Origin of the sequence: Maridesulfovibrio sp. (assembly GCF_963678865.1) — a bacterium.
Lineage (GTDB): Bacteria > Desulfobacterota > Desulfovibrionia > Desulfovibrionales > Desulfovibrionaceae > Maridesulfovibrio.
Map to the genome: position 1 here is coordinate 3323187 of NZ_OY787459.1, position 57671 is coordinate 3380857.

Consider the following 57671-nt stretch of genomic DNA (forward strand, 5'->3'; position numbering starts at 1 on the left):
TTGTGCCCTTTTCCTGCTTACCGTCTACATGATGTGCGTTGCCCATCCTGACTGGGGACCGGCCGGCCCTAAGGCTACTTTTAAAGAAAAACTAGCTTCACTGCCGGGCTCCATTGAGATGATAATTCTGTTCGTGCTGGTCATGGGCGGGCTCTTTGCCGGTTGGTTCACACCTACAGAAGCAGGTGCAGCAGGAGCGGCTTTTGCACTTTTGATCAGCATTATGTCCCGCGAAATGACTTTCAAGCGTTTTTTTGCTGCAGTCAGTGATACACTTAAAGTGTCCTGCATGATTATGGTGGTCATGCTGGGCGCGGTTATTTTCGGGCGTTTTCTGGCCGTAACCCGTATCCCTTTTGAGGCCGCAAATTTTGTTGCTGCATTGCCCATTCCTCCTACTGTGATCATCCTGCTTATCTGTGTGATTTATACTATCGGTGGTATGGTCATGGATGCTTTGGCCCTGTTGCTGATCACAATTCCGATTTTTTTCCCTATTGTCAGTGCCATGGGCTATGATCCGGTCTGGTTCGGCGTTTTGATTACAATTGTGACTACCCTTGGCGCCATCACTCCGCCGGTTGGGGTAACTACTTTTATTGTCGCATCTATGGCTGAGGACGTTTCCATTGACCGGGTTTTCCTGGGCGTAAGTTATTTTATGATTGCTTACGTTGTACTGGTTGCCTTGATGCTGGCGGTCCCGGCTACGGTTACCTTTCTACCCGGTTTACTTTAAATTATTTAATTATCCCCTTTGCGCATCAAATGAAATGGCAGCAGAGTTCGTAACAGTTACCAAATCCGAAGCAGGTCAGAAACTGATCCGTTTTCTTGAACGGCGTGTGGACGGAGCCGTCCCCCGGTCAGCAATCATGCGTTGGATTCGTAAAGGCAACGTCCGTGTGGATAAAGGCCGCTGCAAGCCTTTTGATTTGGTCAAAGAAGGTCAGGCCGTGCGTATCCCCCCGTATCAGGCGGAGGAGACAAAACTGAAACAGTTGCCCGCATTGCCGATCATTTATGAAGATGATGATTATCTGGCAGTATGTAAACCTGCCGGATTACCTACGCAAGGGGGGACCGGGCATGATGATTCCGTCGCCGACCGTCTGCTTTCCATGTTTGCGGATGCTGCCTATAAACCTGCTCCGGCCCATCGGCTGGACCGTGATACTTCCGGTGTGATTCTGGCCGGTAAATCACATCAGGGACAGAAGATGCTTTCCGATTTTTTTGCTGATCATGGTGAAGGGGGGAAGTTTTATCTTGCTCAGGTGGAAGGACGCTGGCCCCATGAAGGCAGGACGGAATTGCGCGATAAGCTTGAGAAGCGCGGAGCAAAAGGGCGGGAGAAAGTTTTTGCCGGGGCCGGTAAAGATGCCTTGAGTTCTGTCTATCCTGTTGAAGCAGGGGAAAAATCGTCACTGCTCATGGTCAGACTGCACACCGGGCGCACTCATCAGATCAGAGTACAGCTTTCGTCGCGGGGATTTCCAATCATCGGAGATGTGAAATACGGCGGTAGAAAAGGAAAAATGAGACTGCATTGCCTGTGCATTAAAACGCCGTGGTTTGAGGCCGCATGTCCTCCGGATTGGAAAGATACTGTGCCTATAAGGTACGACGAATTAATATTTGTTTAAGCCAGATAAAACCCCCGTAGCCAAAAAGGCTGCGGGGGTTTTGTAGTTCGAATAAGCTTAGAATTATTTCTTGGCTTTTTTCTTGGGCGGTTTGATTTTGCCGGTCTGTTCCATCATCTCGCGTTCTGCGGACGGGGAGCGGTGTACAGGTTTCATGTACAGGCTGCCAGTCGGGCAGTGGTCAACGCAGATGGAGCAGTAGACGCATGCGAAAGGATCGCAGGTCCAAGTTCCGGTACCGCTATCTTTATCTTTGGTGACGGTAATGCACTGTGAAGGGCATTTCATTTCGCATTTTTTGCAGAAAATGCATTCGTCAATGTTGTTGAACAGTTCACCTCTGTAGCGTTCGAAGGGCTCGCGCTTCTCGATGGGGTACATGCGAGTGGAGCTCTTTGAAAGGAGGTTTTTCAGTACTGTGGGAGTCATGTTAAGCATGTCTCGGCCTCCTAGCGTTCCGTGCAGCTGATGCACGGGTCGATTGACAGAATGATAACCGGAACATCAGCCAGTTCGCACTTGGGAAGCATCGCCAGAAGCGGCGGAATGTTCGCAAACGTGGGAGTTCTGATGCGGACCCTGTCAAGGAACTTCTTGCCGCTACCTTTGATGTAGTAGAGGCATTCACCGCGGGGCTGTTCCACGCGGGTTATTACTTCGCCTTCGGGGTTGCCTTTGCAGGGAGCTGCAATATCGCCCTGAGGGAGTCCTGCAATGGCCTGTCTTACGAGGTCTGCGGACTGCAGTGTTTCCCGGAAACGTACTGTGGAACGTGCCCAGCAGTCACCGTCTGTTTCAACAACAGGTTCGAAGTCGATTTTATCAAATGCTGCGTATTTAAGAAGACGCATGTCGGAAGCAATGCCGCTGCCGCGCAGAGTCGGTCCTGCTGCGCCGAGGTCGTAGGCCTGTTCTTTGGTCATAACGCCGACGCCCTTGGTACGCGCACACACTGTGTAGTCGTTGAGGATGGTGTTCTGGATTTCCTTGATTTCCTTTTCACAGGTATCAACTTCTGAGAGAATCCAGGAGCACATTTCGGGAGTCAGGTCCTGACGGACACCGCCGACTATGTTGACAGAGGTGATAACACGGCTGCCGGTAGTTGCTTCGTTGATGTCCATGATCCGCTCACGGATGCGCCAGAATTGCATAAACAGGGCTTCAAAGCCGAAAGCATCAGCAAAGAGGCCCAGCCAGAGCAGGTGGCTGTGCATACGGTGAAGTTCGGACCAGATGGTGCGGAGGTATTCGGCTCTTTCAGGAATCTCGATGCCCATGATTTCCTCAATGCCCTGACAGTAGCACATTGAGTGGATGTTGGAGCAGATACCGCAGACGCGCTCTACAACCTGGATCATCTGGTGGTAATCGCGGATTTCAGCGAGCTTTTCCAGACCCCTGTGAACGTATCCGAGCGCGGGAATGGCCTCCTGTACGATCTCGTCTTCCACGACAAGCTTCACATGCAGCGGCTCCGGGAGAACCGGATGCTGCGGACCGAAAGGTATGATGGTACGTGCCATAATTTACCCTATAGTTGTTATCGTCTTGGGTTCATCCGGGAAGACGAGTTATTTATTTACTTTCATCGCCTTTGTGTTGTTACACATAGGGATGATGGTTATTTCATCGTCAAGGTACAGCTTGCGTCCGAAATCGAGTACAAGACCTTCAAACTTGATGTCGAACTGGTCCTGTATTTCGTTTTCGATGAGCAGTGCTGCGAAGTACACGCTGCTGATAGAGGGCACGGGCTTATCCATGTCCACAGTCAGGCGCAGGTTTGTGAGTACTTCATCTTTATCAAAATGGTAGATGATATCCGCTTTTCCGTCACCGAGGTTGGTGCAGGAGAAGGTGACCATGCGTTGTCCGCCACTCTTCATCTTGGATACTTCGCCTACCAGGCTTTCCAAAGTTACATCTATCTGATTTTCAATCACGATCTTACCCCTCGTAATGTTTAGCCTTTGAGGCCTTCAAACTTGGCAAGGGCTGTGACCACGCCGTCGATGATGGCTTCGGGTTTCGCCGGACAGCCGGGGACGTAAACATCAACCGGGATTATCTTGTCCACCCCGCCGAGAACATTGTAGCACTCGCGGAAAATGCCGCCGGACAGGCCGCATGCACCGATAGCGATAACACCTTTGGGATCAGGCATCTGATCATAGATGTTGCGCAGGACCTTTGCGTTCCTTGGGTTGACAGTTCCGGTTACCAGAAGGACATCGGCGTGCTTGGGGTTACCCACGTTGACAACACCGAAACGTTCAACGTCGTACAGCGGTGTCAGGCATGCCAGAACTTCGATATCGCAGCCGTTGCAGCTTCCGCAGTCAAAATGCATGATCCACGGAGACTTGGCGCGTGAATTTCCAATGAATTTCTTGAACATAAGCTTAACCTGCGTACAGCCAGATGAGGTTGACGAAAGACATGGCCAGACCGATGCTCCATACGTACTTGAGCATCCAGCGCCAGGTCATGCGCGCCATAGTGTTATCAATGATCAGCTCTGCAAAGTAGGTGGAGGCGATCAGGAGTACGCAACCGATCAGGCTGGTGTGCCAGAAAAGGGCGCAGATACCGAGGATGAAGATGGTCTCATACCAGTGGCCGATTTCGATAATGCCGAGGTAAGGACCGGAGAACTCGGTAAGCATTCCTTTAACCAGCTCCTGATGCCCGTGGTGGGAAGTGGAGAAGTCAAAGGGGGATTTTCTGAGCTTGATGGTCAGGGCGTAACCGAGGACTATGAACATGAGCGGCAACTGCACGAGCAGAGGCTGTTCGTAGGCTAATATCTCATCAATCCTGAAGCTTCCGGTAACCATGAAGATGGATGCGAAAACAAGGATGAGAAGAGGTTCGTAGGTCAGGACCTGAATCAGTTCACGCTGGGAACCTACCTGGCTGTAAGGGGACGGAGTTGAAAGTCCGCCCATAACCAGGAAGACAGCGCCGATAGCCTGAACAAAGAAGATCAGGAGCAGGTCGCTTCCGGCAAAGAGCAGACCTACGGACAGGGCTGCTGCAATGAGGTAAATCCATGAACAGAAAACCTGCCAGAAGTTGCTGATCACTTTGTCTTTGCCGAACAGTTTTGCAACATCGTAGAACGGCTGCAGGATCGGGGGACCGAACCGGGACTGCAGACGCGCGGTAACGCGTCTGTCAAGACCGGCAATAAGGCCGCCCAGAATAGGAGCTATAACGATGCCGAGTATGATGAGGATTAAAGTTTTCATTAGAGAGCCCCTCCCAGCATAAGAACGATGAGAGCCAGAGCAACAAAGTTGACCCAGAGGGTGAGTTTTTCTTCACCGAAGAACTCTTTCATGTAGTAGTTGCCTGCCTTGAGTTCTACCGTGCTGTTCATGGGTCCGATAAAGGACTGAACGCCGACTTCGGGGACATTGGCACCACACATGTATGTCTGGGAAGTCTTATCAGTTGCAGACTTCTTGGTCTCAATCCATGAGTAGATAAACGCTGCGGCAAGGACAATGAAGATGGGGTAAACAGCAAAAACACCCATGGGTGAAGTGAATACGCCAGCAGTAATTTCAAAAGACTTGCCAACCATAGGCTCAATGAGCTTGGTGTAGATAACCGGTGAGAAGAAAGACAGCACCACTGCGATACCGGCAAGAGTAGTCAGGGTGAGTCTTGTCAGCATACTCTGTGATTCTGCGGGAACTTTGTCGCGCAGGGGAGCGGTGAGCAGGATGCCTGCCCAGCGGGCCCAGAATACCAGTGAAACCGCACTGCCAAGAGCGAGCATGGTGATTACGAACATGTCGCCGGATGCGGATTCAATAGCCATCCATTTACCGAGCAGAACGCCGAAGGGGGGCAGCAGCATGGTCAAAACGCCTACAATGGTGATAATCGCAGTGCGGGGCATTTTGAGGTACAGGCCGTGCATGTCTTCGATATCGCGGCTGCCGATGCCGTGCTCGATTGTGCCTACGCACAGGAAGAGCAGGGCCTTGGAGGCTGCATGGAAGATAATCAGGATGATTGCTGCAGTGATGGACCAACTGGTGTTCAGTCCGGCACAGCAGATAATCAGGCCGAGGTTACTGATCGTGGAGTAGGCAAGAATTTTCTTACCGTTACTCTGGCTGATGGCTATGGCAGCACAGGCCAGAAAGGTGAACGCACCACAGAGAGCCACTCCCTGACTGAGGAAAGAGCCTGCGTACGCGGGGGCAAGCCGCAGCACGATATAGACACCTGCCTTAACCATGGTAGAGGAGTGAAGCAGTGCGGAAACCGGGGTAGGTGCAACCATTGCACCGAGCAGCCAGCTCTGGAACGGAACCTGAGCGGCTTTGGTGAAGCCTGCGAGACAGAGCAGACCCAGAGGTGCGAGCATGAGACCGCCCATGGGACCGGCTTGAATAATGACCTGCAGGTCAAGGGAGCCTGTTTCAGCGTAGGCCCAGATCATACCGAAGACGAAAGCTACACCGCCCAGTGCGTTAAGCATGAGGGCGCGGGTGGCATTCTTGACTGCAATCTGTGTCTGGTCATGCCCGATGAGCATGAAAGAACAGAATGTGGTCACTTCGAAGAAGAAGTAGAGCCAGAGAATGTTGTTGGAAAGGACCAGCCCGTTCATTGCTCCGAGGAACAGAACGAGGAAGAAGAAGAACTGTGGCTGGCGGGATTTCACCAAGTGCAGATGTTCCTCATGCTCCTTCATGTACGGAATCGCGAAGAAACAAATCAGCGATCCGATGATGGAGATGATGGCAACCATGATCAGGGAGAGGCTGTCCGCAAAAATTGCGGGAGTCTCGACTGCATGGTCGACGAAGAACAGTTCAAACGCAGCCAGCGGTATGATCTGTAAGATTACAAAAATCTTGATCAACTGGTTTTTGAGTTTGAACGCGTAATAAAGCATTACGAAAAGCAGGGCAAAATCCGCCAGGGTTACGAGGGAATCCCAGCTGATTCCGACAATTGTACCTGGGGAATAGGTAAAAGACCCTTGTCCGAGCAGAGCAAGGGAGACCGCGGCGAGAACTACGCCTGTGCAAAGAACGATCAGGGTTCTGATCGCGCTTATGCGCAGGAAATAGCAGCCGACAGCAGCCATCAAGGGCAACAAGATGGCCAGAACTAACATCATGGGCAACATACGGACCTCACTGTAACGCGATGTTGTACCAGATTTTGGAAAAAATACCTCAGCCGTGTTAACTTTTTAGGTTTCGTGTAACTCTTGAAAATGTTTCACAATTATCACCTAAACAGTACAAATTAGTCTTCAAAATTCAAAGAAAAGTCAACTGCTAATTGAAATGAAATGGGTTTATCTGCCTATAGAAATTACCGATAATTGAAAAATGTTTTGTGAAAAAAAGAACCAATGTAGTGGCTGATAGTGGTTAAATCTATTGTTAATGCCTATTTTTCAAGATAGAAGCTATGCTATGAACATACGGGGAGTAGAAGAAAATCAGATTTTGCGGCTGATGTTTTTGTGCTGCGTGGTAATTTTCGTGTCCGGTTGCGGAAAAAAGGTGATCGGTCCTTCGGTTGCAGGGGTTTCAGGGGCCGCTGCAGTGAAGCGTTCAATTGTAAAGATAGCGCGTATCCAGATCGGAAAGCCTTATAAATGGGGCGGAGTATCCCCGGATGAAGGGTTTGATTGTTCCGGGCTGGTCTGGTGGGTTTACCGGCGTCACGGTATAGAAGTACCCAGGGTGTCATGGCAGCAGAAGAATGCGGGCAAGTATGTCCGCAGAAGCGATATGCAGGCAGGGGATATCGTGTTGTTTAAGATTCCGGGGCAGAGTAAGAGCCTGCATACCGGGATATATACAGGTAACGGATATTCCTTTGTTCACAGCCCGAAAAGTGGACACAGTGTGCGTGAAGAATCCATGGATAAGAGTTACTGGCGTAAATATTTTATCGGTGCACGCAGGGTGATTGAATAAAAAAAAGGAGCCTCTTGGGAAGCTCCTTAGATAGACGTATTAATTGGCGATATCTATTGTACTGTGGAACAGGTCGGAGGCTGGATGTGTGCTCCTTGTCCGGCGTTGCCCAGTCGTTCAACGTAGTTCTTGACTTCATCCTGATCGCGCCACCCGGCGTAAAGTTCTTTCCAGTCTGCGAAAGTCATGACTTCGGATTCAAGGTAGGATTCGTGTCCTTTAATCCAGAGGTTGAAAAGGTACATTTCCATTTTGAAAGCTTTGGAATCAAAAACCTTGGGTACGATTTTGCCGTTGTACTTGGTGCCGTCGAAACGTGCGCCAATGAAAGAACATACGGTGTTCATGGATTTCTGCTGGTCTATCTCTTCATTGTTCATCAGATCGAGCAGTCCTTTCAGGGCGGGGTATTCTTTATCAACCTGAGAGCAGACCTCTTCAGGGACTTTGACCATCAGTTTCTTGCCTTCTTCAAAGATGAAGTAAAATCTTGTCCAATGGTCGAACATGAATACTTCGGTTATATCTTCAACAGCTCTATCAAATGCTTTGTTTGTCTTGGCTTTTTTCATGGTTTTCTCCTCGCAGACTTTTGGCCGTGGAGTTTTTGCTCCGCTCCGGCAGGAAGTTTTATATGTTCATGATAAGGGATGTAGTCAAGCCCCAATATTTGTTGCGTAAAAAAATATCCAGTATTTTAGGGTGTTAGTTTGTGAAAAAAATATTTTGATTCTGAAGGGGAATAGCTTTGCAAATTGTGTTAGCTTAAGTTCTTTACAATGGACCCTTTTTTAGGGTACTGACTCCTTCTTTGCAGCATTCAATCGTGCAGCAAGTACGAAAAAAATATTCAGGAGGTCCTCCAAATGGGTAGGCACAAAAAGATCGAGAGAAAGAAAGAGCTTCAGCGTAAACGTCATCGTAGAGCTAAAAGAATCAAAGCTCGCATCGCAGAAGCAAAGGCTGCAGCAGCCAGCTAAGTTTTTTACTGACCTGTTTCAGTTCCCGCGCAGGTATTTTCCTGCATAAGCGGGGCTGATCCGGATCAGCTCCCCCTCATATGCAGGGATAGGTCCGCCGGCCTCAAATGTTGCGTACAACTGTTTTTACTATGATGTACATAAACATTTTCTTTAGTGTATTCGGGAAATTATGTTTCTCCGAGTTCACTTGTGAATGAGGCAGGGCGAGCTTTTTTATTGGAGGGTATTATGCCGATTTATGAATACCAATGTCATGAATGTCAGCAGATATTTGAAGAATGGCAGACAAGCTTTGAAGATAAGGAACTGGAATGTCCGGTCTGCGGTGGGCTAGCCACCAAAGTCCTTTCCAATTCCTCTTTCGTGCTCAAGGGCGGAGGCTGGTATTCTTCCGGGTACTGTAAAACCGACTCAGCGGCCGGCAAAACCGGCAACTCCAGTCCGGCGGGAAGCAGTACCAGTGCATCCACTTCCCCGGACTCTTCCGCAAAGAGTTCCGGCAGCGCTTCAAGCTAGCTGATAAAAGGCCAGACGGCCCGGTGTAATCCGGGCCGTCTGTTTTTTTGGCACTGTCTCTTCTTTAAAAAGAACCTGCGTCTTGTCCCGGCCTGCTGTTTAGAATATAGTAGGCCCTGATAGTTCCGAACATATTCCCATATTCTCAACAACTAACCGGAATTGGTAAAATGATTGAAAGATATACCCGTCCCGCAATGGGTGAACTGTGGACTCTGGAAAACCGTTTCAGGGTTTGGCTTGAAGTTGAAATAGCCGTCTGCGAAGCATGGCATAAGCTTGGTCGTATTCCTGCTGCAGATATGGAGATCATCCGTGAAAAGGCTGATTTCGAGCTGGAGCGCATTCTTGAAATTGAAGAAAAGACCAAACATGATGTTATCGCTTTCCTTACTGCTGTAGAGGAAAAGGTCGGCCCCTCTTCACGTTTTATTCATCTCGGCTGCACTTCTTCCGATATTGTTGATACCGCAAACGGAGTTATGCTCAGCCGTGCGGGTAAGATGATTCTGGACGACCTCGATGAATTTCTTGAAACACTTAAGGAAATTGCCCACGCCAACATGGGACGCATGTGTATGGGCCGTACCCACGGCATTCACGCCGAGCCTACCAGCTTCGGCCTGAAAATGGCCGGGTTCTATGCTGAGTTTTCCCGTCACCGTGAACGTATTGCCGATGCCCTTAAGAGTGTCAGCGTAGGTAAGATTTCCGGTGCTGTGGGAACATATGCTATGCTTGATCCAGAAGTTGAACGCATTACCTGCGAAATTCTCGGTCTTGGAGTAGATCCCATTTCCACCCAGATCGTACAGCGTGACCGCCATGCGGATTTCTTCACTGCTCTCGGACTGCTCGGCGGCGGCATTGAGCGTCTCGGTGTTGAGCTGCGCCACCTGCAGCGTACCGAGGTGCTGGAAGTTGAAGAAGGTTTCAGCAAGGGCCAGAAAGGTTCCTCTGCTATGCCTCATAAAAAGAATCCTATCTCCGCTGAAAACCTCTGCGGTCTTTCCCGCCTGTTGCGTACCAATGGTCTTGTTTCCATGGAAAACATGCCTCTCTGGCATGAGCGGGACATCAGCCATTCCTCAGTGGAAAGGGTCATCATGCCCGACTCCACTATCCTCGCCGACTACATCCTTGGACGTATGACCGGTGTTATCAAAAGGCTTAAGATCAACGGTGACAACATGGACCGCAATCTTATGGCTTCTTACGGCCTTTTCTACTCCCAACGGGTGCTCATCGCATTGGTGGAAGCCGGTCTTGAGCGTCAGAAGGCATACGAGATGGTTCAGAAAGTGGCTATGCATTGCTGGGAAAATAAGGTTTCCTTTCCTGATGAAGTCCGTAAGGATGAAACCATCAATTCCCACCTTGATGCAGGTGCTCTGGATGAAGCATTTGATATGGGCTACTATACCCGCTACGAAGAGATGATTTTCAAAAGAGTCTTCGGTGAATAGTTTTAATTTTGCTTTTTTGAACTGATTTTAGTTCCCGGTACAGTCGTTTCGGCTGTGCCGGGTTTTCTTTTTTGCAGGACTTTTACATTCATGTTAGGGTGTTAAAAACCAGCTTTTTAATTGTGAAGAAGTGTTGTATGGAAGCCTTTTGGGATAGGCATGTATTTGATTGTTTGTTATCGCGTAAAATGATTCATGGATCAGTTTTACATAGATGTTGCTTGGCTAAGGTTTTGTTAATGTTTTTTATTTCGTCTTTTGCTTTTGCGGGCGATGGAGTATCGGACTCGGTATGATTCATGTTTTGAGAGTGTTTACGGCGGTATTTATCCTGCTGACAGGCTTGACGTCATATGGTCATGCTCAGGGGTGGGAGCCTGTTATTGAGTCGACCTTGCTTGTTCCTGATTATGTCCTCGCCGTGGACAAGAACTCCCAGAAGCTGCATTTGCTGGTCCATAGGAGTCCCCTGCATGCAGAGGTAAGCTTTACCTGTGCAACCGGGCAGGTCGCTGGTGATAAATCCGTCGAAGGGGATTTGAAGACTCCTGAAGGCGTCTATTTCACCACCGGGAAGAGAACCGGATTGAAAGATTTTGAGCTTTACGGGGAAATGGCGTTTCCTCTTGATTTTCCCAACCCGGTTGACCGCATCAAGGGTAAAACCGGGTATGGTATCTGGATTCATGGCCGGGGTAAGAAGCTCATTCCCATGGACACTAAAGGGTGCGTGGCACTGGTTAATTCCGATATTGAGTTTCTTGATGACAAAATTGATCCGGGAACACCTGTGATTATAGGTGAAAAAGTCGGATGGAACAACAGCGATGATGCACAGTCCCGTGAATCCGCCGAGCTGGAAAAGCTGGTCCGTAAGTGGGCCGCCGACTGGGAATCCCGTGACAATAGTTTTTTTGATGCATACTCTCCCGAACTTTTTGCGAAATCCGAAAGACGTTCGTTCAAGGCTTTCGAGAACAGGAAAAAGAGAATTTTTTCCCGTGCCGGATGGATTGATATAGAGATCTACAACCTGCATGCCCTGCGTGGACCGGATTACTGGGTAACCTGGTTTGATCAGTACTACCGTTCCGGCAGGCTGTCTTCTTCTTCCTCCAAGCGGCTATACTGGCAGAAAGTTAATGGAAATTGGAAGATTGTGGGCCGGGAATACGGACCGGCTATCCATTCTCTTAAGCAGAGATATCTTGCGACTAAACAGACCGACGTAAAAGCTTTCCTTGATGAGTGGAAACAAAGCTGGCTTTCAGCGGACCTGGATAAATATATTTCCCTGTACGATTCCGACGCCCGGCAGGGACGAAGGAAAGGAGTCTCCTCCATCAGGGCCAACAAGTTTTCAATCTGGAAAGAGCGTAGTCCTTCTTCTGTCGAGTTTGGTAAAGTCTCACTGCGTGAGCATCCTCAAGGATTGGAAGCTGTTTTCAGGCAGGTTTATTCGGATTCATCCGGATACAGCGACAAGGGCCTTAAGAAACTGGTTCTCCGTCCGGAAAAAGACGGGTGGCTTATTGTTGATGAACAATGGAGAAAGCTCTGATGGGAAATACCAAGTACAATGTGCTTTTCATGCGTGACGATGATACCGTCAAGCGTTACAGACTCAGTCCTTTCTGGCTGAAGGTCCTTTTATGGGTAGTTGTTCTGCTGGCAGTTTGTGCCGGGGGCGGGGCATGGGCCGGATACACCTTCTGGTCTCAAAATTCCCGTCTGAAGCAGGAAAAAATTGAATTGCAGAAGTCTTTGAACGATGCTTCAGTTCAACTGGAACGATTGGAAAATGTGAATAAGATTCTTGATTCCTATGATCCCAATGAGCTGCAGTCTTTGCTTGCTACTGTTCCTGTGGAGGAGAAGAAGGTTGAAACTGTACCTGTAATAGACCTGAACAAGCTTCTTTTTTACAAAAACCAGATGCGGGCCGGGGTGGAAAATGTAAAGCTGCGCAAATCAGGCAGCAGTCTTGCCTTGAGCTTTGACCTGAACAATTTGCAGACTTCTTCTGCTTTGGGCGGTCTGGCAACGATTCAGTTGATTGAGAATAACGGTCAGGTTATCGAAATCAGGGCAAACCGTAATGATATGTCTTTCCATATCCAAAGATTCAAAGTGGTCAGAACGAGGTTAGCTCTGCCCCCGGCTATGGATGTCAAAGATATTTACGGTGTCAGGTTGATGATCACTACAAATAACGGTGAGTTGATTTTCAGTGAAGTATATCCTTTGTCGCGCGTTCTTAACTAGTTTACTCATCTTTTGTTCCGCTTTTCCTGCAGTGGCACAACAGGTAAAAAACTATACCTTTTTTGAGGGTACGCAATATCCCTTACGGGTTACATGGGTCTTTGGCGATGAGCCGGGCCCGGTAATCATGGTGCAGGGCGGCATACAGGGTGATGAGCTTTCAGGTTTTTTTACTGCTCAGTTGCTCACCAGCTGCAAGCTCCGCAAAGGGAATCTGATCATTGTCCCACGGGCAAATGAGCCATCCATCTTACGCCGTACCCGTCAGATCAATGTTGATCTTAACCGCCGTTTTGACAAAGAATACAACAGTTTCTACGAAGACCGTCTGGCCCGGGCAATTCGCTTTCTTCTTGGCGGGGCGGAAGGATTCATCCATTTGCATGAGGGCAGTGGATTTTACAACCCAAAATATGTAAGCACCCTGCGCAACCCCAATCGTTACGGTCAGTCTCTGATTATTGATGCCGCCGTATACAAAGACATCAGACTGGCTGAAATGTGCGGTCGTGCCATCAGTAAGCTGAACGGTAAAATAAATAATAAATCCTATTGGTTTACTCTTTTTAATACCAAGACTTTCACAAAAGCCACCCAATATCCTGAAATGTTGAAATCACTGACCTGTTATGCTCTGCATGAGCGGGGTATTCCAGCCATGGCAGTGGAGGTCAGTAAGGATATTAAAGATCTCGGCTGGAAGGTTCAGCAGCAGTTGCGGGCCACAGTCTATCTGCTGCAGGAATTCGGACTGGAACTTGATGTGCCTGAATTTTCATTCCCTAAAACCCACAATGGGCAGGGAGTCGAAATTCTGATCAACGGCAAACCGCTTCGGGGACACAGCATAGAGCTGGTCCGCGGGGCTCCGGTATCCACTTCCGGTAAACCGGTTCTTGATTCCGGCCTTGAACCGGCTGTGGCCGTTTTTGCCAGTGACCGTCCGAATCTTAACCTGCTTACCGCTCCGCGCATGGCCTTGTCGCAGTTTCCTGAACTAGAGGTGCGTATTGACGGCAGCAGGCAGGTCCAGACCGAGGTGCGCTGGAAGGGCAGCAAGACTGATCTTCCAGAAGTGAACGGACCGGTATTCCTTTGCTGGCTCAACGGCCAGCCGCAATTCATCAGTGCCGGAGGTACTCTGCAGGCAGTTGAAGGTGACCAGATTATTCTGGAAGGCATTCTCGGCAGCAGCAGAGAGGAGATTCTGAACTTAAAGGGTTTTGTGGCCTCAGTAATGGTTAACAGCGGTCAGGATGTGGGGCATGAAATAATCGCTGATCCATCCAATTTCATGGCAAAATACATGCTTGAAGGACCGGACGGTATTTCGCGTTACCGGGTGGTGCGTGAAACGCCGGGAAAGAAACAAACAGAATTTTATATAGCTATTCTGCCCCGCAAAATAAAGGCTCTGGAGCTTGAAGATGAGGCCGGCAGGTCTGATTTAGTCAACTGGAGTAATGGGGAACACATGCAGATCAGGCCGGACTCGTACATCTTGAAAGATGTCTGGAGTAATGGTGAGCGCTGTAAGATCCAACCTTTCTTGAATAATATTCCGGTCTCCTGGGGTGAATCATTTGATGTTGAACCCGGAAAGGAGACAGTCCTGACCATGCGTCATACAACCACGTTCGTTCCTATGGGGCGTATGGTGCTCAAGGGTACAGACTATTTACATACGAAGCTTGAGCAGTAAAAGGAATAATCCGGAAGGGAAAAGTATGATGAAGCCAGAATTTGAAACCTGCTATGTTAATCTTCCCCTGCGCTATATCTACAATTTCCCGGAGTATCTGGATTTTTTTGTTGAAAATTGCATACAGCCCGAGCTCGGACTTGATTGCCTCGGTGATGAATGCCTGAGCATGGATTGGCTGTTGTCGATTCGTGATCGTCTTGTGGATGCAGGACTTAAGTGCACGGTTCACCTGCCTTTTCTTGACCTCAAGCCGTCCAGCCTGAATCCGGCTATCCGCAATGCTTCCATCGAGACACTGCGTACCGCTTTTGAACTGGCTAAAATCTTTTCTCCGCAGCGGATGGTCATGCATCCGTCTTTTACTTCGTGGCTTGAACCACCCTTGTTTGAGCGGGCTTATACCTATTGCGTTGAGGGCATACGCACCTTGAGCGATTCGTGGCCGGATCATCCGCCGCTCTGCCTTGAGAATACCCATGAATTTACACCGGATGCCATTGTCCGGCTGGTCAAGGAACTCGACCGGGAAAATATAGGCATCTGCTTCGATCTCGGACATTGGTTTTCTTTTTCCAAGGGGGCGGAGAATGATGATTTCGATCTCTGGTTCGATGCTTTCGCCCCGTACATCAAGCACCTGCATCTACATGATAACCATGGCAGTAAGGATGAACATCTCGCCCTTGGTAAGGGCAGCATGAACTGGGATTACATTGTTTCCAGAATTTCAGAACTTGCCCCGCTGCCGACTTTTACTTTAGAGCCGCATAACCGCGATGATTTCACTTTGACCTATGCCTATTTCAGGGAGCATGTTGCGAGTAAATTGTTTTAAGGATGCCTCCGGGGACCAGCGCGCTCTCTATATCCGTAAGATTCGAGCATAAAGATCTCCCTAACGGCTGCAGGTAAGAATTTTTTTTGAGGGCCTCTGGACTTTCCCAAACTTTTCAGGAAGCTTCGCCGACGAATTTGGATAAAATTTAATTACAATAAAGCCCGCAATATCTTGCAAGATATTGCGGGCTTTATTTTTGTGTCGTTTTGCCGCGCTAAATTCGAATCTTATCGAAATGTTTTGTGATTCTTAAGCCCCTTTGCAAAAGGAGCTAAGCCGCCGGAGGCAAAATTTAAGTCCCGATCATCTTTTCAGGTAGATAGAATACGATTTCAGGGAATATGGTTACCAGAATTACCATCAGGACCATGATGATGAAGAAGGGGAATGTCGCCTTGAGGATGTCCTTCACATCATCGTTGGTGATGTATTGGATGACGAAGATTGAAAACCCTACGGGCGGTGTCACCTGCGACAGTTCAACCATGAAGACCACGAAGATACCGAACCAGAGCGGATCGAATCCGGCTGCGGTAACAATGGGCAGCACGATGGGCAGGGTCATTACCACGATGGAAATGCCGTCAAGAATCATACCCAGCATGACGTACATGATGCCCAGCACGAAGATGAGCATATACGGTGAAAGGTTCAAGGTGGCGATGAATTTTGAGAGAGCTGTAGCGATGCCCAGGAAACCGACAACTTGTGCCAGAAAGGCGGCTCCGCAGATAATGAAGCAGATCATGCCGCTGGTTTTTACTGCGGAAAGCAGGGCTTCCTTGAAATTGGACAGGGTAAGGTTCTTGAACCAGAAAGCTATCCCGAGAGCGCCGAGCACACCGATTACCGCCGCTTCAGTAGGTGTGGTCAATCCTGCGTAGATGCCGCCCAGAACCACGGTGATGAGCAGGAATACCGGGAACAGGTCTTTCAATGATTCAATGCGTTGGGCAGTAGTGAAATTTTCCTTGTCCTGCGGTACCAGTGTTGGGTCCATCATGCAGCGTACGATGATGTACAGGGAATATACCCCGGCAAGGGTCAGGCCCGGAATAACACCGGCAATGAACAACTGCCCGATGGAAGTGTCGGAGAGAATTCCGTAGATGATCATAATCAGGCTGGGCGGGATCAGGAAGCCCAGTGTGCCGGACCCGGCAAGAGAGCCGATGGCGAGACTCTTGTGATAGCCGCGTTCAGAAAGTTCGTTGAACGTGATTTTACCTACGGTGGCGGTGGTAGCAGCACTGGAGCCGGAAACCGCCGCAAAAAGGGAACAGGCTACAACATTGATATGATAGAGGCGTCCCGGAATGTTGGACAGCCACGGTACCAGTCCGTTTAGTAGGCGGGTAGAGATGGAGGTACGGTAGAGGATTTCGCCCATGAGGATAAACAGCGGCAGGGCTGAAAGGGGCCACGAGTTCATGGTGTTCCACATTGAGTTCGCCATGAGATCGCCGATTTTATCCCATACGGAAATTGTGGGGGGCAGGTTCATTTTGCAAAAAAGCATGCCGGATATAGCTGCCGCGTACAGGGAAAATCCAATCCAGAGGCCGGAAAGCAGAAAAAAGACCATTGTTCCCACAAGGACAACGGCCAGTATCAAGGGATCACTTATCATTAATGGCTCTCCTGGCGATAAATGCGATAATCTGGAGTAAAAGCAGGGTCAGCCCTATGGGAATTGCAAGTTGCGGAATCCAGAGCGGGGTTTCGGCAATTGTGTCTGCTGTCATTTCTAGATCCCATGTTTCATAGACCATTTGTACGGCGAAATAGAGAGCGAATGCGGTGATTGCTACACCGATAATCCCGGAAATGATGTCGGCAACACGTTTGCCGTTTTCAGAAAAATGAGAAGTGAGCAGATTGATCCTGATCAACCCGTCTTCTTTCATGGTATAGGCAAGGCCGGTCAGGATCAGGAAAACGAGGGCGTAGCCTCCGTATTCACTGGAAACAAGAGTCGATGTGTTCAGCACCGCACGCAGAAAAATTTCAATGACCACAAGGCCCACGATGAAAAGCATCCCGGCAGCTGAAAGAAAGGCCCCTCCGGTGGAAAGGCCTTCGATTATCCTGATAATTGCACGCATAGAAGACTACTTTTCGTAAGCTTTGATTGCTGATTTGAAAGCTTTCTTTGAACCTTTGAGGGTGTTTTCGAGCATAAGTTTAGCATCATTGGAGAGCATTTCGCTGATTTCCTTGGAAGGTTCGGAAATGATAATGCCCTTTTCTGCAAGAATTTTGAGGGATTCGTCGTTGCTTTTTGCAGACTGTTCCCACTGGTATGCTTCTACTTCAGCTGCGGCTTTGAGCATTGCTTCCTGCTGTTTGGGGTTCAGGGCATCCCAGTAATCCTGATTGATAACCAGCATGTTAAGGGGGAATGCGTAGTTTATTTTAGAGAAGTATTTTAGGTTTTCCCAGAATTTACCGTCCTTACCGGATACAGCGGAAGTCAGCACGGAATCAACAAGTCCGGTCTGCAGGGCGGAGTAAAGTTCTCCCCAGGGCAGGGACATGGGGCTAGCGCCTACTGCACGGAGCAGTTCAGCGCCGTTTTTATCGTAAGTACGGGTTTTGAGGCCTTCCAGATCAGCAACGGTTTTGAGCTGCTTTTTAGTGAAAAGTCCGCTTGGGGGCCAAGGTGCAGCATAAAGCATTTTCTGGTTCCAGCGGCGGCAGGCCTTTTCGTAATAAGGTTTGGCTGCTGTATAAAGCTTTTTGGCTTCAGCATAGTCTTTAGCCAGCAGGGGCATGGAGCTTATGCCGAAAACCTGATCGGAACCGGATACAACACCCATGAGAATATCGGACATGGGCAGGGTGCCGTCTTTAACTGTTTTAAGAAGTTCAGGGCCTTTAAAACCGAGGCTGCCGCCGGGATGGACGGTGATCTGCACAGAACCGGAGGAGTATTCAGCTACTTTGTCGGCAAAAAGTTTTGCACCCTGAGAGTGAAAGTTGGTGGCTCCATAGATAGCGTTACAGTCCATCTTGAGATCTGCAGCCTGAGCGGAAATGGCAAAGGCCAGAACCATAAGCAGGGTGGTGATGATCCGTTTTAACATGAGTAACCTCCGTTTTGGGTTTTGCTGTTTTTGTTATTCAAGAAATATTATTTGAAAAAGTGTCCGTTATTTGTGTTATAGTGCTCTGTAAAATTTAAAAAACTCGGAAAAAAATAAACAGTTTTTACGAGTTTTTAAAAATATATAATTTGTTATTAGTGCCAATTTGATGAATTAAAAACATTTATACACGGAATTTTACAAAAATAAAATCTTTTAATTATGGACAGAATTGGGTAATATTCTTTGGAATCGGATATTTTAAAGTAATAAAAATGACAAATTGCAAGTTTCGCAAAAAGTGATTTAATAGTACCCAGCGGAGGATATATAGTGCTGATAATTGGAGTAGATACCGGAGGAACATTTACGGATTTCATTTATAAGGACGGTGATGAATGGGGCGTACACAAGCGTCTTTCCACTCCACATGATCCGTCCGAGGCTGTAATAAACGGCATTAAGCAAATTGCCGGAGACCGGGCTGTTCAGGTTGTGCACGGTTCCACGGTTGCTACAAACGCTATCCTTGAGCGCAAGGGTGTGAAAACCGCTTTGATTACAAATGAAGGCTTTGAAGACGTTATCCAGATCGGTCGCCAAAACCGTTCTGACCTTTATGATTTATCTTTTTGTAAAAAGCCGCATATTGTCCCTCCGGAACTTCGCTTTGGAATTACTGGAAGAATTGATCACGAAGGGAACGAAATTGAACCTTTTTCTGAAGAGAAAGTGCAAAATATTTTACAAAGAATTAAGGATTCCGGTGTCGAATCCGTCGCACTTTGCCTCCTTTTTTCATATTTAAATCCCGAACATGAGAATCGAATGCGTGAACTTCTGGATGGAATAGGGGTTCCTGTTTCCGTTTCGCATGAAATTCTGGCCGAGTTCCGTGAATTCGAACGTACCTCCACCACAGTTATCAACGCCTATGTGTCTCCTAAAATGACCAGATACCTGACTAAATTGCAGGAAACTCTTGGAGATGATCCCCTGCGCATCATGCAGAGTAACGGCGGCTCTATCTCCGCTGAAACCGCCATGAACGAGTCTGTGCGGACCATTCTCTCCGGTCCTGCAGGGGGTGCGGTGGGTGCCCACGCCATCGGGCAGATGGCCGGTTATGACAGTCTTATCACTTTTGATATGGGCGGCACCTCTTCCGATGTTGCATTAATTAATGAAGAGCTGCCCCTCACTCTGGAGTCCGCAATCGAGGATTATCCGGTCAAGGTGCCTATGATCGATATCCATACAGTAGGTGCAGGTGGCGGTTCCATTGCCCGTCTTGATGCCGGTGGATCATTAACCGTAGGTCCCGAAAGTGCCGGTGCGGACCCCGGACCTATCTGCTACGGCAAGGGGTCGGAGATCACAGTTACTGATGCCAACCTCTATCTTGGCCGCCTGATTCCTGAACATTTTCTCGGCGGGGAAATGTCCCTTGAGACCGAAAAGTTGAATAAGGCCATGGAAGTAATGGCTGAAAAAGCAGGCCTTACCCCGGTGGAACTGGCCGAAGGTATTCTCGATATTGCCAATACCAATATGGAGCGCGCCATCCGCGTGATTTCCGTTGAACGCGGTTTCGACCCCCGTGAATTCACCATGTTTTCCTTTGGCGGAGCAGGCGGCATGCATTGTGCCTTTCTTGCCAAATTGCTCTCCATCCCCAAACTGTTTATCCCCAACAATCCCGGTATCCTTTCCGCTGTGGGTATGGTCATGGCCGATGTTATCAAGGACTACTCCCTGACGGTAATGCGCGACCAGCACAACACCAACGACGTGGATCTTGAAGAAATCTTCGCCCCGTTGGAAGCTCAGGGCCGTGCTGATCTGGCAGAAGAGGGTTTTTCCGCCGACGATATCATTGTCGAACGTTTTCTGGATATGCGTTATCAGGGACAGTCTTTTGAAATTATCGTGCCTTTCAGCGGAGACTGGATCGAAGAATTCTCCCGACTGCATAAACAGAACTATGGCTATCGAAATGACGACAAGACCGTTGAAATTGTCAATATTCGTTTGCGTACCAAGGGCATGCCCACCAAGCCGGAATTCCCGGAAGCGGGTGCACTTGTACCCGAAATGGATTCCGAAGCATTGCTCGGTACTACCGAAACTGTTTTCGATTCCACCAAAATGGAAACCCGTATTCTCAACCGTGAAAAACTTCGCCCCGGTAACAAGGTGGATGGTCCGGCCATCATCATCGAGTACAGTTCCACTCTGGTTATCCCGCCCTTTGCCAAGGGTGAGGTCGATCCCTACGGCAACCTTATTTTCGACATTGAGTAGTCGGGAGGTTAATATATAATGAATGTGAATCCGATCCTCCTTGAGGTTTTCAAGAATAGGTTTGCGGCTATTTCCGAGGAAATGGGCGTAACCCTTACCCGTACCGCTTTTTCTCCCAATATCAAGGAACGGCGCGACCTTTCCTGTGCTGTCTTCGACCACAAAGGCGACATGGTGGCGCAGGCTGCTCACATCCCGGTCCATCTTGGTTCCATGCCTCTTTCCGTAAAATCAGCTATCGATAACAGCGATTTTAAAGAAGGCGACATGGTAATGCTAAACGACCCTTTCAAAGGCGGAACCCATCTGCCGGACATTACCCTTGTGGCTCCTGTTTTCTGTGACGGTGCCGCTGAGCCTGCATTCTATGTAGCCAACCGCGCCCACCATTCAGATGTGGGCGGCATGGCTTCCGGTTCCATGCCTCTTTCCACTTCTCTTTATCAGGAAGGGATCATTATTCCCCCGGTGAAGATAGTGGAGAAGGGCGAGATCGTACCCGGCGTTATGACTTTATTGCTTAACAACGTGCGCACCCCTGTGGAACGTGAGGGCGATTTTGCTGCTCAGATAATGGCCAACATTACCGGAGTGACCCGCCTTAAAGAGCTTATCGGGAAGTACGGCCTTGCCAAGGTCGATTTTTACGCTGCCAGCCTGAACGACTATGCAGAATCCATTACCCGCAAGACCATTGAATCCATCCCGGACGGAACGTACAGGTTTACTGACTACATGGACGGTGACGGTGTGGATTGCGAGAATGTTCCCATTTCTGTGGTCATGGAAGTTAAGGGTGACAGTGCCAGACTTGATTTTACCGGGTCCGGCAATCAGGTCACCGGAAGTGTAAACGCCGTGCGTTCCATTACTCTTTCCGCAGTGCTGTATGTTTTCCGGTCACTCATTGAAGGGGATGTGCCTACCAACGCAGGCATCCTTCGTCCTATTGAAGTATTGACCCGCAAGGGCTCGATTCTTGATGCAAATTTTCCGGCAGCTGTTGCAGGCGGTAATGTGGAAACTTCCCAGCGTGTGGTTGATGTTGTTCTCGGCGCTCTTGCGGAAGCCATCCCGCAGCGCATTCCGGCTGCAAGTCAGGGAACCATGAACAACATGACCATCGGCGGTATGGATGAGCGCACCGGCAAGCCATTTGCCTACTACGAAACCCTCGCCGGGGGTATGGGCGCATCTGCAACCTGCCGTGGTGAGCATGCCACGCATTCACACATGACCAACACCCTGAACACCCCGGTGGAAGCCCTTGAGTACAGCTATCCTTTCCGGGTCAAGACTTACTGCATCCGCAAGAACACAGGCGGAGCAGGTAAAATCCCCGGTGGTGACGGTCTTGTGCGTGAGATTGAACTTCTTTCCGATTGCGAAATCACCGTGCTTTCCGAGCGTCGCGTAAATGCTCCTTACGGTTTGCAGGGCGGAGGACCCGGAACTCCCGGCAAGAATATTCTGATCCGTGATGGTGAGGAAATTGTGAAGCCCGGTAAGTTTCACAGCCCCCTGAAGAAAGGGGATATTATCCGTATGGAAACTCCCGGAGGCGGCGGTTGGGGTAAGTAGGATGCCTCCGGCGGCCAAAGAACCCTTTTGCAAAAGGGTTCTCTGGACTCTCCCAAAACCTTTTATTGGGCTTCGCCGTGTAGCGTGTGAGGCTTTTCATAAAAACTCAAAGCGGTCCGACACTTCTGGCAAGTGTCGGACCGCTTCTTTGGGTGATTGTTCCAGCAGGGAACAACGTTTGGAGTGCAAACAATTTGAAAATATCTTAAGCCTATGCCGTTTTCCCAAACGAAGCTGCGAAGCATAATGAAAAGTTTTGAGTGGATGGGGTCTGGGGAAGGGGAACTTTTCCCAAAAGTTCCCCTTCCCCAGCCGCCGGAGGCAAAAAATTAATCCAATCCGACTTCAGGTGCGATTTTGGCTACAGCTTCGATGGACAGGGCGAAGAAATCACCCAGTTCGAGGCCTATCTTGTCACACTCCTTAATGATCTCACGATCCACGCTGGCGGCGAAGGCTTTGGCTTTCATCTTTTTCTTGAGACTCTTGGGTGCCATGCCGTTCATTTTTTCAGGCCGCATCAGCGCGTTGGCATGGATAAGTCCGGTGACGGTCTCACCACAACGCAGGGCGAAGTCGAAATCGGTCTGCGGCGGAACTCCGGTCATGTCGCCGTTGTGGGCGCGGATGGCCTGAATTGATTCTTCGGGCAGCTTGCCTTCTAGCATCTCTGCGGCAATTAGACCGTGCTTTTCGGGAGTTTCGGCAGTCTGACTGTAATCAAGATCGTGCAGCAGTCCGGTAATGGACCAGAGTTCGACATCCTGTCCCAGTTTTTCAGCCAATGCGCCGAGCACGGCCTCGGATTCAAGGGAATGCTGGATGAGGTTTTCTTCCTTTACATTTGACTTGAGCAGCTCAAGTGCTTCATTGCGTGAAATCATTTTGAAATCCTTTTGTTGCTGAAATTACATGAAATATCTGGCTGCTGCCACTAAGCCCATACCAACTGCCACAGTACCGAAGAAATTGCGGGTAAACATGGCTACTGCAAAGGTAGGCACTGCTACCCAGAAGTAAAGATTGCTGAAAGTCAGGTCTATGGCTCCTTCAGGCGCGAGCAGGGAAGGGGCCAGCAGGGCAGAAAGAACTGCCGTGGGTACGTAGGAAAGCCATTTGACTATGATTGGCGGCAGGTCGCGGGAACTCAAGGCCATGGCCGGGAGCATGCGTGGAATATAGGTTACCGCCATCATGCCGAAAAGAGTGAAGAGTATTGTCTGCTGGTCCATTATTTGTTCCCCCATTTAACTGCTGCGCCGAGAGTTGCACCAATCAGGGTGGCTATAATTACATTCCATTGGCCTGCTCCGCCAAGAGCTAGTGCTGTGGAAAGGATACCGGTAATTAGTCCGACGATGACGTGGCTTTTGTCTTTGATCTGGAAAATCAGCAGGGCAATAAACATTGCCGGGAGGGCGTAATCAAGGCCCATGGGCTTTACGTCGTTTATAAGTGTGCTGGAAAATATGCCCAGTACGGTCCCGCCTACCCACGCGGCCTGCGCAATGGAGTTGATCAGGAAAGTCTCGCTTTTGTCCATGTCACCGTTGGCAAAGCGGGTGGAGTGTACTGCAAAGCTTTCGTCGGTAAGCTGGAAGGTGAATCCGGCCAGTTCCAGCTTGGTCCATTTTTTCAGGTATGGCGAAAGGGCTGCGGACATTAGCAGATGACGCAGGTTGACGATAAAGGTGGTAATAATTACCGAAATGGAAGAAGCGCCGGAAGCGATCAGGCCCACGGCGATAAATTGTGCTGACCCTGCAAAGACGATCAGCGACATAAGCACGGTGTTATCAATGGATATGCCTGATTTGCGGGCCAGAACGCCGTATGCAAAACCCACGGGCAGATAACCCAGTACAATAGGCAGTGCCTGTTTGAATGCTGAGACCAGCACGCTGCTTTGTTTGATTTTTTGGGAATTCATCACGGATTCCATGTTTACCCCTCTCATTTGTAAAATTCAAATTTGTGATTTCGATTTGCTTGTCAGCATACTTAAAATCTGACATCAGTACAGATACAGATTTAAAAAAAATATACCATAACAGTTTCGTGCAATGAGGTTAAATGTTATGAATCTGGACAGTTCGGACAATCAGTACAGATACAAAAAAGTTGAGCAGGAGCTTTCAAAGCATATTGAATCCGGGGACCTTGTGCCCGGTGATAAGCTTCCTTCCCTGCGGCAAATGAGCAGAACCCTCAAAGTTTCCATTTCGACTGTTTCCCATGCATACGAGGAATTGGAAAAGCGCGGACTGATCGAATCCCGACCTCGTTCAGGATATTACGTGCGCAGTGAATTCAGGACCATCCCCACTCCGGAAATCAAGATAACCCAAAAGCTTGAACCACATTTGGCGACTAAGAACAAACTGATCCGTACCGCCCTTGAAACTGTGGGAAACAAGAATCTGCTCCCGCTTGGTGTTGTTTGTCCCAGTAACGAGCTGCTACCCACACGCCAGTTGGCCAAGATAATGAGCAACGTCATCCGGGAAAACCCGCTTGATACTGCCGGATATGAGATGATTCCCGGCAATCTCGACCTGCGCCGCCAGATCGCTTTCCGTTCGGTGGATTGCGGCTCCAACGTTACTGCCGATGAATTGGTTATCACCACCGGGGCCATGGAAGCCCTGTACATTTCCCTGCGTTCCTTGACCCGGCCGGGCGATCTGGTGCTGATCCAGTCCCCATCGTATTATTGTTTCCTGCAGCTGGTGGAAAATCTGGGCCTACGGGCTATTGAGATTCCATCCTGTCCTGAACGGGGTATCAACCCGGACCGGGTGGAGGACATTACTCGTACTTTTGACATCAAGGCCTGCATCTTCTCACCCAATTTCAACAATCCTGACGGAGGGCTCACTTCTGACGACCGCAAAAAGGAGATAGTTGAAATTCTCGCCAAACGTAAAATCCCGTTGGTGGAGGATGATGTTTACGGGGAAATTTATTTTGGTGATTCCCGGCCCCGCACTTTCAAATCCTACGACCGTGAAGGCGGGGTGCTGCTCTGTTCTTCTTTTTCCAAAACCATCGCCCCCGGTTACCGTGTAGGCTGGCTGGCTCCGGGACGGTATCTGGAAAAGGCTCTTGAAATCAAAGCCACAACCAATGTTTCCTGCGTAGCCGCCACTCAGATGGCAATAGCCCGTTACCTGCGCGAAACCCTTTATGACCGTCATCTCAAAAAACTGCGTACTGCCATGAAAGACCAGATGCAGAAGATGCGTACTGAGATCGGCCTTGCTTTTCCAGAGGGAACCAAGGTCACCAATCCCAAGGGCGGTTCCGTGCTCTGGGTAGAGCTGCCCGAAGGAAAAGACGGGGTGGAACTCTTTTTCAAAGCCCGCGAAGAAGGTATCGGCATCGTGCCCGGAACAGTCTTTTCGCCGCAGGATGTATTTTCAAATTATATCCGTCTGTCCAGCGGATCGCTTTGGAGTGACGAGATTCAAGCCGGAGTACGTCGTCTGGGCGAACTTGCCGCTGAATGATAATGCCTCCATTTTTTTCAAATTCTTATAATAGGGCTTCGTCTATAACTTGGAAAATTTGTAGCAGAGAAATAATTTGCAGGCTTGTACGAAATTGCTTTTTTGCAGCAATATTTATTAAACAATGCTGCGAAGCATGATGAAAAGTTTTGGGATTCTTAAACCCTTTTGAAAAAGGGTTTAAGGCCCCGGCAGGGGCCGCCGGAGACACTTAAGCCTGCATAGCTGATTCTTCTATTATTTTTTCAACCATGTCGGCGGCGTCTTCGAATGATGCTTCGGGGTCGGCTTCTATCAGCGCGATTTGTAAGTTTATTTCGCGCTGCAGAGTAATGTTCTCGGGATCGAAATAGAGTTTCCAGACCGGGACGGCTTTTTTTCCTGCTCCGGCGCGGCAGAGCAGTAGTCCGAGGTAGAGATAGGAGAAGTTGTCTTTGCCGAGGATACGGATTGCCCGTTCGAATTCAACCTTGGCCTGAATGTATTTCTCGCTTTTGTACAGGCAATGCCCGAGCCTCTTGCGGGCATCGGCATTCTGGGGTTCCGTTTTGATGAATTCCTTGTATTTGTCGGCTGCTTCTTCAAATCGTCCGTTTTCGTAAGCAACGTTTGCTTCGGCCAGAGTCTCGAGATTAACCTCTTTGGCCGCTATGGGCTTGGCTGCGCTTTGGGCCTGTTCACGGTCCTCTTTTTTTCTGAATCCACCGAAAAGGAATCCTCTTCTTGATAATTTTTGGGCCTTTTTTTTACCGGACATATTCTCCTCCACATTGAAAAACTGCCGGAGTGTAACGGCAAATTTCTCGGACGCCAAGTATATTTAAGCTCTATGGACATATGGTACCAGCCGTTATAAAACATAATTAACTAAAAATATGAGGTTGCCATGAAAAGATCATTGTTGATTATGGTTGTCTGCCTAGTCTGCGTTTCCTGTGCCCGGACCGAAGGTTACACCACTCCATTTGATACCGGGGGCAAGGTGTACAAATTGGCTCTGCTGCCCTGGCATACGTCGACTATGAATTTTGATTTTAAATACCGGTGGCGCATGACTCAGTCTTTGCTGACTTCCTGTAAGGATGCCGGGTCCTTTGAACTGAAATGGTCTGCCTATCCTGTCAATGGTGGTGATGTTGACATTCTGGAAAACATCAAGAAATCCAGCTTGTGGGAACGCCGCAAGTATGGAAAGTATTATCCGGTAGTGTCTGCGGTGCAGTCCGCTCTTTCCGGGGTTGATGCTGATCTTGCCCTGCTTTATGATATTTCCGCTGATAATGCGGATTTTGACAGTGATTCCGTGTATGATGCCCGCTGCGATTACGTCCGGCTTTTTCTTGTGGATGTGAAAACAGGGAAGGTTGTAGTCGAATTTGTGCGGACAGATTTTATGCATAACGGAGCAGCGGCAGACATTAAGCAGGTCAACCTGCGAGCCTTAAACAAATGGCTTACTGAATAAGTCCTGTGATTACAAAGGAGTTTAATCGTGGCTAAAAGGTTTTTCTTTCCGGTATTTTTTTGTGTTGCGGTCCTTTTTGCCTCCTCTGCTTTAGCAGGAGAGATGAATATCAAGGGTTGGGAAAAGGGCAGTGAATATGACAGCCTCTATGATAACACAGACCGTGATGTTTTTAAGGGGACCCTCCTGAAAATCAAATATATTACCCCGATGGACGGAATGGCTGAGGGTGTCGCTGTTCTTGTCAAAGACAAGGAAGACGGTGAGGAAGTTCTGGTGCATCTCGGGCCCAAGGATTTTGTGGAGCCGCGTATTAAAGACCTGCGTCCCGGCTCTCGGGTGAAAGTATACGGTGTGCTCGTGGAAATTGACGGTGAGTACGAATACATGTGCGCCAAACTCAAGGCCGGGGAAGAACGCAAATACAAGTTCCGCCTGACCAAAGACGGTACCCCTTTCTGGTCTCTTTCTTCCGAAGATTTGAAAAAAGAAGAAGCAAGTCAGTAAATAATGATGCCTCCGGCGGCTGGAGAAGGGGAGAAATCCTTTTTTCAAAAAGTATTTAATCCGCCGGAGGCATAATCTTTTCATCAAAAAGCGCGTAGCGCATCAAAAAACTTATCTATATGAATTCCAAAAATATTTCCCGTATTTCAGCTGAACTGAATATTCTCGATAAAAACGTAAAAGCTGTTGTGTCCCTGCTAGATGAAGGGGCAACCATTCCTTTTATCTCCCGCTACCGTAAGGAGGCAACAGGAAGCCTTGATGAAGTGGCTGTTTCTGCTGTCAGTGATCTTTTTGAAAAGCTGAAGGAGCTGGATAAGCGTCGCGAAACCGTACTTAAGTCAATTGAAGAGCAGGGCAAGCTTGAAGACAGCTTGCGGAAAAAGATTGAAGCAGCTGAAACCATGCGCCAGCTTGAAGATTTGTACCTGCCTTATAAGCCCAAGCGTAAGACCAAAGGGCAGGCAGCAATCCAGAAGGGGCTGGAGCCGCTGGCCTACAAACTTTTTGCCCAGAAATGCGACCCTGTTCAGGAGGCGCAGGCTTTTGTCTCAGCGGCTAAGGGCGTGGAGTCTGTAGATGAAGCCTTGTCCGGGGCGCGGGACATTATCGCGGAGAAGATTGCTGAGAACACGGTCAGCCGCGAGGCGGTACGTTCTTTGTTTGAGCGCAAGGCCTTGATAGAATCCAAACCCACCAAGGCTGCTCAAGAAGAAGAAAATAAGGATAAGGCATCCAAGTTTCGGGACTGGTTTGACTGGCGCGAGCCTGCGAAAAAGGCTGCCGGACATCGTATCCTTGCTTTGTTCCGTGGGGAGCGTGATAAATTTTTGAAAGTATCTATCCGGCCGGAGGAAGCTGACGGTCTGGATATCCTGCACCGTAAGCTGGTCCGTTCCAATTCTGCGGCTTCCAAACAGGTTGAGATGGCTGCAACGGACAGCTACAAGCGTCTGCTGGCCCCGCAGATGGAGACTGAATTACGCGGGGTGCTGCTGGAAAAGGCTGAAACCGAGGCTATTAATATCTTCGCTGCTAATCTGCGTGAAATTCTGCTTGCTCCTCCTTTGGGCGGTAAACGGGTGCTGGCTCTTGATCCGGGCTTCCGGACCGGGGCCAAGCTGGTCTGCCTTGATGCGCAGGGTTCCCTGCTGCATAACGAGACCATTTACCCTGTAACTTCGGAAGGTAAGAAGAAAGAGGCTGCGCGTATAGTCAGCGGACTGGTGAAAAAGTTTGATATAGAGGCTGTCGCCATCGGTAACGGTACTGCCGGGCGTGAAACAGAGCAGTTTGTGAAAGAGCTTGGTTTGGATAAATCCGTTCAGGTGATAATGGTCAATGAATCCGGGGCTTCTGTGTATTCGGCTTCAGAAATAGCCCGCGATGAGTTCCCCGATCATGACATCACCGTGCGCGGAGCTGTTTCCATCGGTCGCAGGCTCATGGATCCGCTGGCGGAGCTGGTTAAGATTGATCCCAAATCTATCGGAGTGGGTCAGTATCAACATGATGTGGATCAGAAGGGGCTGGCAGAAAGTCTAGGCAGGGTTGTTGAATCCTGCGTAAACATGGTCGGGGTTGAATTGAACACCGCCAGTGCAAGGCTGCTGCAGTCAGTTTCCGGCCTGGGGCCGGTTCTGGCGGCAAATGTTATCAAATTCCGTGAGGAAAACGGTCCTTTTGCTTCCCGTAAGGAATTGCTTAAGGTACCCCGTCTCGGTCCTAAGGCTTTTGAGCAGTGCGCCGGCTTTTTACGTATCCGTGGGTCTAAAAATCCGTTGGACGGAACAGCAGTCCACCCGGAACGATATCAGGCCGTGGCCGGGATAGCCAAAGATCTCGGTGCGGATGTTGCGGATTTGATCAAGTCTGCTGATTTGCGGGCAAAGATCAGGCTGGAGGATTATGTCTCCGATGATCTAGGTCTGCCCACTCTTCAAGATATTATGAAGGAACTTGAAAAGCCGGGGCGTGATCCCCGTAAGAAGTTTGAGGCTGTTCGTTTTGATGATTCCGTCAAGGAAGTCTCGGACCTGCGCGAAGGGATGATTCTCAACGGCATCGTGACCAATGTTACAGCTTTCGGAGCATTTGTTGATATCGGGGTGCATCAGGATGGGCTGGTCCACATCAGCCGCATGTCCGATGAGTTCGTGCGTGATCCGGCAACGGTTGTGCATCCGGGGCAGGCTGTTAATGTCAAAGTCCTTGAGGTGGATATCCAGCGTAAAAGGATTTCATTGAGCATGCGCCAGTCGGATATGTAGCCCTCAGTGGGCCGACGTTGCTCTCCCAAAAATTAACCCGCAGTATCTCTTGAGATATTGCGGGTTTTTGTTTGAAAGTCGTCTTAATAAGCTTGATGCGAAGCTTATTGAAAAAGTTTGGGATTTTTAAACCCTTTTCAAAGGGGTTAAAGCCCTCGGCAGAGCCGCCGGAGGCATGCCTTTACAATCCCGGAAGCATGAGGTGGCTTTTGGCCTGCTGCCGTTTCCTGCGCTTCTGCATGGTTTTGGGATGGACCCCGAAGCGGAAGCGGCGCAGCACGCATTCTTTTTCTTTGCAGTCGCGGATAGCCTGACGATCGCCCACGGTGCAGGCGAGACAGTGCTTGCGGATAGCCCGGATGCAGGTGCGCTGGGATTCTTCTGTTTTGGGTCCGCGCAATTCATAAAGAGAGCAGTCGCTGTCCTCACATTCCCTGACAAGCTGAGGGCTGCCGCCCATGCACCACAGGCAGTAGGCCCGTATGGACTGATGAGGATTTCTTTTCCGTTCGCTCAATTGGTTCTCCGTTTATCGCGGTAGCGTATTTCACAAGGCAGAAGGCTGCCGTGGGCCGCGAAAGCCCATCTTTACGTAAATCGGACGTAAAAATAAAGAGTGTATCTGCTTATGGTTGAATGTTTTTTTAACTACTTTGAATATATAAAAAAACAAGGCGTATCCTTTCATAAGGTACGCCTTGTTTCAGTCATTTGGAAAGGGTTGCTTGCAGATTAATCCTGTTTTTCGAAAGTAATGGTTACTTCTCGTTTTCCCCAATCTTTGGCCGCTTTTGTATCAAGGCCCATATAGATGTCGATCTTGTTGGTCCAGCGTTTGTTCATTTTGTCCTTGACCATGTATTCGCCGGGAAGACCTTCAATTTTTACCTTGGTGTCATGGGTCAGACCCTTTGGAATGAGATCACGTGATACTGCGATGCATTTCATGCCCGGCTTGAGTTCGTCTCCCCATGCGCCGAGAAAGGGGTGGGAAGAGGTCTGCGCCACTTGGGAAGTATAGGCTGTGGAGGTTACTTTCATGGAGATTGTTTTTTCTTCTCCGATGCATCCTGAGATAAGAAACAGAGCTGCAATTATCAGCAACAGATTTCGAAATTTGTTCATGGTGACCCCTGTTAAATTTTTGCGGTTAAAGTCGGCATTTCCCGTAGTCGTGGTTGTCTTTGAAATTAGAGGCGCCGCGTAGGATTTTACCTTTGCTGCAGGAATACTCAACATCAGTTACCCGGACCAGAAAATCAAGGTCATGAGAAACCACCAGCATGGGAACAGCCAGAGAGTTTAGTATTTCGATCAGCCTTTCGCGCATGGTCGGGTCGAGATCGTTTGTAGGCTCATCCAGGACCAGTGCTTTAGGTTCCATAGCCAGCACCGTAGCAAGCGAAACCAGCTTTTTTTCACCACCTGAAAGACGGTAGGAAACCCGGTCTTCGTATCCGGAAAGGCCGAGGGTACAGAGAGTGTACTCGGCTGTTTTGCGGGCTTCTTCCGGGGATTTCCCAAGATTAAGCGGTCCGAAGGCCACATCTTCCAGCACGGTAGGGCAGAAAAGTTGATCATCCGCCTGCTGGAAAAGCAGGCCCACCCCTCTGCGCAGTTCCCGGAAATCCTTTTCGGAGTCCATTTTCCGGCCCATATAGTGAACCTGTCCTGCTTGCGGCTTGATTAAGCCCATGATGATGTGCAGCAGTGTGGTTTTGCCGGAACCGTTATGTCCGGTCAGAGCAATTTTTTGTCCCGGCTTGAGGGCGAAATCAACGTTTTTGAGAACATCATTTCCGGGGTAGGAAAAGCTCACATCATGCAGGGAAAATATGGCTGAATTCACAGCAGTACCTCGATTTTATTAAACTCAAGAAAAATGAACAGCACGATAAATCCCATCGTTACAGCCAGCAGGGCCAAATCATTCCTGCTTATGCGGTAAGCGGTCAGGGAGTGGAAGGTGCCGGTAAATCCGCGGCAGAGCATTGCCTGCCAGACCCGTTCAGCCCGGTCCAGACTGCGAACCAAAAGCATACCCATGAGCCATGCATAGGTGCGGTAGGTGCGTGCGCTGCTGCGGGGGGTAAAGCCTCGCATGGCGGCGGCTCTGCGCATGCGGGTGTATTCCATGATCATCACATGTACGTAACGCCAGCTGAAAAGAAGCAGGCGGCACAGTTTGTCGGGAAATTTGAGGGTCTGCATACCAGCGCCAAGGGTTTGTACCGGCATGGTGGCTATAAGCGCAGTGACTGCTAGGATAATCCCGTTTGATTTAAGGGTGATGACAGCGGTGTAGATTATTCCTTCCAGTGTAGCTGTAAAAGGGCCGATATTGAAAAGCGGTGTTCCGGGCCGGGAAAAGGGCAGGAATATCCAAAGGAACAGAATGAAAAAGTTGATAACGACCAGTCTTTTGAGGAGGAGTTTAAAGCTCAGGCGGGCCGAAAGGGCATAAATAACTCCGGCTAAGAGCACACAGCACGCAGGGGTAATGTCGGTAACCAGTGCCCCGGCAAGGGAAAAAATAAATGCGCAGGCCAGCCTGAATCCGGGATGCATGGAGTGGATAATTGAGTTGCCGTAGGCAAAAGGTTCAGTTAGCTGCTGCAAAATAATCTCCTGATTTCGGCTTTTGGGAGTAGCACGCATCCCGGTTTCATGCAATCCGAAACAAATCTTGAGCTGAGCGGGTTATGCGGCTATATCCTTCTGTACTTTGAAGATTAACAACTCTCTGGAAGGTCCGCATGAGTAAAAACGCTGAATTGAAAAAAATAGTTGCCGAGGTCGGTGAAGACCTGATCTGGCGTCCTTTGCACGATTTTGAACAGACCCGGCTCGCCGATGGTGTGGGGGACGATATCGACGGTATAGACCCTGATTTTACTGAACTTGATTTTAGCGGCAAGACTGTTTGCGATCTCGGCTGCAACATGGGGCATTTTTCTTTTTATGCTGCTGAACACGGAGCAAAGGAAGTTGTCGGTTACGATATTGAACCGAAAGTTATCTGCGGAGCCAGAAAGCTGGCCGGTCTTTATTGTGTTGAAAATGTTGATTTCAAAGTCTGCAATTTTGCTTATGACGAGCCGGAGCGGACTTTCGACATGGGAATGCTCATTGATATTATAGGTAAACAAAATATCGGCAAAGGGCGCATGACCGCAATTCTTAAGGGGCTTGAAAAACGCAGTGAATCAGAAATGCTGCTTACTTTCCGTCCTGAATATTACGTGAACAAACATCTTGGTTTTACGCCGGAACAGTTTGTAGAAATGTATCCCGGAGCTGAAATCAAGGAAGGTCTGTTCAGTCTGCTGGATTTTACGGTGCAGCTTTTTGCCGACAAATGGGAGATGGCTTACCTTTCCAAGCCTCATCCTGATGACGAACAATACAAACGGACTGTCTATTTTAAGCGCAGATAACCTTGCCCCCTGCGCTGCAGTGATTATTTAGTTTTCCTGTCTGAATTGAGATTTGAAAATACAAGGGATTGAAATGGCAAAAGAATATATAGAGTTGGTAGATGTTGAATATCAGGTTGAGGAAAAGGACAAGCGAAGCGTTTATGCTCCGGGAATGACCAAGGATATGATTATCGGCGGACGTGATTCCGGCAATGTATTTCTCTTCTGCCTGAATGATGAGTTGCGTAAATCCATCGCAGCACAGGTGGCGGAAAAGCTGGGACGCGAATTTGTTGTAGTCGGCCGCAGTGACGGTAATCCCGTTCTGGAGAAGCTGGCCGCCGGAGATAACCAGATAATCAGCCTGCCGCGCGGGGCAGCCAAGTCTGCAAAAATGCGTGAACTGCTCAAGAATAACGGAAAGGTCATCTTTATCATGTGCGATTTTATGACCCTGCTGAATGCATCCGACGGTTCAGACGATGCCCGCGAACAGATTTCGCTCATGCTTAACCGGTTTGAACCCAGCTTCATGGAAGCCGCGCACCATATAGTACGTTCCGATCAGAGCGAAGAAGAGATTCTGCAGGATGTTTTGGATAAAATAGCTATATAGTCTCCATCCGGGGGGCTTTCAGCGGGACCAAAGAAACTTTTTATCGGGGCTTCGCCGCTTCGTATGGAAAATTGTGCCAAAATAAGAATCGCAATAGTTTGAGCTCTATTGCGATTTTTATTTTGGCAGTTATTTGAGTAAACTAACTGCGAAGCTTACTGAAAAGTTTTGGGATTTTTGCATTAGCCCTTAGGCGAGAAGCTTTGCTTCGAGTCTTAGGGATAACGACAGTGGAACAAACCATTTTTCAAAAGGGTTTAAGGCCCCCGGCAGGGTCGCCGAAGGCTACCAGCGTAGTGAAAGACAGGTCAGGCCGCCGTCCATTTTCCGGAATTCAGACATGTTAATGAAATCAGGTTTAAACCCGTTTTTATTCAGCAGTTCGGCGGTTTTGGGAAAACCTTGCGGTGCAAGCAGCCTGCTGCCCAGATAGAGGCAGTTGGCTGAATATTCTTCGCCTTCGGGGACGATAATTTTTTTGAATCCGGCAAATTCATCGCGTCCGGCAAATCGTGCGCTGATGATCAGTGTTTTTTCGTCAAGGGCGGAAAGTTCGGTTTTGAGATGGGGCATGCCGTTATCAAAAGGCACTGGAACTGTCTTGTAGCCGAATCTGGCAACGGCCTTGGCAAATTGTTTGCAGCCGTCTGCGTTGGTGCGGGAATCAATGCCTACGTAAAATGTTTTGCCCATCAGCAGTACATCGCCGCCCTCCATGAGTCCGTTTCCCTGCATGCGGATAACTTCGTCGGTCTGCTCTGCAATGGCTGCTTCGATTTCGTCCACCTCCCCGCGCCTTGATTCGGCTCCGGGGCAGGTCAGGAAAGCGGCGGCACCGTTTGCGTGCGGTATCATGACTGCGGTATCTTCCACAAATACGGAATCAGGATAATCCTCAACCGGGGGCAGCACTGTGACGCTGATTCCGGCCTGAGTGAAATATCCGATGTAGTCCCTGTGCTGGGCTGCGGTCAGTTTCATATCCGGGCAGCCGAGGCCCGCTCCGGTCAGTCCTTGTCCCAGACTTTCAGCCGGGGTTCTGACAATTGCTTTGCTGAACATTTTTTGATTTCCTTTACTGGATGATCGCGTCTTTCTTTTTCTGTTCTTCTGCGATGAGGGTCAGCTTGGAACGGATGTACGCACTGGCGATATTACCGGCCTCGTCATCCTGAGTGGGGGCGAAGGCTGTGATGTCTTCTGCTACCTGTTTCTCCATGCGTTCGGATTCCATGAACATGATGTAGACCAGTACAAGTGCGGAATCGTTGTCCTGAGTGCCGCTGCAAAGTTCTTCAATCTGGTTGCGGGGTACAGTTTCCAGCAGACGTTCCACAAACATGTTGGCCCATTTGTCGTAAAGGTCGGTGATGGGCGGGATCATGGATTTGATGTTGCGTATCGCGCCATCGTCGATGTTGGGCATGGTCATGGCAATGAATTCCCCAAGGGCGTCCTGACGGGCTTCCTCATCGGCAGTACATTTGTCCATGATGATTTTATAGATATATTTTTTTATTTCCGTTTCCTGCATTGTTTGTCTCCTGCTGCAAAATTCATAAAAACTGATGACTGGTTACTAAAAAGAAGGAGCGCAGGCAACAGTCAGCCCTTCCCCGGCTTGATTCATTTCAGGCTTTGGTGGTAAGCCAACATCCTATCAGGAGCATAAGCGTCTTCAGGCGCAAAAAATATTAGGCAGTTAATTTCAGGAGAGAATTAATAAATGGTGAATGGGAAGAAAGTTGTAATGGTTATGCCTGCTTATAATGCGGCTTCCACATTAAAAAAGACTCTGGACGAACTGCCTGCGAATGTGGTGGATGAAATACTTCTGGTTGATGACTGCAGCCGTGACGATACTGTTTCGCAGGCTGAAAAGCTGGGTATCAGGACTGTGGTCCACTCCAGCAATACCGGATATGGCGGAAACCAGAAGACCTGCTACCGCACCGCCCTTGAGATGGGCGCGGATGTGGTGGTCATGGTCCATCCGGATTACCAGTATACCCCGCTGATCATTTCCGCCATGGTTTCGCCCATCGCCAACGGGGTTTTTGACTGCATGCTCGGTTCAAGGATTCTCGGAACAGGGGCGCGCAAGGGCGGCATGCCTCTCTATAAATATATATCCAACCGGGCTTTGACATGGTTCCAGAATATCCTGATCGGTTATCATCTTTCCGAGTATCATACCGGTTACCGGGCTTTTTCCCGGGATTTGCTGGAAAACATTCCTTTTGATGATAACAGCGATGATTTTGTTTTTGATAACCAGATGCTCTGCCAGATTATTTATTCCGGCTACGATATCGGGGAGGTAACCTGTCCGACCCGTTATATGGATGACTCTTCGTCCATCAGCTTTGTCCGTTCTGTCAGGTACGGATTGGGTGTTCTGCGCTGTACCTGCGAAACTTTTGGGCACCGGATGGGCTGGCTGCAAAGTGAATTTTTGAAAAATGTTCCCAAACAGGGACAGGCGGAATAGTCATGAGCGGTGCGAAAGTTGAAAACGGAATGAAGAAAGGGTTGATTGCGGCGCTTATTCTCTCCGCACTGGTGCTTGTTGTCTACGGACAGTGCGGCAGTTTTGAGCTGGTAACTTATGATGATACCAGTTACGTGACCAACAACCCCCGGGTCATGCAGGGAATTTCTACCGAGAATATCAGCTGGGCTTTCAGTTCCTTTCAGCTTTCAAACTACCACCCCCTGACCGTGGTTTCGCACATGCTGGATACGACCCTCTTCGGGGATTCGGCTGGGGCGCGTCATCTGGTCAATGTGTTCTTTCATCTCTGCAATGTGCTGCTGTTCTTTTTTTTCCTGCTCAAGGCTACTGCAGAATTTGATGAAGACGGTTTGGTTCCGTCGTTTTTTGCCGCAGCCCTTTTTGCCGTGCATCCGGTGCATGTGGAATCCGTGGCCTGGGTAGCGGAGCGCAAGGATGTGCTTTCAACTTTTTTCTGGCTATGCGCCATGCACAGTTGGCTGGGCTGGGCCAGATCAAGAAACATGGCCTCCTATGGGCTGACTTTCTTTTTTACCGGACTTGGAATTCTGGCAAAGCCCATGGTGGTAACCCTGCCTGCAGCGCTGGTTTTGCTGGATATCTGGCCGTTGAGCAGGATTGATTTTTCTAAAAGCCCTCTGACCGGGCTGGTGAAATTGATAGCTGAGAAACTGCCGTTATTTGGTCTTTCCGTGCTTTCGTCAGTGCTGACCGTTATGGCCCAGCAGGGCGGTGGGGCTATGCAGAGCGTGGAATCTTTTCCTTTGGGGTTGCGTTTATCCAATGCCCTTGTTTCTTATGTGGCATATCTTGGAGAGCTGGTTGCCCCGGTAAATCTTGCAGTTTTTTATCCTTATCCGCATGAGATTCCTTTTTGGAAGCCGCTGTTGGCTGCCGTGTTCCTGATCGGCGTAACGGCGGTTGCGGTCCGTTTTATCAAGAAATTTCCTCTCGGCGCTGTTGGCTGGTTCTGGTATCTGGGAACTTTGGTTCCTGTAATCGGGCTGGTGCAGGTAGGCGACCAGTCCATGGCCGACCGTTATGCCTATATTCCCTTCATGGGAGTGTATATGCTCATTGCCTTCGGCGCAGCCCGGCTGGTAAGAGAAAGACAGATGCCCGGCAAGGCCGTTGTCGCAGTTGGTTCGGTTGTGGTGGCAGTGTTGCTGGCCGGGGCCTACGCACAGGCCGGATACTGGAAAGACAGCAAGTCTCTTTACGTCCGCGCGTTGTCTGTGACCGAGAATAATCATCATATGCATTACAACTACGGCAATCTGCTGGAGCGGGAAAAGAATCTGACCGAAGCTGCAAAACATTTCAAGGCAGCATTCAAGGCTGATCCTTCCCATTACAAAGCCATGAGCAGCCTTGCCTCAATTCTAAGCCGCAAAGGCGACCTCTATACTGCACTGGATCTTTATCAAAGGGCTTTACATATCAATCCTGATTACGCCCCGGCGTTGGGTAACCGGGGTATCGTTTATATGCAGCAGGGTAAATTCGATGCCGCTTTGACCGACCTGCGCAAGGCGAGCGCGCTTGAACCGCACGAACCAAACCATATGATTAATATGGGCTTGCTCTATTACATGCGCGGCGACAATGCGCACGCAAAAGAATGGTTGCAAAAAGCCTTGCAGATTGATCCCGGGAACAGGATCGCCCGTAAGAATCTGACCTTGATTCCTTGATTGAGTAATCATTCGTTTTGGCGTATTGCCATTTCAGGTGGAATAGTACTCTTCCTCCTCTGTCCTGTGCCGATGACTTTTCTTGTGTGCTGCGGGCTGCAAATCTTTTTTCCGCGTATGGGGTAATGTATGGATTTTATTCACAACCTCCTTCCTTTATTTAAAATTTTATTTGTTTTTATCTGTATGCTGGCCGGGATCAGACTCCGGCTTGGCGTCGGTCCCTCCATTCTGGCCGGTGGCGGGGTGCTGGCGGTGCTCACTTCCATGAAAATGGGGGAAGTTCTTGAAGTCAGCGGCGCAGCCCTGACGGATGACAAGACGATTTTTCTGGCCTTGATAGTAGCCCTGATTATGATTTTGTCCGGGTTGCTGGAGAAAACAGGGCAGGCGGGGCGGATAATGGATTCCTTGACCGGATATTTGAGAAGTCCCCGTTTGCGGCTGGTATTTTTCCCGGCGCTTATCGGTCTGCTGCCCATGCCCGGCGGGGCCATTTTTTCCGCCCCCATGATTCAGGAAGCAGCCAACGGGCTTGATGTCTCAGGACGGGATAAAGTTGTCATCAACTACTGGTTCCGCCATCTCTGGGAGTTGGCCTGGCCTCTTTATCCGGGGATGATCCTTGCAGCATCCCTGTGCGGGATGAGTGTTTTTGAATATATAGGTTATACTTTTCCGGGTTCACTCGCCTGTATTGTGCTGGGTTGCTTTTTCTACCTGCGGCCTTCTGTCCTGCCTATGAAAAATAACGGCAGCGCGTTCAATGATTCAGCCAATGTCCGAGATTTCGGGAAAGTTCTCAAGGAAGGGCTGCCGCTGATCGTCGCCATCGTGGGCGCCTTTCTTTTTGAAACTTTGCTGAGCTTTTTCTTTCCCGGTATTCCGTTTGAACTAGGGATTGTTCTGGCTTTGCTGGCAGCGGTCTTATGTTCCTTGACCGCTAACCATGGGTCCATGCCTATTATCCGGGCCCTGCTGCTTGAAAAGCGGTTCCTGAATATGATTTTTATGATTATCTGCGTTTTCGTATTCAAGGATATTCTCGGGGCCTGCGGGGTGGTCGATGAGCTGGCCCGTCTGGCCGGAGGGGAGACTGCTCTCATTGCAGCGGCAGTATTTGTACCGTTTCTGGTCGGTTTCATCGCCGGGATAACCCTGGCTTTTGTCGGCGCAGCCATGCCGTTGGTTGTAGGTCTTGTGCAGGCTGCAGGACTTCAGCACCAACTACCGGCTTGGGCGGTATTATGTATGTTTTGCGGTTTTGCCGGGATTATGGCTTCTCCACTGCATATTTGTTTTCTGCTGACCTGTGAATATTTCAAAGTGGATATGGTCGAGGCATGGAAAAAGGTTGTCATTCCCAGTTTGATGCTTATGTTGCTCGGAGTGGCGTACTTTTTTGTTTTATTGTAGATGATAAATCCCCGCAGCGGGTAAGATAAAAAATCGGAGGAACTAAATATGTCCAATCCCATGGTACTGATGGAAACACCTGAAGGTGAAGTACTGATCGAGCTTTTCGAGAAAGAAGCCCCTAAAACCGTAGAAAATTTTCTGCGTTACGTTGATGAAGGTTTCTATGAAGGAACCCTTTTTCACAGGGTTATCAATAATTTTATGGTTCAGGGCGGCGGTTTCGACTTTTCCATGAAACAGAAAGACACCCACGAACCTGTTGAAAACGAAGCAGACAACGGGCTCAAAAACGAATTGGGCACCTTGGCTATGGCTCGCACCATGGACCCTCATTCCGCAACCGCACAGTTCTTTATCAACGTGAAGGATAACGGTTTTCTTGATCACACTGCCAAGAATCCTCAGGGCTGGGGCTACTGCGTATTCGGTAAAGTTATCGACGGTATGGAAGCCGTGGAGAAAATCAAGAAAGTAAAGACCGGTTCTTACGGTCCTATGGATGATGTTCCGGTTGATCCCATCAGCATTATTTCCATGAAACGTTTTGAAGATTAATTTTTTATAGCGTTTATATCGTCTTTAAGGCACTGGAAAGTATTGCTTTCCAGTGCCTTCTTTGTTTAATTATTTCTTTGATGTACTTATAGAATAACAGTTTTAAATATATTGTTTTTTTGCTATGACTTATTCGAGTGGTGGAATTTGAAGTTGTAGAGCATAAATTATCAGGGGTAACCATTGGATAATTCTGAATTAACTATACTCGTCATCGATGATGAAGATTTCGTACGGGAAACAATCAGCGACTATCTCAGTGATTCCGGGTTCAACATTATTGATGCCTGTGATGGAGAGGAAGGGATTGAAGTTTTCGGGCGGGAAAATCCCGATGCTGTTCTGGTTGATTTGAATATGCCTAAAGTTGACGGTTTCGGGGTGCTTGAGCATGTTACCTCCGAAAGTCCGGATACTCCTATCATTGTTGTCTCCGGTGCCGGGCTCATTCAGGATGCCATAAAAGCTGTTCGTCTGGGGGCCTGGGATTTCGTGACCAAGCCCATCGTCGACCTCAATATTCTGGAGCATGCTCTCAGGCAGGGGCTTGAGCGGGCTTCTCTGGTCAAGGAGAACCGACTCTATAAGGAACACCTTGAAGCCGAGGTTCAGAGAAGGACTGAAGCCCTCCGCAACGAAGTCAAAGTTCGTCGCGAGGCTCAGGATGCCCTGATGGCTATTCAGGATGAAGTTATTGAAACTCAGAAGGAAGTCATCCTTACCCTTGGTGAAGTTGTTGAGACCCGCTCCAATGAAACCGCCAACCATGTCCGCAGGGTTGCTGAACTTTCCTATATTCTAGCGCGGCGCTACGGCCTTAGCGAAGAAGAATCAGATCTGTTGCGTCTTGCCTCTCCCATGCACGATGTCGGTAAGATCGGCATCCCCGATACAGTGCTTAACAAGCCCGGTAAACTGACTCCTGAAGAGTTTCAGCTCATCAAGACCCACACCACCATAGGGCATGAAATTTTAAAGCATTCAGAACGTCCTATCATCAAGGCCGCAGCTATTGTGGCTTATGAGCATCACGAGTGGTGGAATGGTAACGGCTATCCCAGAGGTCTTGTCGGGGAAGCCATTCATATTTATGGCCGTATCACTGGGATTGTGGATGTTTTCGATGCGTTGGGCAGCGAGCGTGTTTACAAGAAGGCATGGCCCATTGATAAAATCAAGAATTACTTCGAAGAAGGAAGGGGCAAGCAATTCGATCCGCAACTTACCGATCTGTTGTTTGATAATCTGGATGAAATTTTAGAACTGCGGCGGACTTTTCCTGACGGTTAGCAGGGCATCTTCAAAATCAGAGTCTTTTTAAAAAAACATCGTTACGAGTTTGGAAACACTACATTGGACCTGTTGGAGCTGTTATTTAAGTTTGTCTACCAGCAAGGGTTCGGGGTGCTTCCTGTTGCGTGCCAGACTTAAGGCGTCCTTGCGGCATTTGTTGGTACAAACCCCACAGCCCATGCATTTTCTGGGGTTGATGCGCATGCGTTTGTCGCGCAGGTTCATGGCCCCGAAAGGGCAGTATTCCATACATTGACCGCAGCCTATGCATTTGTGCGGGTCCACTACAGCGATATACCCTGAAGGAACCAGAATCGAAACTTCAGCGTGTTCGACTTTCATTGTTTCGCAGCATTCCGGGCAGCAATTGCAGATGGCATAGAATGGTCCTGATTTTGTTTCCTTGCAGCGAATGTAATGCACATGGCCTTTTGCATTTTTGGTTTCCAGAATCCTAACAGCCTCATCTTCATTTATCTGCCGGGATTTCCCCGGATAGTTCCTGATTGTTTCAGATGCATGAAGCTCACCCGCGAAAATACAAACCTCCGCCACGGATGATATCGATGTTGATGCCGGGCAGGGTGATTCAAAAAGCACAACAGGGGTTTTACCATTGGGCAGTGCTCTTTCCGGTATGGAACAGCTGTCCACCATGGCTTTGAGTAGTTTGAGCGCTTCTCGGGTGGGGATGATTTTACCGTGGAATTTTTTGGCAAAATCATCCTTGAAATTCAGGATTCTTTTCATGGTTTACCCTCTTATAGACATAATTATCAGAGCCCGAAAAAATAGTACAGTTTTTCCAGAAGCAACTTCACAATCCTCTATGCTTATGCCTATGCTGACCCTGAACATGATAACATATTCCTGAGGGTATTGAACAGGAGTTGTGAATGGAAATAGCAGTACGCAGACACGGGGATACCGTTGTTGTCGGCATGGGCGGAAGGGTTGACGCCTATGGCTCCGGAGAATTGGACCGGACCCTTGAGAATATACTGGCCGATGAGAATCTGGCCTGCGTGGCTTTTGATATGACTGATGTCGGTTACCTGAGCAGTGCCGGTATACGTTCTATTGTGCGGACTATGAAAATTTTGCGCAGCCGTAACGGAGCGCTGGCAATCTGCGCCCTTTGTTCCTATTGCCGCAATGTTCTCGAAACCGCCGGAATGACACGTTCGCTGAATATCTTTCCCACTCGCAGTGAAGCCATAACCTTTTTGCAGTCCGTACATTGGGAACGACAGGCCCTTGAAAACTGGGACCGTATGGAAATAGCGGATTCTCCAATAGGGAAGTTCAGGTTTATTCCCGGTGAGAATTCGCAGGCCGAGCTGAAAGTTATCGGTTCAGTTGCGGACATTTTTCATTCTCGGGTGGACGAAGGACGCATTTTTTCTCGCCGTTTTTCCCAGACTGAGTATTCCATAGGTGTCGGCGGTCTGGGGGAGGTTCCGGATGACTATATGAAGGTGCTCGGGTCCATGATCACCATCGGCGGGACTATGGGCTGGCTGCCTACAGACGGTCACGATCTGGCTGATTTTCTGGTTCCGCGTAATGATACCGGGTCGGTGATGATACGTACCCCGTTCAACCTGACTCTTGCGGGCGGTTTTAATGAATACATAATGTTTGAATCAAGCGAGGAGGGCGGGACCACTCTGGACCGTCTATACCGGGGGCTGTTTCTGCTTTCCCGGCGCAGGCGCCGCGATTTCAAGGGCGTTCTGGGTACTGCGGCATGGATGCAGACCGGCGAACTCTTGGCCGGGACCATGATGCGTTCCCCGGTGCGGGAATTTGCACCGGAGAACAAAAGGGCCATTACAGATCCATCCAACAGTGATGAATGGTTCAAACGGGATGTGCTGCCCCGGCACCGGGATGTTACCTGCCTGACCTGCGGGGTAGGCATAGATCTTTCCTGCGATCTTTCTGTTTACGACCTGTCCGGTCTGTATGCCGCTTTCTACATTGATCCGGCTACAGCCGGGGATCGGGGGCAAATTCTCAACAATCATGCAGCCGTCTTTGAGCAGGTACATATGCCTGAAAAAATAGTCTGCCTTGATAAGATGGTCCGTGAAGTTTCGGCAAAAGCCGAGTTCAAGGATATGCGTAAATTGCGTGATAACAGCCGTGTTACCCGTGCATTTCTGGGAGTCAGTTACATACAGAGGCTGGTCAGGGACAGTGCGGGGTGGCAGGGAACAGAAATTCCGGTTAACCGGAATCTTGCGGAAAAGCGTTACCGGGAAGAGTCCGAATTTCCTCTTGTTCCCGAGAAGAGGGAGGCCGAACTCAACAAATTTCAGCGTTTTCTTGAAGCCCAGCAGGCTAAACTGGAAAAGCAGAATAAATAAGCGCACTCTGTTTACAGATTACGGTTGCCTGCTGCTTTGTGTTGCGGGTAAATAAGCTGGAAAGATCAAGTTATTATATTGAGAGGAATCCTGAGGAGGATATATGTGGTTTCGTATGGCTGTATGCCTGTTGCTGACAGCAGTTCTTTCCGTTCCGGCTTTTGCCGGTGAGAAGACCATCAAGGTCGGAGTGCTTTATAATCTTACCGGAGATATGGCTGCCATTGACCGTCCCGGCTTACATGGTATGGAGCTGGCAAAAGATATAATCAATTCCGGGGGCGGAATATCGGGCCGTAAATTAAGCCTTGTGATTTCAGATTGCAGGTCAGATCTGGAGTCTGCGGCAATTGCTGCCGAGGCCCTTGCCGGGCAGGATGATATCCTGGCAGTGATCGGTCTCAATGACACTGACTATGTTATGGCTGCTGCTCCTGCTGTTACTGACAAGAATATTCTTTTTATCACCTCCGGGGCTACCATGCAGAACCTGCCCTACATGTATGGGAAATATTTTTTCATGACCGCTTTCGGGGATAATATGCAGGCCCGCGCAGTTGCAAAATTCGCTAAGCGCAGGCTCGATACTTCCCGCTGTTTTGTGGGGACCGATATAGCCAATGAGTTCACTAAGGCCCTTTCCAAATATTTTAAGCGCCGTTACCGCAAGTACGGCGGATCCATTGTGGATGAAGTCTGGTACAATTCCGGCGCTGAGAAATACCCCCTGCCAAAAGGTGGAGCAAAAGACGCGGATCTGATTTTCATGTCTTCCATTCCTCCGGACGCCCCCGGTTATATCACCGAATTACGCAAGGCCGGTTTTGATCAGCCTATTGTTTCCGGCGATGGTTTTGATACTCCCGGTTTGCTTGAAATACCGGCGGAATATGCTCATTCCATTTATTTTGCCACCCATGTTGCCCTTGATAATCCGGACCCCATAGTGCAGGAATTCGTCGACAGTTACGCACGCATGTTCGGGAAAAATCCAGAGTCAGGTTTTGCTGCCCTCGGTTACGATACTGTCATGCTGCTGGCTCAGGCTGTTGAAAAAGCGGGGATTGCCAAACCGGAGCCGGTGCGTAAGGCTTTATCTGCAACTGCCGGTTTTAGAGGGGTTACCGGTGAATTCAGCTATCCCGAAGGGATGAGAGTTCCCGTGAAGACTGTAGATATTGTGAAATACGTAAACGGTACATTCTCTTTTGTGGAACAGGTCAGTCCGAATTAGTGTTGTGCGGATCAAATTTATAGAGAGTTTTCATGGAAATAAGTTTGGATATATCCAGACTGATTTAAGCAAGCAATATGGAGCAGTAAATGGAATTCAGCATTATTACCGAACCGGCATCCGCATGGTCTGCGGATGCGGTTGTATTTTTTGCTTTTAAGGATGCGGATGAGTATCTGCCCGGTTTTTCTTCATGGATGGCTTCTGATGCGGATTGGGTTGCCGGTTCTCCTGCTCTAGGGGATTTTTCCGGGAAACTGGATAATTCTTCCGTAATTTACGGTTCCGGTTCTTCTGTGCAGCGGGTGCTGCTGGTCGGACTTGGTGAGGAAAAGGATTTCTGCGTAGATAAATTTCTGCAGGCCGTCAGCACGGCCCTGCGTAAATGCCGGGAACTTAAATTCCGCACGGTAGGTGTGCCCCTTGTGGCGTTTGAAGGCATTCCACTTGAGGATAAGCTGGAACATTTTGTAGTGGCGGCCATAGAAGGGCTGTATTCTTTTGATGAATTCAAATCCAAAAAGGATGAGAAAAAGGGCCTTCCCGAAACAATACGTTTTTTGACCGAAGATGAACCTCCTGCCCATCTGGCGGAGATGCTTCTCAAGGGACAGGCTGTGGGGCAGGGCATGGGCTATGCCCGTGATCTTGTTAATCTGCCGCCCAACGTCGCCAATCCGGTTTATCTTGCTGATGAGGCCAAGAAATTGGCCAAAAAGTACGGATTTAAATTCAAGGCCATGAAACGCAAGGAGATCATTGATAAAGGCATGGGCGCATTTGCTTCGGTTTTCCGCGGCTCAAATGACGAACCGCGGATGATTACCCTTGAGTATTGTCCCAAGGATCGAGAAGGACAGAAACCGCTGGTTCTGGTGGGTAAGGGGGTAACTTTTGATACCGGAGGCATTTCCCTCAAGCCTACGGGGTTCATAGAGGATATGAAATGCGATATGGGTGGAGCTGCTGCTATTCTCGGTTTTTTCCGGGCTATCGGCACGATCAAGCCGGATCTGCCTGTTGTGGGCATATTGCCCTGCGCCGACAACATGCCTGATGCCAGTGCCACCCGTCCGGGAGAAGTGGTTACTTCTTTTTCAGGCAAGACCATTGAGATTTTAAATACAGATGCCGAGGGACGCCTGTTGCTTTGTGACGCTCTGGCCTATTCCGCACAATTTGAACCCGCTGCGATTATTGACCTAGCAACCTTGACCGGTGGCTGTATTGTGGCTTTCGGCTGGGATGTGGCTGCGGTGATGGACAATTCCGCCCTGATGCAGAATCTGGTCATAGAATCCGGTACGAGAGTTGGAGAGAGGTTCTGGCCGATGCCACTCTGGGATATATATAAAGAAGAACTCAAGAGTGAAGTGGCAGATCTTAAGAATATCGGTTCGCGCGAAGGCATGACCATTCATGCCGGGATGTTCCTCAAGGAATTCGTACCCGAAGATGTTCCGTGGGCACACCTTGATATTGCCGGACCGGCATGGCGCAAGAAAAAGACTCCCGCTGGATCAGCAGGGGGAACCGGGTTCGGAGTACGTACGCTGGTGGAGATAGCGGAACGTATTGATCTGGAAGATATGTAGGTAGTATTTCACCTTGCAGTCCACGCGTATTCATGCAAGGTCATCTTTTTGCGACGCACAAAATCGCAACGGCAAGATCACATGGTTTATTAAAAATCTTATCTTTAAGCTTACAGGAGCACATACATGGCAAAAGCATCTGCCCGCCATCTTTTGGTTAGTGATGAACAAACCTGTCTGGACCTGAAAAAACAAATTCAGGACGGCGCAGATTTTGGTGAACTGGCAAAAAAACACTCTAGCTGCCCTTCTGGACAGCGCGGCGGAGATCTAGGTGAGTTCCGCCCCGGCCAGATGGTCCCGGAATTTGACACCGTTGTGTTCAATGAAGCAGTTGGCGAAGTTCATGGCCCGGTAAAAACACAGTTCGGTTACCACCTGCTGGAAATCACTAGCCGCGAAGACTAAACAACTCTTTTCCGTTGTAGCAAAAAAGCCCCGACACAAGTCGGGGCTTTTTTTACGTTTTAAATTACACACTCTCTTCTGCAAATATTTCTTCGATTCTATCACAGGGATATCCCGACCCCAGCAGCATCTGCAGGAGAAGGGTTGCTTTGAGTGCTGAAAGCTCTCCAGCGATGATGACCCCCTTCTGCTTCAGGTTGGCGGCTCCGCCGGGATAGGCGTAGATGGGCCAGACTCCGCCTTCCACGCAGCGGGTGCAGAGCACCACCGGAATCCCGGCCTCAATGCATTTTTCTATTCCGGGGACTATTCCGGGAGGGGTGTTCCCTGCGCCGAAGCCTTCCAGCACAATACCTTTGACTTCATTTTCAAGCAGCTTTTCCAGCACCGTGGAATCCATACCCGGATGGCAGGCCACCAGATGAACTTTGTCTGCCATGGCTGTTACCGGAAAGGGCAGTCTCGGTCTGCGGCCCGGCTTGGCTCGGGTGAGGATTACTGATTCTCCGGCAATGAAGCCGATTCTCCCGGTATTTTGGCCGATAAAGGGATCCACATTCAATGAGCTGTATTTGATGGCGTTCTTGGCGGCGAAAAGTTTGTCCGCCATCTGGATAATGACATCGGTTCCTTCCGGCGGGGGCAGCAGGCAGGTTCGCACGGCATCAACAAGATTGCGGATTCCGTCATAGCCCGATTCATTAAAGTAGCGCATAGCTCCGGTAAGGACTACCGGTTTGGGTGAACATACGGTCATGTCCAGTACGTAGGCTGTCTCGGCCATCAGGTCTGTTCCGTGCAGGATAACCGCACCCAGCACTTGCTTTTCGGTCAGAAAATTTTCTACATCATGGGCCAGTTTGAGCATTCTTTCTGGACACATGTGCGGACTGGGAATGTCCGACCAGAGTACCGGCCTGATTTTGATGTCGTGCCCGTCCGGGGTGACTTCATTAAGAAGCTTGGTGAAATTGTCGTCCGGAACCACACCTCCGGCATCAGCTTTTTCGCTCATGCCTATGGTTCCTCCGGTAAAAATGAGGATAACTTCACCTGATATATTTTTCGAATTCATTGTGTACTCCTAAAGATAGAATCTTAAGGGAATCTGGTACTCCAGTAGTTCTGGGAAGGCAACAGTTCTGCACGGCGCTGTCCCGTTCGAATTATTAAAAAAAATATGCTTTTATATGCCGGATATGATATGGTTGAACCAAGTTTTCTGATTTATTGCTTGGGAGGTTGCTTCAAGCGTGGTTGTTTTAGAAGGATATATCATGCAGGGTATCGAATTTCTAGCTCAGGATTATCCCGGAGTAGTTGTCGGCCTTGATGAAAATAAACGGGTTGTTTTTGTGGGCGGCAAAGAAGCAGAACTTCTTTCAGGACAACTGACAGCCGGTGAATATCTTGGCTCATCAGGAGAAAGTCCTTTGCTGGAAGGGCTGAGCGGATACGTGGACATGATCATGGCAAAAGATCCCTTGCCGGCAGGAAGCTTTGAATCAACAAACGATAGGGGAAGGATTAACTGGAAAGGTGTGTATCACGATGACTCCGGCCTTATTATTCTTAAAGGTCTTCCGGTATCAGAAGACGGCAGTATTGCTTCAGCGGAAATGAATCTTTTGTACGAGAAAGAAAAGCTGTTATCCACGTTGCTGAGCAATCTTCCGGGGATGGCTTACCGGTGCGAGAATGATGTCAACTGGACCATGAATTTTGTCAGCGAGGGCTGCCGTGAGCTGACTGGTTACGAACCGGACGCATTTCTGGGTAACCGGGATATTTCTTATTCCGATATTATCCTGCCCCAGTATCAGGCGCATGTCTGGGAATGTGTTCAGGAAGCTGTGCAAGATCGTGAGCCTTTTGAAATAATTTATAAAATACGAGCGGCTTCTGGTGAAGAAAAATGGGTCTGGGCAAAGGGAGTGGAGACCCGCGGTGACGACGGGACAAGCTCACTTGAAGGATTCATCACCGATGTTACGCCGCTTCTGCTGACAGAGCAGGCTCTGCATCAGAGCGAAGAGCGTTATCGGCTTATGGCGGAGAAGACCGGTCAGATGGTGTATGATCTGGATATCGGGAGCGGTGCGATTGTCTGGTCCGGTGCGATTAAGGAAATTACCGGGCATGAGAACCATGAATTTGAGTCCGTGAACCTCAAAGGCTGGGAAGACAGAATTCATATTGATGATCTGAGAGAGGTGCTCAGCGAATTGGAAGATTGCATTGCCCAGGGGCGTCCCTTTGTCTCCGTGTATAGATTCAGGCGCAAAAACGGCAGCTACCTTTATGTTGAAGATGAGGGCAGTTTTATATTGGACGCAAATGGAACTCCGGTGCGCATGGTTGGTGTGTTGCGTGATTATTCCCATAAAATGAAGGTTCAGGAGTTGATGATCCAGACTGAGAAGATGACCACTGTGGCCAGTCTTTCTGCTGGTATGGCTCATGAGATCAATAATCCGCTGGGAATCATTACCCAGTCGGCCCAGAATATTGAACGCAGGCTTTCTCCTGATCTGCCCGGCAATATTGAGGCTGCCGAGAAAGTGGGTGTTTCTCTTGAGTCCGTGCGTAACTATCTTAGCGAACGCAAAATTCTGACCATGGTTGAAGAAATCAAGGAAGCCGGGACCCGTGCAGCCAGAGTCATTGTGAATATGCTCTACTTCAGCCGAAAGACGGAAGACAAAAAGGATTACTGCTGTATACCGGATATCGTGGAGCGGGTAATCACAATTGTTGATAATGACCTCTGCCGCGAAGAGGGTTGCGATTTTCGCAAAATAAATATTGTAAATGATTTTCAGGAAAAGTTGCCTTCTGTGCTTTGTTTTGCAGGTGAGTTGGAAAAGGTTTTGCTTAATCTGGTGCGCAATTCAGCGCAAGCCATGATAGATTCAGGGTGTGACGGCAGGTCGCCGGAGATAGTAATCAGGGTATTCAGCAATAATGCCTACCTGACCATTGAAGTGCAGGATAACGGTCCGGGGATGGACAGTTATACCCGTAAAAAGGCATTTGAGCCTTTTTTCAGCACCCGTCCCGAAGGAGACGGGGGACTGGGATTATCGGTTGCTTATTTCATTATCACCCGCAACCACGGCGGAACTATCAGGATCGATTCCAATCCGGGCAGGGGAACTAAATTTACCATCCAGCTGCCGCGCGGACCGGTATCAGAAATATTTTCCCAAGGTTTGGTTTGAGTCTCGGGTAAAGATGACGTCAAAGGGAAGCTGGCGTAGAAAAAGGGAAAGCCGGGAAAAGTCTGAATTCAGACTTTCCCCGGCTTAATTTGTTTCTGGAGTGGTAATTATTTCTGGCCCTTGGCCTTGAGCTGCTTACCACGGCTCATGTGGCGTTTGGCTGCGGAAAGCTCTGCCTTGCGCAGACGGATGGATTCAGGGGTAATTTCTATCAGTTCATCGTCGCGGATGAAATGCATGGCCCGTTCAAGAGTCATGGGGCGGATGGGAGTCAGGATAACTGCCTCATCTTTACCGGAAGCACGCATGTTGGTGAGCTTCTTCTCTTTGGTGGGGTTGATGTTTATATCATTGTCCCTGTTATGCTCGCCTACGATCATGCCTTCGTAAACCGGATCACCGGGTTGGATGAACATTTCGCCGCGAGGCTCAAGGTTGAAGATGGCGTAAGGAACGCCCTTGCCCGCACGGTCGGCCACAAGAGAGCCGGTGTAGCGGGAGGGGAAATCTCCACGGTAATCATCGTAACCGGCGAAAAGGGAGTTCATGATACCGGTACCTTTGGTGTCGGTCAGGAATTCATCGCGGTAACCGATGAGGGCTCGGGAAGGTGCGGAAAATTCCATACGCACACGGCCCTTACCGTTGTTGACCAGGTTGGTCATCTTCGCTTTGCGGGTGGAAAGTTTTTCAGTAACTACACCGAGAAAAGCTTCTTCGCAGTCAATGAAGACCTGCTCCATGGGTTCCAGCTTGCGGCCGTCCTCGTGTTTGTAAATAACTTCGGGCCGGGCCACTGAAAGTTCGAATCCTTCACGGCGCATGGTTTCGATAAGGATAGCCAGCTGAAATTCACCACGTCCCTTGACGATGAAGCTGTCCTTCTCTTCACTTTCCTCAACTTTTACAGCCACGTTAAGCAGGGTTTCCTTGTGCAGTCTTTCGCGAATCTTTGAAGACTGGACCAGTTTGCCTTCAAGGCCTGCCATGGGTGAAGTGTTGATGGTGAAGCGCATGGAAACGGTAGGCTCGTCAACGGTAATTCGCGGCAGAGCCTTGGGAGCTTCCTTGGTGCAGATGGTGTCACCGATGGTGATGTCCTCAATGCCGGAAACAACAACGATGTCACCGGGATTGGCTGAGTCGGTTTCAGCAAAGGAGGGGCCGTCGTAAGTCTGGATTTTGGTCAGACGCAGAGAAACCTGCTCATTTTTTTCATTGATGCAGACGAGCGGCTCGTTCTGTTTGGCGCTGCCGTGGATTACTTTACCGATGGCAAGGCGGCCGAGATAGTCGGAGTAGCCGAGGTCGGAAACCAGCATCTGGAACGGCTCGTTTTCATCAAAGGAAGGGCCGGGAATCTGTTCAAGCACGAGGTCCATGAGCGGGTGCAGGTTCTCACCTTTTTCTTCAAGGGTTTCCTGTGCGATTCCGTCACGTCCGATAGCGTAAAGCAGGGGGAATTCAAGCTGCTCTTCGTTGGCGTCAAGGTCGATGAAGAGGTCGTAAACTTCGTCGAGAACCTCATCCGGGCGGGCATCGCCACGGTCGATTTTGTTGATGACAACGATAATTTTAAGGCCGGCTTCGAGGGCTTTTTTGAGTACGAAGCGGGTCTGCGGGAGAGGGCCTTCAGAAGCGTCTACCAGCAGGATTGCGCCGTCAGCCATGGACAGGGAACGTTCCACTTCGCCGCCGAAGTCGGCGTGACCGGGGGTGTCGATGATGTTGATCTTGACACCTTTCCAATCTACCGCGCAGTTTTTGGCTGCAATGGTGATACCGCGTTCGCGCTCAAGGTCCATGCTGTCCATGAGACGGTCATCGACTTCCTGTCCTTCACGGAACAGTCCGCTTTGCTTGAACATTCCGTCAACCAGGGTTGTTTTGCCATGGTCAACGTGTGCGATGATAGCTATATTTCTAATTTTTTCGTTTTGGGTAAGTTTAGTCACGGATTCCTCCGGCGCCGGAGATTTGCCAAAAAAAATCCCCTGCACATAAGGTGCAGTATGAAAATAGGGGCAAGAGTCTCAGCGGCTGGTTAAAGTAGAGATAAGGTGACGTTAGTTAGGGTATATTAACGCGGCTGGCAAGCTAAAAAATAGGGTTACAGGTGACATTCTGGCGAATTTTTTTCGTTTAGAGCGCCAGACTTGCTTTTCCTCCGCGCTGTCTATATCAAGTTGCGCCCTGATATGAATTACTTTATGTAGGGGGCATAAATTTAAGGAGCGTATATGCCTGAGAAAGATTTACGAGTGGAACTTCTATCCATGACCCCCAATGCCCTTGAGCTGCTTTATGCCTCATTTCGGCAGTGTTATCATGCCGGATTTGTAGCCGATATGTGGCCCCGGTTGCTTGACGGGGAAATTGCAAAGGACAAACAGGCCGAATTTGTTTCAAAAGTTCTTGAATCAGGTCACGACAGCCCCATTGAGCATGTCAGTTTTACTTTTGCCGTTGAGGGAATTTCCCGGGCCTGTTCGCACCAGATAGTGCGCCATCGTATTGCGTCCTATTCTCAGCAGAGTCAGCGCTATGTGACTGAAAATGATATGGATTACATCATCCCCCCGGCAATCGCCAGAATTCCCGAGGCGCGGGAACGGTTTGAAAAATTCATGGAAGAAGTAAGCTGTGCTTATAAGGATCTGCGGGAAATTCTTGTTGATGCCGGGCGTGAGTCCAAGGCCAATGAGGATGCCCGTTTTGTGCTTCCTCAGGCGGCTGAAACCAAGATTGTAATTACCATGAACTGTCGCTCTTTGATGCATTTTTTCAATTTGCGCTGTTGCCAGCGGGCGCAGTGGGAAGTGCGCAAGATGGCCGATAAAATGCTTGAAATCTGCAAGGATGAATTCCCGGCTATTTTTCGGCATGGAGGGGCAAGCTGTGAGCAGCTCGGCTACTGCCCTGAAGCGGAGCGTTTTGCCTGCGGACGCTATCCGACCCTGAAGCAGTTGATCGACAAGTAATTGAAAGCTACATTATATAACTATTGCGCAGAATTTCTTTTCTGTGATGTTTTCTTGAGCTTTCTTTAAAAATGAAGCCGTCAGCCCGCCCTGTTTTTAGGGCGGGCTTTTTTTTTGGATTAAATTCATCTGAAATCGTCTGAAATTGGTCGAAATCAAGGATCGAGATCAGTTTTGTGCTTTGCTGGGTAGCTTTTTGGGTAATAAGGAATGTTATATTATGATTTTTAGTAGAAATCGCTACCCCGGCGTGTTTTTCAGCTCTGTAAATGAAAGTTCTTTATTTCACATTACAGGTCGTTGTTTCTATATATCTGGTTATATTATCTGTAATTTTATTTGGATGGGATCGTGCTATAGACTTTGATTGATTATTCGATCAATCGTGCTCATGCTTCCGGTTGCTATGTTAGTAAATGAAGATAATGTAAATCCTTTGTCCATAGGGGTTACAGAGTGTCAAGTAATAAAATATTGTATGTTTTAAGTAGGTTAGATTTTGTTCTAAAGTCATATGGTGCTCAACCCTTTATTCTAAGGCGTTCTCGAGGTTCGAATAGAAAAGTTGCAAACTGCTGATTGGTGATGATTTTTTATTATGTGTAAATAAGATATGTTAATACAGATAGTTATATGGGAAAAAAGGCGTTTGAATAAGAAAAAAGCTTTAAGAAATGATGGGCGAGAATAAATGTGACAATGAGAGAAATTAAGAATTTTTGTAAAATATTGAGTTATGTGTTAATTAACTTGTGGAAAAAGTTTTCCACATGTGTTGATAAAAAATATTTTGAAAGTGCTTAAGCCTGATTTTGCGGCGCTCGACAAGGTGCCTGCCCTCTGAGCTATGTTTGCAAGGGTAACAGGAAAGTATATAAAAAACAGCATCTTAAGCTGTAGAAAACAAAATGGAAAACATTTGATGTCCGCAGGATTATTAAGAGTTGATACTCTGGCTCAATCTGACTTAGGTAACCACTCATGATGAGAGACAGCTGGAATAAAATTTTAAAATTTCTTGAGAAGGGCCTGAACCCCGGTCTGTACAAAGTATGGATCAAGCCCCTGAAAGCAGAAGTCAGCAGCAATACAATTAAGTTGTATGCTCCTAATGACTTTGTTGCAGCCTGGGTCAGGGACCGTCTTATGGACAACATTAGAGAAGCAGGCGAGCAGGTTCTCGGTACCAGCCCCAAGGTGGAGATTGGGGTCAGGAAATCCGTGGAAAAACCCGCTGTAAAGGCTAAGGCCGCGCCTGTTGTAGCACGTCCGGTTCAGGCAAGCATGGGGCTGCCCATGATGTCTTCTGCCGTGGTCAATACTCGTTTTCCCCGCTGGCGTTTTTCTTTTGACGATTTCGTAATCGGCGAGTCTAACAGACTTGCCTGTGCTGCATCCAGAAGTCTTTGTGACAACTCCTTGCCAGGTGACCAGCTCTTTTTGAGCTCCGCGCCTGGTCTCGGGAAAACCCATCTGCTGCATTCTATAGGCAAAAATCTATGTGCTTCCAGCAACAAGAAGCACATTTCAATTGCCTGCCTTACAGCGGAAGAGTTTGCAAACAGGATGGTTCTGGCCCTGAAAGCGGGTGAAATTTCCCGTTTCAAATCTGAATTCAGGGACAATGTGGACTGTCTGCTCTTGGAAGACATTCATTTCTTTCAGGGCAAGCAGAAGATGCAGGATGAAATTCTGGAAACCCTGAAAAGCCTGCAATTGCGTGGCTCAAAAGTGGTTATGACCAGTTCTTTCCTGCCTCGTGAGTTGGAAAAAGTTGATCAGCAGCTTGTTTCCCGTTTCAGTTCGGGACTGCTGGCGCTTATTTCCACCCCTGATTTCGAGACCAGAAAGAGAATCGTTGAAAGCAAGGCCAGTCGCTTGGGAACCAGTGTGCCGGATTCCATCTCCGAGCTGCTGGCGGACCGTATTACCACCGATGTAAGACAGCTGGAAAGCTGCCTGCAGAACCTCGTGCTCAAGGCAAGACTTTTAAACCGTGATGTTTCGCAGGAACTGGCCTGGCAGGTGTTGGAGAACTATTCCATTGCCAGAGCCGCGCCCAGTTATGATTCCATTGTGGATCATATCTGTCGTTCCTACGAGCTTACACCTGATCAACTGCGTTCAAAAAGCCGTAAACGTCAGATCGTACTGGCCAGAAACACCGCTTTCTTCCTCGCCCGTAAACATACCGAACTCTCCCTCAAGGATATCGGGACCAGACTGGGCCGCAGACATTCTACCGTGATTAAGGGTATCACCAACGTAGAACGCGAAATTTCCCTGCAAACTCCTCTCGGTAGGCAGTTGCAGGATACAATAGACCGTCTTACCCCTTAGTCGGGCGGCCTCTAGAGAGCCACTTGCGGCGTAAAGTTAATTGTTAGCGCGGTTTTCGAGCTTAACAAGACCTTACCTCTAAGGGGCTGTTATAAGGCAGGAATTCACGTATGTGTATATGCTTTGTTCCTGTTTTATTGCTGCTTCTTGCTTATGGCACTTTTTTGGGCACCTGATGTCAGGACAGTAAGATAATTGTATATTTGAATGGTTAGCGTTTTTATTTTCCGAAAAAGAGTGACAGCGTAAAGCTGTTTGCTCTTTTTCGGGTTTGGGGATATTCATTGCAACCGGTTTGTAAATGTCTTTGGACGGCCTTTTTTTGGGTCTTAATTGCAGAGGTAGAAAATGAATTCCAATGTATGGAACTCCATTAAGAAGAAGCTTCTTGTGCGTATAAATCCCGTACTGGTAAGGGTTTGGGTGGATCCTTTGTCAGCGCGTTACGAAGATGGGATTGTGCAGCTTACAGCGCCGAATGAGTTCGTCATGAACTGGGTGCAGGAGCATCTGCTGGATCGCATAAAGGATGCGGCGCAGGAAGTGCTTGAGACCAAGGTCGGGGTTACCATTGATCTGGAAAGCGGCAAAGCAGAAAGGCCGCGGGAATTGATATCTGATGTTTCCGCTTACTATGCCGTGGATGAAATTTTAAGCAGCATTAACAGGTTGACCGGAATAGTGCGTAGTGCAGCAAGGCCTGTTGATTACAGTGAAGTTGATGCCAACGCAAAGGCTGTTGAGAGCGTCCCTGTATTGGACCCTCAGACCTTTGATTCCATCCTTGATGCCGTGCTGGAAGCTTTTGGAGTATCTTTCCGGGAGCTGATGCAGCAGGAGACCGAACATGCGCTGCTGGCACGCAGGGCTTTGTACTATCTCTGTTTCCGTTATGGAATCGCTGCCGATGAAGTTGCCCTGAATATGGATTGCACGGTCTCTGAAGTCCGCAAAGGTGCCAAAGTTCTCGAAGGCGAAATCTCCGCAGCCATCGATAACGGCGAAGATCTGGACGAATTGCTTTTAAGAATTTTTAAAAAGTAAAGATACCTCCGGTGGACCTGCCGGGGGCCTCGAACCATTTTTGGGAAAAGGGTTTAAGAATCCCAGAAATTTTTTTATCAGGGCTTCACCGCTTAGCGCGGAAAATATTGCATACAAATTAAACCGTCAGGGCATTAAAGCTCTGACGGTTTTTTATTTTGAACGTCGTCTAGTAAAGCTATCTGCGAAGCTTATTAAAAGTAATCCCCTCCCCAACTGCCGGAGGCATCAAAATTATAACCCTGTCTTTAAAACCATATCCGTAATTGGCCCGCGCGAGCGTTCACCTTTTAAGACCATATGTGCATATTCTTTGTTGTTTCGCAGCTTCTTGACCACCCAGTTAAGTCCGTTGTTGCTTTCGTTTAGATAGGGGTTGTCCACCTGCCTTGTATCGCCAAGGCAGATGCATTTCACGCCTTCGCCCATGCGGGTCAAAAGAGATCGGACTTCGGAACGGGACATATTCTGCATCTCATCAATGATGACCACACAATTCTCGAGATTCATGCCCCGGATGTAGGCGATGGGCAGGATTTCAAATTTTTTCTGGTTGAAGCGGAATTTGTCGGAGTCAGTGTCCATGAAAATACGGTTGGCCGGGCGCTGTTCGTGCAGCTTTACGGTCAGGTCGCGGACATAGCGCACATATGGCTGCATCTTTTCTTCCACTGTTCCGGGCAGGTAGCCCATCTTGGCCCCTATTTCCCAGATAGGCTTGACCAGATACACTTTTTCAAAGGGATTGTCCTTTTTCTCCAGGGCTAGGTAAAGGGCGGAGGCCAGAGCCAGAAAAGTCTTACCGTACCCTGCTTCGGACTGGATGGAGACTAGGTTGATGTCCTGATTCAGCATCAGTTC

At 48.9% G+C, this 57671-nt stretch carries 54 protein-coding genes (2 of these 54 cut by a window edge); 30 read left to right on the forward strand and 24 right to left on the reverse strand.

The genetic code is table 11. The annotated features are described in order from the left end of the window. Together ACKU41_RS15180 and ACKU41_RS15185 are read left to right on the forward strand one after the other, a co-directional pair. Positions 1–739, forward strand: the 3' portion of a protein-coding gene (locus ACKU41_RS15180; RefSeq protein ID WP_319778261.1) for a TRAP transporter large permease. 563 nt of this gene lie to the left of the window's left edge; 739 of the gene's 1302 nt are visible here — the last part of the coding sequence; its start codon lies off the left edge, out of view; the stop codon is at positions 737–739. 34 nt (positions 740–773) lie between these two features. Then, on the forward strand, positions 774–1646 hold the full coding sequence (locus ACKU41_RS15185; RefSeq protein ID WP_319778262.1) for an RluA family pseudouridine synthase: 873 nt from the start codon (positions 774–776) through the stop codon (positions 1644–1646). 63 nt (positions 1647–1709) lie between these two features. Here the strand turns inward: ACKU41_RS15185 and ACKU41_RS15190 are convergent, their stop codons facing one another. Genes ACKU41_RS15190 through ACKU41_RS15215 form a run of 6 tightly spaced genes read right to left on the reverse strand, consistent with a single transcriptional unit; the run spans position 1710 to position 6804 of the window. Then, positions 1710–2084 (reverse strand): 4Fe-4S dicluster domain-containing protein, encoded by a 375-nt coding sequence (locus ACKU41_RS15190; protein ID WP_319778263.1) that lies wholly within the window; start codon positions 2082–2084, stop codon positions 1710–1712. Positions 2085–2095: 11 nt separating this feature from the next. Beyond that, positions 2096–3172 (reverse strand): nickel-dependent hydrogenase large subunit, encoded by a 1077-nt coding sequence (locus ACKU41_RS15195; protein WP_319778264.1) that lies wholly within the window; start codon positions 3170–3172, stop codon positions 2096–2098. Positions 3173–3220: 48 nt separating this feature from the next. After that, the gene (locus ACKU41_RS15200) at positions 3221–3592 is read right to left on the reverse strand and encodes an NADH-quinone oxidoreductase subunit C (RefSeq protein WP_319778265.1); all 372 of its coding nucleotides are present in this window, start codon (positions 3590–3592) and stop codon (positions 3221–3223) included. Between the two features lie 20 nt (positions 3593–3612). Further along, a complete protein-coding gene (locus ACKU41_RS15205; RefSeq protein ID WP_319778266.1) occupies positions 3613–4047 on the reverse strand; it encodes an NADH-quinone oxidoreductase subunit B family protein in 435 nt (144 codons plus the stop codon). A gap of 4 nt (positions 4048–4051) precedes the next feature. Further along, the gene (locus ACKU41_RS15210) at positions 4052–4900 is read right to left on the reverse strand and encodes a complex I subunit 1 family protein (protein ID WP_319778267.1); all 849 of its coding nucleotides are present in this window, start codon (positions 4898–4900) and stop codon (positions 4052–4054) included. Beyond that, entirely contained in the window at positions 4900–6804 is a 1905-nt protein-coding gene (locus tag ACKU41_RS15215) for a proton-conducting transporter membrane subunit (protein ID WP_319778269.1), read from the reverse strand. Before ACKU41_RS15215 ends, ACKU41_RS15210 begins: the two co-directional genes overlap by 1 nt. A 295-nt stretch (positions 6805–7099) precedes the next feature. On the opposite strand from ACKU41_RS15215, the gene ACKU41_RS15220 reads away from it, so the two are divergent. Further along, positions 7100–7609: a C40 family peptidase gene (locus ACKU41_RS15220; protein ID WP_319778271.1), complete on the forward strand. Its 510-nt coding sequence runs from the start codon at positions 7100–7102 to the stop codon at positions 7607–7609. A gap of 53 nt (positions 7610–7662) precedes the next feature. Here the strand turns inward: ACKU41_RS15220 and ACKU41_RS15225 are convergent, their stop codons facing one another. Then, the gene (locus ACKU41_RS15225) at positions 7663–8181 is read right to left on the reverse strand and encodes a hypothetical protein (protein ID WP_319778273.1); all 519 of its coding nucleotides are present in this window, start codon (positions 8179–8181) and stop codon (positions 7663–7665) included. A gap of 639 nt (positions 8182–8820) precedes the next feature. On the opposite strand from ACKU41_RS15225, the gene ACKU41_RS15230 reads away from it, so the two are divergent. The 6 genes from ACKU41_RS15230 (at position 8821) to ACKU41_RS15255 (ending at position 15379) form a co-directional block, all read left to right on the forward strand. After that, entirely contained in the window at positions 8821–9108 is a 288-nt protein-coding gene (locus tag ACKU41_RS15230) for a zinc ribbon domain-containing protein (RefSeq protein WP_319778274.1), read from the forward strand. A 170-nt stretch (positions 9109–9278) separates the two neighbouring features. Further along, a complete protein-coding gene (gene purB / locus ACKU41_RS15235) occupies positions 9279–10574 on the forward strand; it encodes an adenylosuccinate lyase (protein ID WP_321401984.1) in 1296 nt (431 codons plus the stop codon). Positions 10575–10866: 292 nt separating this feature from the next. Continuing rightward, on the forward strand, positions 10867–12135 hold the full coding sequence (locus tag ACKU41_RS15240) for a L,D-transpeptidase family protein (protein WP_321401986.1): 1269 nt from the start codon (positions 10867–10869) through the stop codon (positions 12133–12135). Beyond that, a complete protein-coding gene (locus ACKU41_RS15245) occupies positions 12135–12839 on the forward strand; it encodes a hypothetical protein (protein ID WP_321401988.1) in 705 nt (234 codons plus the stop codon). Before ACKU41_RS15240 ends, ACKU41_RS15245 begins: the two co-directional genes overlap by 1 nt. Continuing rightward, positions 12805–14541: a M99 family carboxypeptidase catalytic domain-containing protein gene (locus ACKU41_RS15250; protein WP_407944407.1), complete on the forward strand. Its 1737-nt coding sequence runs from the start codon at positions 12805–12807 to the stop codon at positions 14539–14541. Before ACKU41_RS15245 ends, ACKU41_RS15250 begins: the two co-directional genes overlap by 35 nt. A gap of 25 nt (positions 14542–14566) precedes the next feature. Continuing rightward, positions 14567–15379, forward strand: a complete 813-nt coding sequence (locus ACKU41_RS15255; protein WP_321401992.1) for a sugar phosphate isomerase/epimerase family protein — start codon at positions 14567–14569, stop codon at positions 15377–15379. Positions 15380–15674: 295 nt separating this feature from the next. Here ACKU41_RS15255 and ACKU41_RS15260 read toward each other — a convergent pair whose 3' ends face one another. Genes ACKU41_RS15260 through ACKU41_RS15270 form a run of 3 tightly spaced genes read right to left on the reverse strand, consistent with a single transcriptional unit; the run spans position 15675 to position 18468 of the window. After that, entirely contained in the window at positions 15675–17012 is a 1338-nt protein-coding gene (locus ACKU41_RS15260) for a TRAP transporter large permease subunit (protein WP_321401994.1), read from the reverse strand. Beyond that, positions 17002–17487, reverse strand: coding sequence for a TRAP transporter small permease (locus ACKU41_RS15265; protein ID WP_321401996.1), 486 nt, complete (start codon positions 17485–17487; stop codon positions 17002–17004). Before ACKU41_RS15265 ends, ACKU41_RS15260 begins: the two co-directional genes overlap by 11 nt. A 6-nt stretch (positions 17488–17493) precedes the next feature. Next, a complete protein-coding gene (locus ACKU41_RS15270) occupies positions 17494–18468 on the reverse strand; it encodes a TRAP transporter substrate-binding protein (protein WP_321401998.1) in 975 nt (324 codons plus the stop codon). A gap of 333 nt (positions 18469–18801) precedes the next feature. Between ACKU41_RS15270 and ACKU41_RS15275 the strand changes: the two genes are divergently transcribed. Then, positions 18802–20772 carry a hydantoinase/oxoprolinase family protein gene (locus tag ACKU41_RS15275; protein WP_321402000.1) on the forward strand — a complete coding sequence of 657 codons (1971 nt, stop codon included), beginning with the start codon at positions 18802–18804 and terminating at the stop codon, positions 20770–20772. 18 nt (positions 20773–20790) lie between these two features. Then, positions 20791–22353, forward strand: a complete 1563-nt coding sequence (locus tag ACKU41_RS15280) for a hydantoinase B/oxoprolinase family protein (protein WP_321402002.1) — start codon at positions 20791–20793, stop codon at positions 22351–22353. A 329-nt stretch (positions 22354–22682) separates the two neighbouring features. Here the strand turns inward: ACKU41_RS15280 and ACKU41_RS15285 are convergent, their stop codons facing one another. The 3 genes from ACKU41_RS15285 to ACKU41_RS15295 are packed head-to-tail and all read right to left on the reverse strand — an operon-like array spanning position 22683 to position 24295. Continuing rightward, positions 22683–23237 carry an HDIG domain-containing metalloprotein gene (locus ACKU41_RS15285; RefSeq protein ID WP_319778332.1) on the reverse strand — a complete coding sequence of 185 codons (555 nt, stop codon included), beginning with the start codon at positions 23235–23237 and terminating at the stop codon, positions 22683–22685. 24 nt (positions 23238–23261) lie between these two features. Continuing rightward, positions 23262–23585, reverse strand: coding sequence for an AzlD domain-containing protein (locus ACKU41_RS15290; protein WP_321405264.1), 324 nt, complete (start codon positions 23583–23585; stop codon positions 23262–23264). Then, the gene (locus ACKU41_RS15295; RefSeq protein WP_319778334.1) at positions 23585–24295 is read right to left on the reverse strand and encodes an AzlC family ABC transporter permease; all 711 of its coding nucleotides are present in this window, start codon (positions 24293–24295) and stop codon (positions 23585–23587) included. Before ACKU41_RS15295 ends, ACKU41_RS15290 begins: the two co-directional genes overlap by 1 nt. Positions 24296–24431: 136 nt before the next feature. On the opposite strand from ACKU41_RS15295, the gene ACKU41_RS15300 reads away from it, so the two are divergent. Continuing rightward, positions 24432–25862 carry a PLP-dependent aminotransferase family protein gene (locus ACKU41_RS15300; protein ID WP_321402004.1) on the forward strand — a complete coding sequence of 477 codons (1431 nt, stop codon included), beginning with the start codon at positions 24432–24434 and terminating at the stop codon, positions 25860–25862. Between the two features lie 211 nt (positions 25863–26073). Here ACKU41_RS15300 and ACKU41_RS15305 read toward each other — a convergent pair whose 3' ends face one another. Continuing rightward, complete coding sequence (locus ACKU41_RS15305; protein WP_321402005.1) at positions 26074–26619, reverse strand: tetratricopeptide repeat protein; 546 nt, start codon at positions 26617–26619, stop codon at positions 26074–26076. Between the two features lie 129 nt (positions 26620–26748). On the opposite strand from ACKU41_RS15305, the gene ACKU41_RS15310 reads away from it, so the two are divergent. The 3 genes from ACKU41_RS15310 (at position 26749) to ACKU41_RS15320 (ending at position 30104) form a co-directional block, all read left to right on the forward strand. Next, positions 26749–27327, forward strand: coding sequence for a hypothetical protein (locus tag ACKU41_RS15310; RefSeq protein ID WP_321402007.1), 579 nt, complete (start codon positions 26749–26751; stop codon positions 27325–27327). Between the two features lie 27 nt (positions 27328–27354). Continuing rightward, positions 27355–27834 carry a hypothetical protein gene (locus ACKU41_RS15315; RefSeq protein ID WP_319778339.1) on the forward strand — a complete coding sequence of 160 codons (480 nt, stop codon included), beginning with the start codon at positions 27355–27357 and terminating at the stop codon, positions 27832–27834. A gap of 119 nt (positions 27835–27953) precedes the next feature. Then, positions 27954–30104: a Tex family protein gene (locus ACKU41_RS15320; RefSeq protein WP_321402009.1), complete on the forward strand. Its 2151-nt coding sequence runs from the start codon at positions 27954–27956 to the stop codon at positions 30102–30104. A 181-nt stretch (positions 30105–30285) separates the two neighbouring features. Here the strand turns inward: ACKU41_RS15320 and ACKU41_RS15325 are convergent, their stop codons facing one another. The 4 genes from ACKU41_RS15325 to cbiQ form a co-directional block, all read right to left on the reverse strand. Then, positions 30286–30621 (reverse strand): restriction endonuclease, encoded by a 336-nt coding sequence (locus ACKU41_RS15325; RefSeq protein ID WP_319778341.1) that lies wholly within the window; start codon positions 30619–30621, stop codon positions 30286–30288. Positions 30622–30836: 215 nt separating this feature from the next. After that, entirely contained in the window at positions 30837–31229 is a 393-nt protein-coding gene (locus ACKU41_RS15330) for a hypothetical protein (RefSeq protein WP_321402012.1), read from the reverse strand. 25 nt (positions 31230–31254) lie between these two features. After that, complete coding sequence (locus ACKU41_RS15335; RefSeq protein ID WP_319778343.1) at positions 31255–31953, reverse strand: ABC transporter ATP-binding protein; 699 nt, start codon at positions 31951–31953, stop codon at positions 31255–31257. After that, entirely contained in the window at positions 31950–32723 is a 774-nt protein-coding gene (cbiQ, locus tag ACKU41_RS15340; RefSeq protein WP_321402015.1) for a cobalt ECF transporter T component CbiQ, read from the reverse strand. Before cbiQ ends, ACKU41_RS15335 begins: the two co-directional genes overlap by 4 nt. Before the next feature lie 137 nt (positions 32724–32860). Between cbiQ and ACKU41_RS15345 the strand changes: the two genes are divergently transcribed. Both ACKU41_RS15345 and ACKU41_RS15350 read left to right on the forward strand, forming a co-directional pair. Then, a complete protein-coding gene (locus ACKU41_RS15345; RefSeq protein ID WP_319778345.1) occupies positions 32861–33541 on the forward strand; it encodes a methyltransferase domain-containing protein in 681 nt (226 codons plus the stop codon). Between the two features lie 73 nt (positions 33542–33614). Further along, entirely contained in the window at positions 33615–34139 is a 525-nt protein-coding gene (locus tag ACKU41_RS15350) for a shikimate kinase (protein ID WP_319778347.1), read from the forward strand. A gap of 285 nt (positions 34140–34424) precedes the next feature. On the opposite strand, the gene ACKU41_RS15355 is transcribed toward ACKU41_RS15350, so the two are convergent. Together ACKU41_RS15355 and ACKU41_RS15360 are read right to left on the reverse strand one after the other, a co-directional pair. Continuing rightward, positions 34425–35201 carry an arginine deiminase family protein gene (locus tag ACKU41_RS15355; protein ID WP_321402018.1) on the reverse strand — a complete coding sequence of 259 codons (777 nt, stop codon included), beginning with the start codon at positions 35199–35201 and terminating at the stop codon, positions 34425–34427. Between the two features lie 13 nt (positions 35202–35214). After that, positions 35215–35673, reverse strand: a complete 459-nt coding sequence (locus ACKU41_RS15360; protein WP_319778349.1) for a hypothetical protein — start codon at positions 35671–35673, stop codon at positions 35215–35217. 192 nt (positions 35674–35865) lie between these two features. Here ACKU41_RS15360 and ACKU41_RS15365 point away from each other — a divergent pair, with 192 nt between their 5' ends. The 5 genes from ACKU41_RS15365 to ACKU41_RS15385 all read left to right on the forward strand — a co-directional run bounded on the left by ACKU41_RS15365 (position 35866) and on the right by ACKU41_RS15385 (position 41612). Beyond that, positions 35866–36630: a glycosyltransferase family 2 protein gene (locus tag ACKU41_RS15365; protein ID WP_321402020.1), complete on the forward strand. Its 765-nt coding sequence runs from the start codon at positions 35866–35868 to the stop codon at positions 36628–36630. A gap of 2 nt (positions 36631–36632) precedes the next feature. Then, positions 36633–38348, forward strand: a complete 1716-nt coding sequence (locus ACKU41_RS15370; protein WP_321402022.1) for a tetratricopeptide repeat protein — start codon at positions 36633–36635, stop codon at positions 38346–38348. A 129-nt stretch (positions 38349–38477) separates the two neighbouring features. Further along, on the forward strand, positions 38478–39764 hold the full coding sequence (locus tag ACKU41_RS15375; protein ID WP_321402025.1) for a DUF401 family protein: 1287 nt from the start codon (positions 38478–38480) through the stop codon (positions 39762–39764). 48 nt (positions 39765–39812) lie between these two features. Next, complete coding sequence (locus ACKU41_RS15380; protein ID WP_319778353.1) at positions 39813–40322, forward strand: peptidylprolyl isomerase; 510 nt, start codon at positions 39813–39815, stop codon at positions 40320–40322. A 183-nt stretch (positions 40323–40505) separates the two neighbouring features. Next, complete coding sequence (locus tag ACKU41_RS15385; protein ID WP_319778354.1) at positions 40506–41612, forward strand: HD domain-containing phosphohydrolase; 1107 nt, start codon at positions 40506–40508, stop codon at positions 41610–41612. 81 nt (positions 41613–41693) lie between these two features. Here the strand turns inward: ACKU41_RS15385 and ACKU41_RS15390 are convergent, their stop codons facing one another. Continuing rightward, positions 41694–42365, reverse strand: coding sequence for a 4Fe-4S binding protein (locus tag ACKU41_RS15390; protein WP_321402027.1), 672 nt, complete (start codon positions 42363–42365; stop codon positions 41694–41696). Positions 42366–42511: 146 nt separating this feature from the next. On the opposite strand from ACKU41_RS15390, the gene ACKU41_RS15395 reads away from it, so the two are divergent. From ACKU41_RS15395 to ACKU41_RS15410, 4 genes are all read left to right on the forward strand, one after another. Further along, positions 42512–43987, forward strand: a complete 1476-nt coding sequence (locus ACKU41_RS15395; RefSeq protein ID WP_321402029.1) for an STAS domain-containing protein — start codon at positions 42512–42514, stop codon at positions 43985–43987. A gap of 103 nt (positions 43988–44090) precedes the next feature. Next, a complete protein-coding gene (locus ACKU41_RS15400; RefSeq protein WP_321402031.1) occupies positions 44091–45221 on the forward strand; it encodes an ABC transporter substrate-binding protein in 1131 nt (376 codons plus the stop codon). Between the two features lie 89 nt (positions 45222–45310). Then, on the forward strand, positions 45311–46816 hold the full coding sequence (locus ACKU41_RS15405; protein ID WP_321402033.1) for a leucyl aminopeptidase: 1506 nt from the start codon (positions 45311–45313) through the stop codon (positions 46814–46816). A gap of 126 nt (positions 46817–46942) precedes the next feature. Then, on the forward strand, positions 46943–47224 hold the full coding sequence (locus ACKU41_RS15410) for a peptidylprolyl isomerase (RefSeq protein WP_136673822.1): 282 nt from the start codon (positions 46943–46945) through the stop codon (positions 47222–47224). Positions 47225–47288: 64 nt separating this feature from the next. On the opposite strand, the gene ACKU41_RS15415 is transcribed toward ACKU41_RS15410, so the two are convergent. Continuing rightward, a complete protein-coding gene (locus tag ACKU41_RS15415; RefSeq protein WP_319778362.1) occupies positions 47289–48299 on the reverse strand; it encodes an asparaginase in 1011 nt (336 codons plus the stop codon). 178 nt (positions 48300–48477) lie between these two features. Between ACKU41_RS15415 and ACKU41_RS15420 the strand changes: the two genes are divergently transcribed. Further along, entirely contained in the window at positions 48478–50445 is a 1968-nt protein-coding gene (locus ACKU41_RS15420; RefSeq protein WP_321402037.1) for a PAS domain-containing protein, read from the forward strand. A 107-nt stretch (positions 50446–50552) separates the two neighbouring features. On the opposite strand, the gene typA is transcribed toward ACKU41_RS15420, so the two are convergent. Beyond that, positions 50553–52400 carry a translational GTPase TypA gene (gene typA / locus ACKU41_RS15425; RefSeq protein ID WP_319778364.1) on the reverse strand — a complete coding sequence of 616 codons (1848 nt, stop codon included), beginning with the start codon at positions 52398–52400 and terminating at the stop codon, positions 50553–50555. Positions 52401–52685: 285 nt separating this feature from the next. On the opposite strand from typA, the gene thyX reads away from it, so the two are divergent. The 3 genes from thyX to ACKU41_RS15440 all read left to right on the forward strand — a co-directional run bounded on the left by thyX (position 52686) and on the right by ACKU41_RS15440 (position 56810). After that, positions 52686–53426, forward strand: a complete 741-nt coding sequence (gene thyX / locus ACKU41_RS15430; protein ID WP_319778365.1) for an FAD-dependent thymidylate synthase — start codon at positions 52686–52688, stop codon at positions 53424–53426. Between the two features lie 981 nt (positions 53427–54407). Continuing rightward, positions 54408–55766 (forward strand): chromosomal replication initiator protein DnaA, encoded by a 1359-nt coding sequence (locus tag ACKU41_RS15435; RefSeq protein ID WP_321402039.1) that lies wholly within the window; start codon positions 54408–54410, stop codon positions 55764–55766. A 348-nt stretch (positions 55767–56114) separates the two neighbouring features. After that, the gene (locus ACKU41_RS15440) at positions 56115–56810 is read left to right on the forward strand and encodes a DnaA N-terminal domain-containing protein (RefSeq protein WP_319778367.1); all 696 of its coding nucleotides are present in this window, start codon (positions 56115–56117) and stop codon (positions 56808–56810) included. 234 nt (positions 56811–57044) lie between these two features. Here the strand turns inward: ACKU41_RS15440 and ACKU41_RS15445 are convergent, their stop codons facing one another. Further along, a protein-coding gene (locus tag ACKU41_RS15445) for a PhoH family protein (RefSeq protein ID WP_319778368.1) crosses the window boundary here: on the reverse strand, positions 57045–57671 show its 3' portion. Its footprint extends 564 nt past the window's final position; 627 of the gene's 1191 nt are visible here — the last part of the coding sequence; its start codon lies beyond the right edge, outside the window; the stop codon is at positions 57045–57047.

What these genes read in the sequence shown, in the direction of transcription:
- ACKU41_RS15185 (WP_319778262.1), top strand. Translation starts at nt 774, where the DNA reads ATGGCAGCAGAGTTCGTAACAGTTACCAAATCCGAAGCAGGTCAGAAA.
- ACKU41_RS15190 (WP_319778263.1), bottom strand. Translation starts at nt 2,084, where the DNA reads ATGCTTAACATGACTCCCACAGTACTGAAAAACCTCCTTTCAAAGAGC.
- ACKU41_RS15195 (WP_319778264.1), bottom strand. Translation starts at nt 3,172, where the DNA reads ATGGCACGTACCATCATACCTTTCGGTCCGCAGCATCCGGTTCTCCCG.
- ACKU41_RS15205 (WP_319778266.1), bottom strand. Translation starts at nt 4,047, where the DNA reads ATGTTCAAGAAATTCATTGGAAATTCACGCGCCAAGTCTCCGTGGATC.
- ACKU41_RS15210 (WP_319778267.1), bottom strand. Translation starts at nt 4,900, where the DNA reads ATGAAAACTTTAATCCTCATCATACTCGGCATCGTTATAGCTCCTATT.
- ACKU41_RS15215 (WP_319778269.1), bottom strand. Translation starts at nt 6,804, where the DNA reads ATGTTGCCCATGATGTTAGTTCTGGCCATCTTGTTGCCCTTGATGGCT.
- ACKU41_RS15220 (WP_319778271.1), top strand. Translation starts at nt 7,100, where the DNA reads ATGAACATACGGGGAGTAGAAGAAAATCAGATTTTGCGGCTGATGTTT.
- ACKU41_RS15225 (WP_319778273.1), bottom strand. Translation starts at nt 8,181, where the DNA reads ATGAAAAAAGCCAAGACAAACAAAGCATTTGATAGAGCTGTTGAAGAT.
- ACKU41_RS15230 (WP_319778274.1), top strand. Translation starts at nt 8,821, where the DNA reads ATGCCGATTTATGAATACCAATGTCATGAATGTCAGCAGATATTTGAA.
- purB (WP_321401984.1), top strand. Translation starts at nt 9,279, where the DNA reads ATGATTGAAAGATATACCCGTCCCGCAATGGGTGAACTGTGGACTCTG.
- ACKU41_RS15240 (WP_321401986.1), top strand. Translation starts at nt 10,867, where the DNA reads ATGATTCATGTTTTGAGAGTGTTTACGGCGGTATTTATCCTGCTGACA.
- ACKU41_RS15245 (WP_321401988.1), top strand. Translation starts at nt 12,135, where the DNA reads ATGGGAAATACCAAGTACAATGTGCTTTTCATGCGTGACGATGATACC.
- ACKU41_RS15255 (WP_321401992.1), top strand. Translation starts at nt 14,567, where the DNA reads ATGATGAAGCCAGAATTTGAAACCTGCTATGTTAATCTTCCCCTGCGC.
- ACKU41_RS15260 (WP_321401994.1), bottom strand. Translation starts at nt 17,012, where the DNA reads ATGATAAGTGATCCCTTGATACTGGCCGTTGTCCTTGTGGGAACAATG.
- ACKU41_RS15265 (WP_321401996.1), bottom strand. Translation starts at nt 17,487, where the DNA reads ATGCGTGCAATTATCAGGATAATCGAAGGCCTTTCCACCGGAGGGGCC.
- ACKU41_RS15270 (WP_321401998.1), bottom strand. Translation starts at nt 18,468, where the DNA reads ATGTTAAAACGGATCATCACCACCCTGCTTATGGTTCTGGCCTTTGCC.
- ACKU41_RS15280 (WP_321402002.1), top strand. Translation starts at nt 20,791, where the DNA reads ATGAATGTGAATCCGATCCTCCTTGAGGTTTTCAAGAATAGGTTTGCG.
- ACKU41_RS15285 (WP_319778332.1), bottom strand. Translation starts at nt 23,237, where the DNA reads ATGATTTCACGCAATGAAGCACTTGAGCTGCTCAAGTCAAATGTAAAG.
- ACKU41_RS15290 (WP_321405264.1), bottom strand. Translation starts at nt 23,585, where the DNA reads ATGGACCAGCAGACAATACTCTTCACTCTTTTCGGCATGATGGCGGTA.
- ACKU41_RS15295 (WP_319778334.1), bottom strand. Translation starts at nt 24,295, where the DNA reads ATGGAATCCGTGATGAATTCCCAAAAAATCAAACAAAGCAGCGTGCTG.
- ACKU41_RS15300 (WP_321402004.1), top strand. Translation starts at nt 24,432, where the DNA reads ATGAATCTGGACAGTTCGGACAATCAGTACAGATACAAAAAAGTTGAG.
- ACKU41_RS15305 (WP_321402005.1), bottom strand. Translation starts at nt 26,619, where the DNA reads ATGTCCGGTAAAAAAAAGGCCCAAAAATTATCAAGAAGAGGATTCCTT.
- ACKU41_RS15310 (WP_321402007.1), top strand. Translation starts at nt 26,749, where the DNA reads ATGAAAAGATCATTGTTGATTATGGTTGTCTGCCTAGTCTGCGTTTCC.
- ACKU41_RS15320 (WP_321402009.1), top strand. Translation starts at nt 27,954, where the DNA reads ATGAATTCCAAAAATATTTCCCGTATTTCAGCTGAACTGAATATTCTC.
- ACKU41_RS15330 (WP_321402012.1), bottom strand. Translation starts at nt 31,229, where the DNA reads ATGAACAAATTTCGAAATCTGTTGCTGATAATTGCAGCTCTGTTTCTT.
- ACKU41_RS15345 (WP_319778345.1), top strand. Translation starts at nt 32,861, where the DNA reads ATGAGTAAAAACGCTGAATTGAAAAAAATAGTTGCCGAGGTCGGTGAA.
- ACKU41_RS15350 (WP_319778347.1), top strand. Translation starts at nt 33,615, where the DNA reads ATGGCAAAAGAATATATAGAGTTGGTAGATGTTGAATATCAGGTTGAG.
- ACKU41_RS15355 (WP_321402018.1), bottom strand. Translation starts at nt 35,201, where the DNA reads ATGTTCAGCAAAGCAATTGTCAGAACCCCGGCTGAAAGTCTGGGACAA.
- ACKU41_RS15360 (WP_319778349.1), bottom strand. Translation starts at nt 35,673, where the DNA reads ATGCAGGAAACGGAAATAAAAAAATATATCTATAAAATCATCATGGAC.
- ACKU41_RS15365 (WP_321402020.1), top strand. Translation starts at nt 35,866, where the DNA reads ATGGTGAATGGGAAGAAAGTTGTAATGGTTATGCCTGCTTATAATGCG.
- ACKU41_RS15370 (WP_321402022.1), top strand. Translation starts at nt 36,633, where the DNA reads ATGAGCGGTGCGAAAGTTGAAAACGGAATGAAGAAAGGGTTGATTGCG.
- ACKU41_RS15375 (WP_321402025.1), top strand. Translation starts at nt 38,478, where the DNA reads ATGGATTTTATTCACAACCTCCTTCCTTTATTTAAAATTTTATTTGTT.
- ACKU41_RS15380 (WP_319778353.1), top strand. Translation starts at nt 39,813, where the DNA reads ATGTCCAATCCCATGGTACTGATGGAAACACCTGAAGGTGAAGTACTG.
- ACKU41_RS15390 (WP_321402027.1), bottom strand. Translation starts at nt 42,365, where the DNA reads ATGAAAAGAATCCTGAATTTCAAGGATGATTTTGCCAAAAAATTCCAC.
- ACKU41_RS15395 (WP_321402029.1), top strand. Translation starts at nt 42,512, where the DNA reads ATGGAAATAGCAGTACGCAGACACGGGGATACCGTTGTTGTCGGCATG.
- ACKU41_RS15400 (WP_321402031.1), top strand. Translation starts at nt 44,091, where the DNA reads ATGTGGTTTCGTATGGCTGTATGCCTGTTGCTGACAGCAGTTCTTTCC.
- ACKU41_RS15405 (WP_321402033.1), top strand. Translation starts at nt 45,311, where the DNA reads ATGGAATTCAGCATTATTACCGAACCGGCATCCGCATGGTCTGCGGAT.
- ACKU41_RS15410 (WP_136673822.1), top strand. Translation starts at nt 46,943, where the DNA reads ATGGCAAAAGCATCTGCCCGCCATCTTTTGGTTAGTGATGAACAAACC.
- ACKU41_RS15415 (WP_319778362.1), bottom strand. Translation starts at nt 48,299, where the DNA reads ATGAATTCGAAAAATATATCAGGTGAAGTTATCCTCATTTTTACCGGA.
- thyX (WP_319778365.1), top strand. Translation starts at nt 52,686, where the DNA reads ATGCCTGAGAAAGATTTACGAGTGGAACTTCTATCCATGACCCCCAAT.
- ACKU41_RS15435 (WP_321402039.1), top strand. Translation starts at nt 54,408, where the DNA reads ATGATGAGAGACAGCTGGAATAAAATTTTAAAATTTCTTGAGAAGGGC.
- ACKU41_RS15440 (WP_319778367.1), top strand. Translation starts at nt 56,115, where the DNA reads ATGAATTCCAATGTATGGAACTCCATTAAGAAGAAGCTTCTTGTGCGT.